Annotated in this window: 45 protein-coding genes and 1 riboswitch (2 of these 46 running past the window's edge); of the genes, 20 read left to right on the plus strand and 25 right to left on the minus strand. The window is 33.1% G+C overall.

Features of this window, described 5'->3' with window-relative positions; genetic code table 11:
- On the plus strand, positions 1–706 hold the 3' portion of the coding sequence (gene rarD, locus H7355_RS11075; RefSeq protein WP_186647430.1) for an EamA family transporter RarD. Its footprint begins 212 nt before the window's first position; 706 of the gene's 918 nt are visible here — the last part of the coding sequence; its start codon lies beyond the left edge, outside the window; its stop codon occupies positions 704–706.
- Here rarD and H7355_RS11080 read toward each other — a convergent pair.
- On the minus strand, positions 701–3,748 hold the full coding sequence (locus tag H7355_RS11080) for a hypothetical protein (protein WP_186647432.1): 3,048 nt from the start codon (positions 3,746–3,748) through the stop codon (positions 701–703). The two genes, rarD and H7355_RS11080, sit on opposite strands and share 6 nt — an antisense overlap.
- 112 nt (positions 3,749–3,860) lie before the next feature.
- Positions 3,861–4,706 (minus strand): 3-deoxy-manno-octulosonate cytidylyltransferase, encoded by an 846-nt coding sequence (gene kdsB, locus H7355_RS11085; protein ID WP_186647433.1) that lies wholly within the window; start codon positions 4,704–4,706, stop codon positions 3,861–3,863.
- A gap of 568 nt (positions 4,707–5,274) precedes the next feature.
- On the opposite strand from kdsB, the gene H7355_RS11090 reads away from it, so the two are divergent.
- Positions 5,275–6,417: an SGNH/GDSL hydrolase family protein gene (locus tag H7355_RS11090; RefSeq protein ID WP_186647435.1), complete on the plus strand. Its 1,143-nt coding sequence runs from the start codon at positions 5,275–5,277 to the stop codon at positions 6,415–6,417.
- Positions 6,418–6,434: 17 nt separating this feature from the next.
- On the opposite strand, the gene H7355_RS11095 is transcribed toward H7355_RS11090, so the two are convergent.
- The 4 genes from H7355_RS11095 to H7355_RS11110 form a co-directional block, all read right to left on the minus strand.
- A complete protein-coding gene (locus tag H7355_RS11095; protein WP_186647437.1) occupies positions 6,435–6,935 on the minus strand; it encodes a hypothetical protein in 501 nt (166 codons plus the stop codon).
- 39 nt (positions 6,936–6,974) lie between these two features.
- Entirely contained in the window at positions 6,975–7,463 is a 489-nt protein-coding gene (locus H7355_RS11100; RefSeq protein ID WP_186647439.1) for a hypothetical protein, read from the minus strand.
- On the minus strand, positions 7,453–9,033 hold the full coding sequence (locus tag H7355_RS11105; RefSeq protein ID WP_186647441.1) for a hypothetical protein: 1,581 nt from the start codon (positions 9,031–9,033) through the stop codon (positions 7,453–7,455). Before H7355_RS11105 ends, H7355_RS11100 begins: the two co-directional genes overlap by 11 nt.
- A 134-nt stretch (positions 9,034–9,167) precedes the next feature.
- Positions 9,168–9,311 (minus strand): hypothetical protein, encoded by a 144-nt coding sequence (locus H7355_RS11110; RefSeq protein ID WP_186647443.1) that lies wholly within the window; start codon positions 9,309–9,311, stop codon positions 9,168–9,170.
- Positions 9,312–9,609: 298 nt separating this feature from the next.
- Here H7355_RS11110 and H7355_RS11115 point away from each other — a divergent pair, with 298 nt between their 5' ends.
- From H7355_RS11115 to H7355_RS11125, 3 genes are all read left to right on the plus strand, one after another.
- On the plus strand, positions 9,610–10,917 hold the full coding sequence (locus H7355_RS11115; protein ID WP_186647445.1) for a tetratricopeptide repeat protein: 1,308 nt from the start codon (positions 9,610–9,612) through the stop codon (positions 10,915–10,917).
- Positions 10,918–10,950: 33 nt separating this feature from the next.
- The gene (rsmB, locus tag H7355_RS11120; RefSeq protein WP_186647447.1) at positions 10,951–12,321 is read left to right on the plus strand and encodes a 16S rRNA (cytosine(967)-C(5))-methyltransferase RsmB; all 1,371 of its coding nucleotides are present in this window, start codon (positions 10,951–10,953) and stop codon (positions 12,319–12,321) included.
- 96 nt (positions 12,322–12,417) lie between these two features.
- Entirely contained in the window at positions 12,418–13,359 is a 942-nt protein-coding gene (locus H7355_RS11125; protein WP_186647449.1) for a hypothetical protein, read from the plus strand.
- A 59-nt stretch (positions 13,360–13,418) separates the two neighbouring features.
- Here H7355_RS11125 and H7355_RS11130 read toward each other — a convergent pair whose 3' ends face one another.
- A complete protein-coding gene (locus H7355_RS11130; RefSeq protein WP_186647451.1) occupies positions 13,419–18,446 on the minus strand; it encodes a hypothetical protein in 5,028 nt (1,675 codons plus the stop codon).
- 566 nt (positions 18,447–19,012) lie between these two features.
- Between H7355_RS11130 and H7355_RS11135 the strand changes: the two genes are divergently transcribed.
- The gene (locus H7355_RS11135; RefSeq protein WP_186647453.1) at positions 19,013–19,954 is read left to right on the plus strand and encodes a phosphate acyltransferase; all 942 of its coding nucleotides are present in this window, start codon (positions 19,013–19,015) and stop codon (positions 19,952–19,954) included.
- A 41-nt stretch (positions 19,955–19,995) separates the two neighbouring features.
- Here H7355_RS11135 and H7355_RS11140 read toward each other — a convergent pair whose 3' ends face one another.
- A complete protein-coding gene (locus tag H7355_RS11140) occupies positions 19,996–21,240 on the minus strand; it encodes an acetate/propionate family kinase (protein WP_186647455.1) in 1,245 nt (414 codons plus the stop codon).
- A 443-nt stretch (positions 21,241–21,683) separates the two neighbouring features.
- Between H7355_RS11140 and H7355_RS11145 the strand changes: the two genes are divergently transcribed.
- Positions 21,684–23,315 carry a hypothetical protein gene (locus H7355_RS11145; RefSeq protein WP_186647457.1) on the plus strand — a complete coding sequence of 544 codons (1,632 nt, stop codon included), beginning with the start codon at positions 21,684–21,686 and terminating at the stop codon, positions 23,313–23,315.
- A 27-nt stretch (positions 23,316–23,342) separates the two neighbouring features.
- Here H7355_RS11145 and proC read toward each other — a convergent pair whose 3' ends face one another.
- Positions 23,343–24,230, minus strand: coding sequence for a pyrroline-5-carboxylate reductase (proC, locus tag H7355_RS11150; RefSeq protein WP_186647459.1), 888 nt, complete (start codon positions 24,228–24,230; stop codon positions 23,343–23,345).
- A gap of 210 nt (positions 24,231–24,440) precedes the next feature.
- Here proC and H7355_RS11155 point away from each other — a divergent pair, with 210 nt between their 5' ends.
- The 4 genes from H7355_RS11155 to H7355_RS11170 all read left to right on the plus strand — a co-directional run bounded on the left by H7355_RS11155 (position 24,441) and on the right by H7355_RS11170 (position 27,955).
- The gene (locus tag H7355_RS11155; RefSeq protein WP_186647461.1) at positions 24,441–25,169 is read left to right on the plus strand and encodes an SCO family protein; all 729 of its coding nucleotides are present in this window, start codon (positions 24,441–24,443) and stop codon (positions 25,167–25,169) included.
- Positions 25,170–25,342: 173 nt separating this feature from the next.
- Complete coding sequence (fusA, locus tag H7355_RS11160) at positions 25,343–27,406, plus strand: elongation factor G (RefSeq protein ID WP_186647463.1); 2,064 nt, start codon at positions 25,343–25,345, stop codon at positions 27,404–27,406.
- Positions 27,396–27,536: a hypothetical protein gene (locus H7355_RS11165; RefSeq protein WP_186647465.1), complete on the plus strand. Its 141-nt coding sequence runs from the start codon at positions 27,396–27,398 to the stop codon at positions 27,534–27,536. Before fusA ends, H7355_RS11165 begins: the two co-directional genes overlap by 11 nt.
- 77 nt (positions 27,537–27,613) lie before the next feature.
- On the plus strand, positions 27,614–27,955 hold the full coding sequence (locus tag H7355_RS11170; RefSeq protein WP_186647467.1) for a c-type cytochrome: 342 nt from the start codon (positions 27,614–27,616) through the stop codon (positions 27,953–27,955).
- Positions 27,956–27,961: 6 nt separating this feature from the next.
- Here the strand turns inward: H7355_RS11170 and H7355_RS11175 are convergent, their stop codons facing one another.
- From H7355_RS11175 to H7355_RS11190, 4 genes are read right to left on the minus strand one after another with little or no spacing between them, the layout of a single operon-like run.
- Positions 27,962–29,011, minus strand: coding sequence for a substrate-binding domain-containing protein (locus H7355_RS11175; protein ID WP_186647469.1), 1,050 nt, complete (start codon positions 29,009–29,011; stop codon positions 27,962–27,964).
- Between the two features lie 26 nt (positions 29,012–29,037).
- On the minus strand, positions 29,038–30,177 hold the full coding sequence (gene metB, locus H7355_RS11180) for a cystathionine gamma-synthase (protein WP_186647471.1): 1,140 nt from the start codon (positions 30,175–30,177) through the stop codon (positions 29,038–29,040).
- A gap of 40 nt (positions 30,178–30,217) precedes the next feature.
- Positions 30,218–31,129, minus strand: a complete 912-nt coding sequence (locus H7355_RS11185) for an alpha/beta fold hydrolase (protein WP_186647473.1) — start codon at positions 31,127–31,129, stop codon at positions 30,218–30,220.
- A 2-nt stretch (positions 31,130–31,131) separates the two neighbouring features.
- Positions 31,132–32,133 carry a hypothetical protein gene (locus H7355_RS11190; protein WP_186647475.1) on the minus strand — a complete coding sequence of 334 codons (1,002 nt, stop codon included), beginning with the start codon at positions 32,131–32,133 and terminating at the stop codon, positions 31,132–31,134.
- Between the two features lie 163 nt (positions 32,134–32,296).
- Positions 32,297–32,421, minus strand: a riboswitch (SAM riboswitch).
- 3 nt (positions 32,422–32,424) lie between these two features.
- Between H7355_RS11190 and H7355_RS11195 the strand changes: the two genes are divergently transcribed.
- A complete protein-coding gene (locus H7355_RS11195) occupies positions 32,425–32,589 on the plus strand; it encodes a hypothetical protein (protein ID WP_186647477.1) in 165 nt (54 codons plus the stop codon).
- On the opposite strand, the gene H7355_RS11200 is transcribed toward H7355_RS11195, so the two are convergent.
- From H7355_RS11200 to H7355_RS11210, 3 genes are all read right to left on the minus strand, one after another.
- A complete protein-coding gene (locus tag H7355_RS11200) occupies positions 32,586–33,059 on the minus strand; it encodes a hypothetical protein (protein ID WP_186647479.1) in 474 nt (157 codons plus the stop codon). The two genes, H7355_RS11195 and H7355_RS11200, sit on opposite strands and share 4 nt — an antisense overlap.
- A 113-nt stretch (positions 33,060–33,172) precedes the next feature.
- Positions 33,173–33,664 carry a hypothetical protein gene (locus H7355_RS11205; protein WP_186647481.1) on the minus strand — a complete coding sequence of 164 codons (492 nt, stop codon included), beginning with the start codon at positions 33,662–33,664 and terminating at the stop codon, positions 33,173–33,175.
- Between the two features lie 160 nt (positions 33,665–33,824).
- Entirely contained in the window at positions 33,825–34,307 is a 483-nt protein-coding gene (locus H7355_RS11210; RefSeq protein ID WP_186647483.1) for a hypothetical protein, read from the minus strand.
- 538 nt (positions 34,308–34,845) lie between these two features.
- Here H7355_RS11210 and H7355_RS16220 point away from each other — a divergent pair.
- Positions 34,846–35,034, plus strand: a complete 189-nt coding sequence (locus tag H7355_RS16220; protein ID WP_390808400.1) for a hypothetical protein — start codon at positions 34,846–34,848, stop codon at positions 35,032–35,034.
- A gap of 94 nt (positions 35,035–35,128) precedes the next feature.
- Here the strand turns inward: H7355_RS16220 and H7355_RS11220 are convergent, their stop codons facing one another.
- The gene (locus H7355_RS11220; protein ID WP_186647487.1) at positions 35,129–36,229 is read right to left on the minus strand and encodes a SagB/ThcOx family dehydrogenase; all 1,101 of its coding nucleotides are present in this window, start codon (positions 36,227–36,229) and stop codon (positions 35,129–35,131) included.
- Positions 36,230–37,340: 1,111 nt separating this feature from the next.
- Here H7355_RS11220 and H7355_RS11225 point away from each other — a divergent pair.
- The 3 genes from H7355_RS11225 (at position 37,341) to H7355_RS15915 (ending at position 41,411) form a co-directional block, all read left to right on the plus strand.
- Complete coding sequence (locus tag H7355_RS11225; protein ID WP_186647489.1) at positions 37,341–38,486, plus strand: NAD(P)/FAD-dependent oxidoreductase; 1,146 nt, start codon at positions 37,341–37,343, stop codon at positions 38,484–38,486.
- A 217-nt stretch (positions 38,487–38,703) separates the two neighbouring features.
- The gene (locus H7355_RS11230) at positions 38,704–40,557 is read left to right on the plus strand and encodes a hypothetical protein (protein WP_186647491.1); all 1,854 of its coding nucleotides are present in this window, start codon (positions 38,704–38,706) and stop codon (positions 40,555–40,557) included.
- Between the two features lie 497 nt (positions 40,558–41,054).
- Positions 41,055–41,411 (plus strand): class I SAM-dependent methyltransferase, encoded by a 357-nt coding sequence (locus H7355_RS15915; RefSeq protein ID WP_222435700.1) that lies wholly within the window; start codon positions 41,055–41,057, stop codon positions 41,409–41,411.
- A 236-nt stretch (positions 41,412–41,647) separates the two neighbouring features.
- On the opposite strand, the gene H7355_RS11240 is transcribed toward H7355_RS15915, so the two are convergent.
- Positions 41,648–41,935, minus strand: a complete 288-nt coding sequence (locus H7355_RS11240; RefSeq protein WP_186647493.1) for a hypothetical protein — start codon at positions 41,933–41,935, stop codon at positions 41,648–41,650.
- A gap of 516 nt (positions 41,936–42,451) precedes the next feature.
- On the opposite strand from H7355_RS11240, the gene H7355_RS11245 reads away from it, so the two are divergent.
- Positions 42,452–43,111: a hypothetical protein gene (locus H7355_RS11245; RefSeq protein ID WP_186647495.1), complete on the plus strand. Its 660-nt coding sequence runs from the start codon at positions 42,452–42,454 to the stop codon at positions 43,109–43,111.
- Positions 43,112–43,585: 474 nt separating this feature from the next.
- Positions 43,586–44,740 carry a DUF2235 domain-containing protein gene (locus tag H7355_RS11250; RefSeq protein WP_186647497.1) on the plus strand — a complete coding sequence of 385 codons (1,155 nt, stop codon included), beginning with the start codon at positions 43,586–43,588 and terminating at the stop codon, positions 44,738–44,740.
- A gap of 114 nt (positions 44,741–44,854) precedes the next feature.
- Here the strand turns inward: H7355_RS11250 and H7355_RS11255 are convergent, their stop codons facing one another.
- From H7355_RS11255 to H7355_RS11270, 4 genes are all read right to left on the minus strand, one after another.
- Positions 44,855–45,559 (minus strand): ATP-binding cassette domain-containing protein, encoded by a 705-nt coding sequence (locus H7355_RS11255; protein WP_186647499.1) that lies wholly within the window; start codon positions 45,557–45,559, stop codon positions 44,855–44,857.
- The gene (locus H7355_RS11260) at positions 45,559–45,753 is read right to left on the minus strand and encodes a hypothetical protein (RefSeq protein ID WP_186647500.1); all 195 of its coding nucleotides are present in this window, start codon (positions 45,751–45,753) and stop codon (positions 45,559–45,561) included. The genes H7355_RS11255 and H7355_RS11260 overlap by 1 nt, the downstream gene beginning before the upstream one ends.
- 636 nt (positions 45,754–46,389) lie before the next feature.
- Complete coding sequence (locus H7355_RS11265) at positions 46,390–47,979, minus strand: hypothetical protein (protein ID WP_186647502.1); 1,590 nt, start codon at positions 47,977–47,979, stop codon at positions 46,390–46,392.
- Between the two features lie 94 nt (positions 47,980–48,073).
- The gene (locus H7355_RS11270) at positions 48,074–50,038 is read right to left on the minus strand and encodes a hypothetical protein (protein ID WP_186647504.1); all 1,965 of its coding nucleotides are present in this window, start codon (positions 50,036–50,038) and stop codon (positions 48,074–48,076) included.
- 736 nt (positions 50,039–50,774) lie between these two features.
- Between H7355_RS11270 and H7355_RS11275 the strand changes: the two genes are divergently transcribed.
- Positions 50,775–51,377: a LysE family translocator gene (locus tag H7355_RS11275; protein WP_186647506.1), complete on the plus strand. Its 603-nt coding sequence runs from the start codon at positions 50,775–50,777 to the stop codon at positions 51,375–51,377.
- Positions 51,378–51,653: 276 nt separating this feature from the next.
- Here H7355_RS11275 and rho read toward each other — a convergent pair whose 3' ends face one another.
- Together rho and rocD are read right to left on the minus strand one after the other, a co-directional pair.
- Entirely contained in the window at positions 51,654–53,069 is a 1,416-nt protein-coding gene (gene rho / locus H7355_RS11280; protein WP_390808420.1) for a transcription termination factor Rho, read from the minus strand.
- A 543-nt stretch (positions 53,070–53,612) separates the two neighbouring features.
- Positions 53,613–54,857, minus strand: coding sequence for an ornithine--oxo-acid transaminase (gene rocD / locus H7355_RS11285; RefSeq protein ID WP_286190787.1), 1,245 nt, complete (start codon positions 54,855–54,857; stop codon positions 53,613–53,615).
- Between the two features lie 111 nt (positions 54,858–54,968).
- Between rocD and H7355_RS11290 the strand changes: the two genes are divergently transcribed.
- Entirely contained in the window at positions 54,969–55,373 is a 405-nt protein-coding gene (locus tag H7355_RS11290) for a dihydroneopterin aldolase (RefSeq protein ID WP_186647508.1), read from the plus strand.
- A gap of 39 nt (positions 55,374–55,412) precedes the next feature.
- Here the strand turns inward: H7355_RS11290 and rpoD are convergent, their stop codons facing one another.
- Positions 55,413–57,671: the 3' portion of an RNA polymerase sigma factor RpoD gene (rpoD, locus tag H7355_RS11295; protein ID WP_186647510.1), read on the minus strand. The gene runs 426 nt beyond the window's last position; only the last 2,259 of its 2,685 coding nucleotides appear in the window; its start codon lies off the right edge, out of view — the gene reads right to left on this strand; the stop codon is at positions 55,413–55,415.

Below are 57,671 nucleotides of genomic sequence, written 5' to 3' on the forward strand. Positions count from 1 at the left end.
TAAAAAATATCGATCCTATTTATTATTAACTGCAATTCTGATTTCTTCGAATTGGCTTATTTATATTTGGGCAATACTGCATAATTATATGATAGAAGCCAGTCTAGGATATTTTTTAACTCCATTATTAAATATATTGCTTGGAGTCCTTTTTTTAAAAGAAAATTTATATTTCATGCAAAAGATTTCTCTTATAATAACAATAATAGCAATTTTTGTGCAGTTTTCTTCTGCTAAATTTTTTGGTGTTGGACCATGGATCAGCATAAGTTTGGCATTAACTTTTGGTATTTACAGTTTGATTAGAAAGAAAATTGCAGTCAACTCTGAGATTGGTTTGAGTATAGAAACTTTATATTTATTTCCATTTGCATTTGGCTATTTATTATATATTTTCTTTAACCAAAATATGATTTTTTTAAATTCTTTAAATATAAGTTTATTACTTATGTTCAGTGGAGTCGTTACAGCTTTACCTCTGTTACTTTTCGTAGCAGGGAGCAAATATTTACCTCTCTCGAGTGTTGGATTTTTTCAATATATTTCACCAACAAGTCAGCTCTTAATAGCAATATTTGCATATAACGAAAAAGCGAGTGTAGAAAAAATTATAAGCTTTTCACTCGTATGGATCGCTCTTTCGCTCTATATTATACACAGTGTTTATCAAATCTATTTTAACAAAAAAATTCAAATAAAATCATAAAATATCTGTGAATTTCACTTGAGTTAATACATACCAACTCTTTTCACCGAATCCATAGCCATAAATAAGTGATGGAAATATTTGAAAGCCTTTTATATCCATAGTTAGCCCAGAACCAATTCCAATACTGGTGACAGAATTGAAAGTACTAAAGTCTGGAGTATCTGACACACCACCTTCTTTTAATGAAATAAATCCGCGCCAATCATTTAAATAAGCCATAAGTAATTTCGATTCGAAGTTATTGCTGAGAGGAAAATCATAAGTTAACGAACCTGAGTAACTCCAATATCCCGCTCTTAAATCTAACAAAGTCCCGCTTCCAACAATTGGAAAACTCAGATAACTGAGTGAAACATTTTCACCTAAAATATAACCTTGAAAAGGTGAATAGATTTCTTTTAAATTAAATGTGTTATTTCCTTGCGTCGTTGAAATTGATGCCAAAACTGAAATATTTTGATTGTATAAAGAAACAGAAGTACTGAGAGAGGCATTGACATTAAAATAATCCAAATCACCAACACTTTTTCCTGCTGAATCCAGCGCACCACCTATACTATTAAATTTTCCCAAACCAAGTTTTAGGTTTGAATTCCAAAGCAACCATTGGCCATGAGTTTTTTCAGCGACTTCTAAGTAAAATCCTTTCTTAAATAAGTTTACAGAGAGAGAGGTTGTAGCTGATATAAGATTTGTTGTTTGAGCTCCAATGGAAGTAGGATCCACTCTTAATGCACTGTAAGGCTGAATGTTAGAAAACATAAGCGAGTTTTGCCAAGTAACCGTAGATGGAAGAAATTTTAAACCAAAACTAAATAACAAACCATTTTGTTGTAGATAATTAAAGTAACGAGTTTCTGAATCAGATTGATTGTTTTTGAGATCGTAATATCCATTAAAAAGAGGACTAGAAAATAGAGAAAGAGAAAATGCATCAAATATTCTATTATTTATATATGTAATAGCTCCACTGGGCGCATCTAAGTAAAAATTATATCCTCCAAATATTTGTATACGATAACGCCCCATTTCGTCGATAAATGGAACAGCAAAGACACCAATACTCGGACCGCCTAAAAAATTAGGTTGAAAGTAAGGATATGCAAACAAAAAGTTGTTACGATAAGAAGCACTTTCATATGTATAATTCGTTTGTTCTTTTTGTTTACTCAGATCAATTTTAGCTATATTTTCTTTATTTTTAATTACATAATCTTCATATAAATTTACATCCTCACCAAGCAAACTGTATTTTTTCTGATCATAAATCGCTTGAAAGGGAGGAATATATTTTTTAAATTGATAATGATTTAAAAAAGGAGAGCTTGCTTTTAATTTACTTTGCCAAGCAGTGTATTCTGTTTTCAATTTTTTCAGATCTATTTTACTAAAATGATAATTTTGATTTTTATAAACCCAAGCACCGAGAAAATCATTATTATCTCCGTTCCAGGGAACTAATCCCTGCACCCACTCAGGAAAAGCTGCAATCGTAGTTATTTTTTGTCCTGGACTGAGTTCGATTAAACTCAGCACTCTGTTCCAGTCTACCAACAATCGATAGTTGCCATTTTTTAAAACATAACCTTCTTTAATAAAGAACTTATTGTCACCTAATATTTCTGTCTCAGAGAGATTTTTACATAGTTTCTGCAAAGATGTTTTATTGCTATCTTTATTTAAAATATATATAAGGCATTTTTTATCATTATTTTCTTTTAAATTTGAAGATAAAAACTGAGCGTAATTTGGGAAATTAAATTTCTTAATAAACTTTAATTCATCTTTTAAGGCATTGAAAAAATAAATGGACTGATTGCCATTTAAACTTGCACTCAAATAAAATTCCCCGTTGCCAAAACTTTTAATCTCATCAATCACAAAAGGATTTTCTTGGGTGGAAAATTCTCGAGTGACATCACTTTCAATATTTTCATTATTTAGCTGTGAAATATCTCCTTTGAATTTAATAACACGCAGTTTATGCCCATAGGATGCGTTTGAATAATCTTTCCGCTCAGCCGTTAATAAAATTCCATTTTTGCTTTCACTGAGTGCAAAAAGACTTGAACCAGAAACACTTAAAGGTAATCTTTGTGATTTTTGAGTGCTAAAATCATATACTTGCAATGCGCTGTCTAAAGGATATTTTTCTGCCGTTAAGTTCGAAAAAATCAATTTATTATCATGCACAACAGCAGGAAAATAATAACTTTCTTCACTTGAAGGAAGAGAAGAATTTAACAGAGAAGGCATTTTTACAAGATAATTTTCCCATTCTTTTTTTTGTTCAATTTTAAATTCTTCATATAAGCTCTCGCCATTTTTACCTAAAGTCTTATACAACCAAACGTCCGTTGCACTGTAAAAAGGAGGTATACGAGTTTCTTTAGAAATTTCTGAATGAATTTTATATAAATCTTTTTCTGTTACTTTTTCGAATATCCAACGTAAAAAGCGTCCTGACGCCACATAACCGCGTAAATTTGTATCACCATCGGCATTATAAAGAGCATGCATGCGCTCCCATGTGGGCCAATTGTCTTGCAACGCCATACTCCGAGCAATGGCATCGGTTTCTGTGCTACCAACACTTTCTGTTAAATGTTCCGCTAACCCTTCTATCCACCAAGTCGGAAACATAGCAAGACTAAAAATCCGACCAGCGGGTCCAATATTAAAATCGTTGTGTTCATACATAAGTCTATGCACGAGTTCATGTTGAAAGAAAGCCGCACCGCGTGAATGGATCATCTGCGCTTCAATGCTCATGTTAATAGGATTGGCAAAACCAGGTCCCTCAAAGCGTCCACCTAAAATAACTGATATTTTGTCAAATTCTGAAATTAAAAAGCGATCTTTTTGTGAATTTAGCAATGGCATTGCATCATTTGGGAGTTTTACCCCAAGTAAAAGAGATAAATACGGGTAAGAATATTGCAAAGATTTTAAACTATATTCCCCCATGGGAGCTGCATTTTCATCGTAATATATAGAAAAAATATTATTCTCTAGTCGATTCCACTGAACATCCCGCATATTTCCTGAGTCAGATTTTAAAAAAATTATTGGAACTGAATAAGAATTAAAATGAAAAAAGGAAATAAATATGGAGAAAATTAAAAAAAAAGAGTTATTTTTCATATATTTTTCAATCGAATTTTTGAGCTATTAACTGTGCTTGTTTGAGATCATCCTCTGTATCAATGCCAAAAGGTTCTGTCAGTGCTTCGCACACGAGTATTTTCCAACCCGCTTCGAGGGCACGCAATTGCTCAAGACTTTCAAGTTGTTCTAGTGAGGAATGCACAAGTGTCATATATTCACACAATGCCTGATAGCGAAAAGAATAAACGCCTACATGGTGTAAAAAAGAAATCTCTTGCTGTAAATTTTGTGCTTTTTCTAACCAATTAAGACCCGTGGCACCTAAAATATCTTTGGGATAGGGAATTGGTGCACGTGAAAAATAAAGCGCATTTTGCTTATTATCACAGATCACTTTAACAACGGAGCTCTCAAAAAACATTTTGGAATTTGTCCGCCGAAAAGCCAAAGTGCCAAGAGGAATATCTTGTTTATTTAACATTTTTTCAACAAGATTATAAACATCTTCAAGAGAAAAGAAGGGTTCGTCTCCTTGAATATTTAAAACTATATCTTGATTCTTAATAGGCAATTTTTTTTGTATTTCCTTTAGAGCAGAAAAAACTCTTTCGGTTCCATTCTTTAAATTGCTATCTGTCATAACCGCTGTTGCATTTAATTTTTGCACTTCTGCAAAAATTTCTTCGTGGTCGGTCGCTACGACCAAATGAACATTTTGTACATTTATATTTTTGCTAAAAAGTTTTGCTAAACTTTGCGCCCGCTCTGTGACACGGGAAATCATTGTTTGCTTACCAATATTTAACAAAGGTTTTCCTGGAAGGCGAGTTGAGGCAAAACGAGCAGGAATGACAATAAAAACATTAATTTTGTCCGTTAAATCTATCATCACTTTCCTTTCAAAAATAAGAATTCCACAAATCTGCAATAAAATAAGGTATTTTGCAAGTATATAAAAGAAAAAAATGCAAATGCACCGAAGGGTACCATAACATAATTTTATTAAAATTTTAGTCTAAGAGGGATGCTTATTTTAAAGTTGAATAAAATATTTTAGGGCTTGTTCATATCTTTTAGGGGTGTACTATAATAAATCTAGTTTTAGGATCTGCAAATTAGAATCTAGATTTTAGATGAACGAAAAATTCATGAATTCTAGTATTTATTTATAATGAAAATTACTAACAGAAATATTATCAAACCTAATAAAATTTTTCCTTACCAATTTTTAATTATTTATTTGATATTTTATTAAACTAAAAATTATTAATCCAAATATAAATTTCGCGATTAATTATTATTAAAATAGAAATTCCCCTTACTCATTATTTTATTCCTAATTTCTTAAATATATCCTAGACATTTTTTTCTATCAAAGTATATTAGCATTAGGGCCCTATCATAGTATCTGATACACTGATTAATAATTTAAAATTTTCTCTTTAAAAGGAATTTAAGTGAAAAAAATAATATTATCGATAGCTTTTTTATCTATTAACTTGGCGTCTTATTCTGATGAAAAAAACCCTGGAAACAATGTCAATTTTGAAAGATTATATGTCTTGGGAGATAGCCTATCTGATACAGGAGCGTCCACTGGTTCAATTACTAAATATAGAAATAATTGTGATGATAAAGATTTAAATCCGTTTATTTTAAATTTGCTTAATTTAGGTTTTCTGGCAGATATTTGTTCTAAACTTCCAGAAAAAATTTCTTTTGCTTCGCCTGCACATATGGGGAGATCCTTTACAAACGGAAAAGTTGCCGCAGAAGTTTTGGCAGAAAAAATGAACTTGGAACTCTCTCCTGCATGGAAAGTAAATGATTTGTCACTCTTTGGTTTTGTAAATTTCAAAGGAAGTTCACAATTAGGAACCAATTATGCTATATCTGGGGCGAAAGCAGCCATTGGGAATGATATGGCTGATACTCTTTTTTTGAATAACTTCACTTTAAATCAGCAAGTGAGTGCTTTAATAGCTGGAAAAGGCAATCGTGATATGAGAAATGATTTATTTCTCATTATGATAGGTGCAAATGATATTATATCTGCAACATTTAATTCAAATAATTTAATAATAGACAATGCAGTGTTTGAAATTGAAAAATCACTGATTTCTCTATACAATGAAGGAGCTAGAAACTTTATTATTACGAATGTTCCAAATATTGCTTCTCTTCCTTTAATTAAGGCAGATTTAAAGCATAGAGCTGAACATCTTTCAATTGATTATAATTTTAAATTAAATGCAAAAATAACTGATTTTAAAATAAATCATAGTGATGCAAATATTATCTATATTGATTTATATAAACTATTTGATAATTTAAAACAAGATTATTCTCATAACGGCATAGATTTTTCAACTCCTTGTACATCAAATATTTCAGATACTATGATTAACAATGTTGATTTTTCTTTATTACTTAATATAATTAATTCTGGAAAACTACCCTTTGAATATATAAACGGCTGTTCTGCTCAAACCATTAACAATCACTTCTTTTTTGATTCTGTTCATCCTTCAAGTTGGGGACACGAAAAGCTTGGAAATAAAATGTATGAATTATTATTAGAAAACAGAAGCAAAGAATAGTTTTAGAAAAATGATATTTATTTTTTAATAGAACGAAACATTTTTGGATCGTTTATTAATCCAATGGTAATATCTTGCGGCACATTTTCTGGTGAATAAAATGCTATTCCAGCCGATGGAAATTCAAAATCTTCACTTCTGCAAGAACCTTCATGACCATGTTGTTTGAGGTGTTCGACTATTTTCTTTTTCGATCTATTCGCAAGATCTTTGCCAAAAAGCATAGCTTTAGCTGGTGCAAGCACAGAAATTGTTACTAAAACGTTATATTTATAACATAATTTAAGCTCATACCTAGAAATATATGATGCAGTTTCTAAACCTCCAAATTTTTCTTCCCAATTTTTCACTGTGTCTTTCAAAAATTCCATATTGCAAATTCTATCTGATTTTCCTATCAATTGCTCTAATTCCTCTTTTTTTTGCCCAATAAGTATTTCAATGTCTTTGCCATCTTCTTGAAAGTGAATACTTTTTCCCATTATTATTTCGTATTTGGGTTTAAATTCATTGGACATAATTAACTGTCTCCAAAATTAAGCCAACTCTATTAAAAATCATTTACCTTCGTTTTTAATAGATTTAATAGTAATATCTTGTGGTATTTTTTCTGGTGAGTAAAATCCAATACCAGCTGTTGGAAAATCAAAATCCATATTAAGTTCATAAATACCAACATGACCATTTTTCTCAAGATGTTCCACTATTCTTTTCTTAGATGTATTTACAATATCTTTTCCAAAAAGTATCCCTTTGGCAGGTGGATAAATGGAAATTTGTCTTACAATTCCATTTTTATATGAAATTGAAAGTTCATATTTGGAAGAATATATAGCTTTTTCTGAACCACCAAATGTTTCTTCCCACTCATTTCCGTAAATGTTTTTAAGGTGTTCATAATTATTCAATCGCTCTGGTTTTCCAATTTTACTATCAACAACTTCCTTTGTTTGTCCTATAAAAAGCTCTACATTGTATCCATTTTCTTTAAAACAAATCCCTTTCCCCATAATAATTTCATATTTTTGAATAAAATTATTTGACATAGCCGGTGGTCTCCAAAATAGATTTATAAATCATAAGCTGAGAAATCCCTTCATTGTATCTCCCTGGAAACTTAAGATTAATCTCATTTATATCTTCAAATAGTGCCTTAGAAAACTCACCATTTTCAATAAATTTGATTTGCCTATTTCTGTGCTTAATTGCTTCGTCACTTCGACCATGAGAGGTGGTTTCCTTATGATCCATTTTCGTCATAGCAATACTCGGACCTGTGTATTTGCCAATATATTTCATACCAGCTTTTGCAATTGCATATTGAGATGGCATATGATGAACTTCAATTGAATTTGCACCTTTTACCTGTCCCTTTGCACAATGAGAAGCAAGCGCTCTGACAAGCACGTAGGGGCCACCCTTAAGAAAGGGTTCACAAGGTGTCTCTTGATTCATCGCCCAATCCCAGTCTGCCTCGCTATAACCCAAACTTTGTAAGAACTGCAATTCAATTTCATTGGGTCTTCTGTACTCAAAGTCGTCAATTGCGAGTTCATTGAATTCGTCAATATATTCAGAATTATCGATTTCTCTGGTGTGTGGATTATAAATCGGAGTTATATTATTTGGCTGAAAAGTATGTGGTTCCTGGTAATGATTGTAATTCTCACTGTAATCCTGAGGTTGAGATGCAGGGATATGCACAATCAGTTTGATTTTTCCATCATCTGTTCTCTCTTCCGTCAAATCGTATTTAGCAAAAGAAAAAATATCACTGATCGGCTTATCACCTGTAGCAATATCTTTATTTTCAACATTCGATTTTTTTGCAATGCGTTTTCTTATTCTTTTGGCAGGATTGTTTGGAGTCTGTTGAACATCAACATATGTCGTTTCATTTTCTTTTACAGAAATTGGTTCTGAACTAAACTCAACTGTTACGTTATTGGAGAAAGAGTTTAATTCATCGCCGACTTTTGCATTATTATCAGTATATTTTTGAATTTTGTTTCTCATGTCATTAAAATATAGATACTGACTTGCGTATTGATCAAGTTCATTGATTGCTTTTTTGGCATAGTGATTGCAATTTGTCCCATGCGTTAAGCAGTGATCAAGCAAAAATAAAGAAACTGCCGTTCCCGCTGTGATAGCAACTGTAACTGGACCTATAACTAAAGAGCCTCCAATCGATATGTAAAAAACAGGTTCTGCTAGAACATTCACAGGTTGAAAATAAAATGGTTTTTCTAAAACAGAAACGTTATAGAGCTTGCTCAAGTTTGTGAGATCGTATAGAAGTTCGTTATTTACTGCAACTAAGTCAGCTTGATCATTTCTATTTTGATCAATAATTTTCAACATACTATCAATTTCTTCTTTTTTATAAACCGGTTGATCTTGAAAAAGATTTTGAAAAGGTGTTACAAATTGAGGTCCCTCTGGGGTAAAATCAACTTCTAAAACCCTTGCAGGTACATTGTTCGGTCTAACTTCCACATAAGTTTTGTTTGTAGTTCCATTCGTTTCCACTCCAACACTTATTCCTCCAGTTGATTTAACTGCATCCTCAACACCTGGAATTTTACCAACAGTATCGTTGCCTGCTTGGTTCATTTGATTCACCACTTGCCCAATTAAAAAGAGACGTTGTCTATCTATATGCTCCAACTCTTTGTCAACACTGTGGTATGTCCTTTCAGTTTCAGCTGTAAATTGATTCCCGGCAGTGCTCAGTGCATTGCCGGGAATCAATTTACAGCTGAAACTTGATCACCGACGCGACCAATTTCACGACAGATTTTATTAAGCCACCCCATGGAATAAACAGGTGAGATATAGAGCAGCCCCGAAAGACAAAGAGCACGCAGTACAATTGAATTCTTTTTTTGCAAAATAAAATTCCCTTCTTATTTAATGTAACAAATAAATAACTGAACAGTTATCCAACTGTGCCGTATATAATATTTAAATTTTTATCAATAAAATAATTTAATATTTTATTTTTCACTTGATATTATTGATGGAGAAAAGAATTAATTCATAATTCATTAAAAAATAAGAATTGTTCCAACTGAACTTTATTTTCACAGATAAATCTTGTATTCAATATTCTTATGAAAGATCCCGGCACAAGATGCGCTAAAACATATTGTTGTGCTAAAGTCATTGGAGTGCAAAAAGGAGACTAAAGTGCCAAGACAAATTGCCACCATAAGCACCGATGGGATGCCTGTGTGGGATACATTTGAGGCAAGCTTTTTTTTAGGGGCAGGACTTTCAGTTGGAATTGTGCTTGGAATCTTATTTCCTTCTCTCTGGAGAACTTTTAGAAGGCGCTTTCGTAAAAATGCATACTCTGCACCTCACAGTGAAAAATTGGAACAAAAACTCGATGTCACTCTTAAAATAATGCGTGATGAGTCGGAACAAGTTGAAACTCAATCCAATGAAAATGAATCGACCCCATTAAATATCAATGAGAAGATTCTCATTGCTCAATCTTTTGTTCTTGCGCGCAATTATTTTCAAATAGGAAATGCGCGCACCGCAATTCAATTGTATATAGATATTTTAACGAATGAAAATGTATCCAAAATAGAAACCAATCGAGCTTTATTTGAACTTTCGCAAGTATATGCTTCCATGGGTCTCTACATGCGTGCATTTGACACTGCGATAGAGCTTTTTTATCGAAAACCAAAAAACTCAGAAATACTGATCCATATTTTAAATATCTGCGCAAAAGGCTACTTTCCAGAAAAATTAAATTCCGCTCTCAGTATTTACAAAGGTTCGCCTGACAAAGATTTGCGGCTGTCTATTGCACATGCTCTCTGTAAAATTGGTGAGATTCATTTTGAAAAAAAGAATTTGCATCAAGCTCAAGAACTTGCTCGCAATGCTATCGGATGGGAAAGAACATCCGGAAGGGCTCTTATCCTTTTATGGCAAGCAACTAGCCAAGATCTTTGGCAGCGCATAGACAATGATCCCAAATTAATGTGGACAGCGTTGGCAACTGACCTCGATGCACTTCTCCATATCTTTAAATCGACAACAACTTCTGCTGTGGCTTCTGCTCCATATCTTTCTAAAATTCTTACTAAAATGAGTGCTCAGCACGGTATAACAGAAAATTATGCCATACTACAAAAAGAGTTTTTACAAACCTTTAGACCAGAAAAATTTGATGAAAATATACAAAAAAGCCTTTGGGCATCTATCTTTCATGCAACTCTTTTGATACAGGAATCACCTGAGCTGAATAAAAGCAAGTTTTTATGCGATGTGGTTGCTATACTTGTTGATAACAACGAGAGCTTTGAATATATAACGAATCAAAGTAAAGCTGCGCAAATTGGCTACACTTCTCACCAATGTGAAAATTGTAATGCTTTTTTTCCAACGTTTGTCTGGAAATGCACAAATTGTGACACAGAAGAAACACTCAGACCCATGATTTATCCTGACCTAACTAGAAGTAAAGTACGGATATAACAAAACAAGTTTATTCATTTTTGGAGCACAAATATGTCCACTCGCTCTGGCACGCTGACGCGAGCAATTGCCATCGATGCCTTGACTCATGTTCTAACCCGCAACATTCACACTGACGTAGCTCTTGATAAACTCTTTGCTAGTCAACCAACATTGCGTCCCTTAGACAAAGCTTTCATTTATGAAATGGTTTTTGGCTCGTTAAGATGGCTTGCAAAAATGGATTGGATTATGTCACATATGATTGACAGACCCTTTTCAAGCCTCGATCCACGTGTAGCCAATGCTTTGCGGGTCGGCACATATCAAATCTATTATATGGACAGAGTTCCTGAGCGCGCAGCCGTATCAGAAACTGTTGAAGCTATTAAACAAGTTGGTGTGCCCAATGCAGCTTCCCTCGTCAATGCTATATTACGCCGAGTTGCGAGAAAATCTGAATATTTCCCAAAACCTGACAAAGTTAAGCAAGCAGTTGAATACTATTCTATGCATCATTCCTTTCCTGCTTGGATGGTTGAACGTTGGTACAATCAACTTTCTTTAGAAAGATTTGAACATTTATTATCGAATAGTAATAGAGTTCCTAAGAATACTTTAAAAATTATTAAAAGAAATTCCTTACCTGAAGGTGAAAAAGATCTTGCAACATATTTACTAAAAACCCACTCTATTGAAAGCGCCTGGCGTCCATTGCCCGGTTCTTTGAGAATTGAAACTTTGCCTAAGTTCGATAAATGTGAAGCCTTTCAAAGTGGTTGTTACATTGTGCAAGATGAAGCAGCACAGCTTGCTGCAAGCTTAGTAAATATTTCCCCAACTGATACTTGCCTCGATGCTTGCGCAGCACCTGGTGGGAAATCTATTTATTTATGGGACAGTGGTCTTGAACCAGAAAATTTAACCGTCTGTGATTTTGCGCAAAAAAGACTTAAAATACTGCGGGAAAACTTTGAAAGAGTTAAATTAAATAATGTAAATATTTTACACGGCGATGTTGTTGAACAAGTCAAAGGGAAAAAATTCACAAAGATATTACTCGATGCACCTTGTTCCGCTATGGGTGTTATTCGAAGACATCCTGAAATCAAATGGCTCCGCTCACCCAATGATATTCAGAACTGCGCACTCGAACAATCCCGTTTACTTAACTCTCTAGCTGAAAATGTGGAAGTGAATGGTGAATTGATTTACGTGGTTTGCAGTTTTGAAAGCGAAGAGACTACAGAGCAAATTAACAATTTCCTAAATCAACATCCTGAATTCGAGAAAATCAATCCATACGATAGAATTCATGATTTTTATAAAAAGTATGTTACTCGCGAAGGAGAACTTCTGATTTACTCGGGTAACCCAGATGATATTGATGGTTTTTTTGCTGTTATTCTTAGAAAAACAAAATAATTAATTTCCCTCCTCATATTTTTGACATCAAATTTATTAAGAAAATTTAGATTATTATCGAAACTAAGCATGATGTCACAGAGTGAGGAGTTCTCTTTGAAAAATTTTAAAGTTTATTTAACAATTAAAGAAGAAGCTATAAAAGAAGATCTTAAGCGCATGATTTCTAAAGATTTCAAATTAGTTTCTTCTCCAGACGACTGCGACGTATTTTTAAGTGATGATCAAAAAGAGAAATCGGAAAAAGCAATAAATATGCTTGTGGTAAATGTATCTAGAATTCCGGATTTTAAAGGTGTACAAGATTTAGATGGTTTTCACCATTATATTATTTTTTATGAAAATGATTTTCTCGAAGAAAGAGTGCGAAAAGCTCTTATTCGTCAATTTAATATTAAACAAAGTAAAAATTCTGTTGAAATAACTGGGGTAAAATCACTGATAAGTTTAGATCCTATTGAACATCCCAGTGGAATGAAGCTGCCAATTATAAGAAATTTTACAGTAAAAAGCTCGAGAGAAAGGCTTAAATTTGCTGAAGATCTCGAAAAATTTTTTGATGAAATTGAGCCTGTGACAGGCTCAAAAAACCCAACACTTTCGCAATATGCTGTGGAAATTCAAGAAGAATTATTGATGAATGCAATATGGGATGCCAATCCCAAGCACGCTATGAAACCAAGGACAACTCCGGTCGATCTCGATCCAGGGGAAGAGGTTCAGTTAGAATGGGCTTTTAATGGTAAAGAATTGGCAATTTCAGTGAAAGATATTTTTGGTCGACTTAATCCAGAAATAATGGATAAATACGTAAACTTTATTTTTAAAACTGGACAAACGAGTCAACATTCATTGAGCACACAGCAAGTGAGTGCTGGTCTCGGGATGTATATGATCATTCAAAGAGCAAATTTACTTTCTGTTTATATTTGTCAAGGAAAATTGACCGATGTAGGGGTCGTCATTCGTCTCGCAGGTAAACGTCAGTCAAAAGGTCAAGCTGCAAAAGCTATCGATATTATTCAAGTTGAAGAGTGATAACAAATATTGCGATCACTCACGTAATGATTAAATATATATTTATTATACACTTAGTATTATTTAACTCTTATTTTGTTTTCTAAACCATTCCAAATCATTAAGTCGTCCTTATATTTATATAAATTCAGGATAAACTTTCCATCAGATAAAAGAATTCTCATAGTATTTCCACCAATATTTTCCAAACCTACAGATTCTTCATTGAGAAAATATATATTTTTTAAGTTTGATGCAATAATCAATGGGGAATTATGATTCTTATAATATAAATCAGAATGAATATATAATTCCGTATCTGTCAAATAGGGTATAATCACAGTGTCTTGTGTAGTTGAAAGTTTATAATATTCGTCATATACTAAACTATATTGTTCCTGAGGTTTACTTATGAAATCACTACTTTTATTCTTCCCAAATAAAATAAATGAAGTGTCATGCAATTTTTTATCCCTAATAGTTTCATGTCCAGTTTCATATATAATATCAAAATCATTCTTAGATATTTCAGCAGATATATTTTTATTATAATCGGCTTTTATTTTATATTGAATATCTGACAAAAATCCAGGTAATTCTATATTTTTTCTAAAATAATTATCCTTAAATTCAATTTTTATGCGAGCAAGATCATCTAAATTATTTATTGATCTCCTTACAAGATTCTTAAATTCTGTTTCATTTAAAGTATCTATTAATGAAAGTATTTTAATTCCATTTGTATCAAATTTAATTGTCAGATTAAATTCAGACTCCTTCTCACTTTTTACGATTGAGAAAATATTTTCTTGTGAACTTGGCAAAATCTTAAGATTACCTTCACTATAAAATATTTCAGATTTACTATTTATATCACTTGAATATTGGATTATATTCCCATTCTCTCCATTAGAAACGCCTAAATTAATTAAAGATATTTTCCGATCTTTATGAGAAACACTGATAATTTCATTGTTATGAAGCTGAACAATATTTGCTTCATCAAAGTTTAGCGCAGAATATTTCACAGATAATTCATTAAAAATATTCCCTTTATTAATAGTTGTTTCCTGACAATAAACATTTTTTATTATGAAATTTTTCTTATTTTTATCATATAATAATTCAATTTTAACATAATTTTCATCATTTCTTTCAAGAAACATATTTAAATAAATATTTGCAAAATCTCCATTGACTTTAATTTTCCTTTCTGCACCCAAAATTCTAGGTAATATGATACTTGACTCGGACTCATCAAATCTAATTTGCTTAATTAAGGTTTGAAAGTTTATATCTCTATTTATACTATGAATTTGAGTTTCTTTATAAGTCTGACTCGATATAGCAAATTTATCCTTTGAGTCTTTCTCATATAAATTATCAATATTTAACGACCAAACATCATGCTGAGTTGAGTTGAGAGTTACTCCTTGAAATAATGTATTCCCAAGTGATATGTCATTGAAACCACCTTTACCAATCAATTTATAGCTAAGATAATTTTCATAATCCGTTTTCAATAAATTTGGAAACTGTATGGATCTAGCGGAATTTTTAGCAAACTCTATGGTTTTGCTTGTAGGTATCTTCTCAAACTTTCCGGTTACAACAATCTGCCCTCTTTCCAATGATAGAAATGGCACAGCAAAAAACCATTTCCACCAAACCATATGTGACGCATCGGTCTTCCCATTCTCAGCAAATATCCCGCCATATTTTTGCTTAATAGTTTGATATTCTTGTGATTCATATAAATTATGATCAGTAAAAACAAAAACATCTCGTGTTTGTTCGTTAGGAGAGTATTTTAAATCAGGTTCTACAGGAACAATAAAGACTTTTTCTAAATATTTTGTATCTATTGTTTTTTTCGCCTCACTCATAAATGCATCATCAAGATTTTTTTCTTCGCGCTCATTTTCATTCACTTTAGTTATTATTTTACCATATTTTATTTCACCACTCTCTAAATTTATAGAGCTTATAATCGCATTTGAACTGAATCTGACATACTTATTACTATCTATTGTATAAGGGTTTATCATTCCTTGAAAAATATTATGAAAGACAGAAGAATCATACTGAAATCTTTCATACATTATTTTGCCAAAAACCATTTCATCAATCACTTGATCGGTAACAACTCCTCCAACTACAATACTGATAGTCGCAGGAATCACAAAAGGTCCACTTGCAGGCGAAAAAAGTGCTGCAATTGAGAAAAAGCTATCCGCAGCTAATCTGAGTTTAGCATCATATTCATCAATACTTCCTGCTTCAGTTTCATGTAAATTTTTAATATCAAAGCCAATATTTGCAGCCATAATTACTATACCAGCGTAGCCTACAGCTCTACCAAGGACTTTGGACACACCTTCGAAACCGATCCCTTTTTTACCCAAATGTTCTGCAAAAGAATTGATTAAGTTTCTTGCTTCTAATACTGACTGAGTGCCTAAAACACCTGCTGTGGCTAAGTGAATAGCCTTGGCAGAAGGCGATTCCTTAATGTCATCCCGCGTCAATATTAAATAAAGAAATGTCGAGTTTATACCAAAATTAAGTATATTTGAGCCATTTTGATAGCCCCATCGTAATTTGTTGACTGTAAATTCAGATAATTTTTTAAATCGAACATATCTTGTGTCTGTTGCATTTAATTCTAATATTAAATTATTTTCTTTATTTTCAAGAATAAATTCTTCATTTTGATCATGTCCAACTTCCCAATTAAGATTATGTATTGAATTATTGCTTGCTTCATAACTTTGAACACGATCTTCTATTAAATTATTAAAATCATTTTCTATTGATAAAGCTTGTATTCCATAAACAATATTTTCATGAGCAACATAGTTTTCTAAAACTTCTGACTTGAATTCCTTTAAATTATCACGCGCTTCAAGAGTTTCTTCACTATGATCACCTTCGTAAGCTTTTCTTTCTGCAAACGAAGATAAGTTCTTTGATGTTTTTTCTATTAAATCCTTTATATATCCTTCAATTTCATAAACACTTTCAGGTGTTTCATTATTATTTTCAGGTTTTTGATTATAAATTATTTCAATTGCTTCTTCATTACATTTGTCTATTTTCCTTTTAATATTTGCTCTCAATTTTTCTATTTCATCATTTTTTATCTTTAATTTTTCTTCTTGCTGACTAGTTCCCATAAACCTTCTAAAAAAAGAATTTTTATTCTTAAAAATTTCCATTCTTATATCATTTTGAGTTTTAATAAGATTTTTTTCTTCTTCCATTGATTTTATAATATCATTTCTCGTATATAAATCGTTAATCTTATCATACTTTCTCTCAAAAAATTTAACATTTTTTTCAGCTTTAGATATAATTTGATCTATTTCTGTTGTGTTTGTTATTTTCTTTTTTAAATATTTTAAAATTCTTAGCTGGTCTTTTGCTTTTATTTTCTCTTCTATAGCAAGTTCATATAAATAATTATCGCTACTGTTGACTATTGAAATTGTCCTAAATTCCGTCGTTATTAATCGATTTTCATTTTTCACCATATCCACATATTCATTTAACATATCCTCAGGAATTTTAGAGATATTTTTATTTTTTTCTTTGAAATTTAAAATAGATTCCTGAAGTTTTAACAGAACATCTCTTTGTTCGTCTAATAATTGTAAAAAATTATTTGCTGCGCTTCCTGAATTATAAACTTCGCCATTACTCAACTGCTTGATCCTATATTGCTCGCTATATCCCAAAGTGGCCTTAGAGTTAAGTATTAGACTTTTTAGGATATCTGCATTTACATTCGATGCCTTAAAACCGTTAGAATCAAAAAAAGTATAAAGATCTTCTCCTTCTCGAGTTGCGCTAAATATATGGGCAGAATTTGAATTAAAGATTAAAAGTTCTGTACTTTTATTTGCATTATCAGATATTATTTTTACTGTTTCATCAATTGAAATTTCATTACTTTCATTTGTTCTTATTATTTCATCGATATCTATCTTTTTTGTAACATATTGAGTTTCATTATGAATTTTGCTATTTAATTCTAATAATTTTGCAGAGTTTTTAATTACTTCTTCATCCATAATATCTGCGTGCGCTAAAAACTCAACAGCCATTCTAAAGTTTTTAAGATATTCAGTCCCTGCACCTTTATTTAACTTTTCATAATAGTTAAATATTTTTGTAAATCCATTGCAATTACCATTTTTAAGGGATTTATATACTTCAGCATCTATTCTCCCTTCCTTAATCTTCTTTATAAATTCACCTTGATTAAAAAACACTGTTTCCGGGAATACGGAGAGATAAGTATTAATCACTTTTTTATATAAAGTAGCTTCCTGAAATGTTGTACCCCACTTAAAATCATTTTCTATTTTTTCGGATATATTTTTATTCAATATATATTCTTTTAGAGTTTCTCTGAAGGTATTAATATTGTCTGACTTACTTATTTTCTGCTCAAATTCAGTCAAAATTTTTAAAAAATCTTCTTTTCTAGAATTTTTATTTAAAATACCAAATAATGATAAAATTCCATTTTTACTATCTATAAATACACGAATTTCATTTTTAAGTTTTGCTTTACTTTCAAAAATATCGATTTCGTTAAGCGGAAGATTTACATTTATCTTAAACTTTAAATCAAGAAGTAAATTAAATAAATCCAATTCTTCTTTACATCTTATATCACTCAAGAGTCTATCAATAAATGCGGACGAATTAAAAAGTTTATTTACGATATTTATGAGATAGATTTGATCATTTGAGTTATTTAAGCTTTTAATTTCATTAAAATTATTCTTGTAGATAATAAAAATCGGATCATTTTCGTCAAAATTTTCTGAATTTTCAATATTTTGCAAGATTGAAGCTAAAAGATTTTTAAGTTGATTGAAATTCGTATTTAAATCATTGTTTGTATTATCATCTAATAATCCGAAATAGGAATAATCCTGATTTGTTTTGGATATTTCTGAATTATTATTAAAACTTCCGCTTACGAGCAGCTTTTCAAAAGTTTGCTTTTCTAAATGCTTGTTAATTTTATTGTTCTTTCCTTTATCACATCCTTCAAATATAATAACTGAGAGTGAACTTAAAACTACTAGCCTCATTTTATTCTGCAATAAATTGAATTTCATTATATTATATATCCATTCTTGAAATAAAAAACAAAATATTTTTACTAAATTAAAATATTTTGTTTTTTACTAAATAATTCGATAAATCGAAATATTATATTTTTAAAACAATTAGTTACGTGTTATTTAAAATTCCATAACCAAATCATTTTCATTATTATATTATAAAAAAAATTTATTAAAGATGTTTTTAATATTTTAGTAAATAAAAAATTTATTAAAATATTTTAATTGAATAAATTTTAAATAATATTTTAATAATCATTATTTAAAATTTATCATTTATTTTAATTATAAAAACAGATATATATTCTATCTTATTGAGAACACAAAATGCCTTATTATTAGACATAATTATAAAAAAAGTTTCTTTGCAAAAATAAAAAGCAAAAATACTAGACTTAACTAACTCGGGCAATTTTTCACCTTCCGTCTTTAATACAGAATAAAAATTTGTTAAATTGAATTTTATTTAATTAAATCATTTAAGCATGAATTAATTAATATTTTTTTATTAATGTTTTAAAAGGAGATCTCAGTTGTTATTTCAAACATTAAATCAAGCAGCAAGAGACAATTTATATGCTCGTGCGAAAAATAAAACCATATCATTACCTGAAGGACAAGATGAAAGAGTAATAAAAGCTTCTGAAATATTAAAAAAAGAATTAAATATTAAAAGTATTTTAGGAAACGCAACAGAATCTGAAAAAAACAAAAATAGCACTTTGGCTATTATGAACAAAATTGCTGAAAAAAAAGGGAAAACACTTTCACCCGCGATGGAAAAAATGGCCATCGACACAACCTTTGAAGGAGGAGCTCTGCTTGCTCTCGGTGAAGTCGATGCCGTCGTGTCTGGTTGCCTAAATTCAACCGCACACGTGATCCGCGCAGCGCTCAACACTGTCGGACTCAAACAAAATACCAAAGTTATAACGAGTGCTTTTCTTTTAGCTCTGCCTAAACCCACGCCGGGTGGAGAAAGTCTTGTTCTCTTTTCTGACTGCGGAGTGATTCCCCAACCTTCAAGTGCAGAATTATCTGACATCGCCTTTTTATCGCAAGAAGCCTTTGCAAATTGGTCAGGAAGCACACCGAACGTCTCGTTTCTCAGTTTCTCAACCACAGGCAGTGCAGAACATCCAGACGTACAAAAAGTGCGCGATGCCTTTCAGCTCTTTCATGAAAAACACCCAAATATTGTGGCAGAAGGCGAAGTACAGTTTGATACTGCAGTTGTACCTACAGTTGCTGCGAAGAAAAATCCAAACGGCAAAGTACAAGGGCGTACCAACGTTTTTATTTTTCCTGATTTAGATTCAGGTAATATTGGTTATAAAATCACTCAGAGGATTGGGGGTGCCGATGCATGGGGCCCTATATTACTTGGCTCAGCAAAACCTTTTTCTGATTTATCACGTGGCGCTTCGGCTGAAGACATCGTACATGCAGCAATTTTAACTTTAGCATTGAGTTAAGAATGCTCCATTCATAAGAAGAGCGTTCTCCTGCTGAGCTATTATGGTGAAGGAACTTTCATAACACAACGGAAAGTGTCGCGCGCAATCATCAATTCTTCATTGGTAGGTATCACCCAAGCTTTTAATTTAGATCCTGGGGTTGAAATTTCTCCCTCAGCACCAAAACATTTTTGTTTATTCAGATTTTCATCGATTTCAAGCCCAAGAAATTGCATATTATCACAAATTCTTCTACGAATTTCCGCTGAGTTTTCGCCAATACCACCGGTAAAGAGAATTGCATCTGCACCACCCATTTCAGTTAAATAGGCACCAATATAATGTTTAATTCTCATCGTAAACATATTGATAGCAAGTGTTGCTCTCCTATCATGATGTTCTTTTTCCTCATCCAACAATTCGCGCATGTCGTTCGTTAAACCTGAGATTCCCAATAAACCTGAAGCTTTATTTAAAAGAATGTCAATATCTGATAAGGATATACCTTCTTTATGAGCCAAAAAATCCATTATAGATGCATCGATATCACCTGCTCTTGTCCCCATGACAAGACCTGCAAGAGGAGTAAATCCCATAGACGTGTCAAATGATTTGCCGTCTTTAATTGCACACGCTGAACAGCCATTACCAAGATGAACCACGATCACATTTAATTTTTCTCTCTCTAAATTTAAAATTGTACGATAGCGATAACTCACATATCGGTGAGACATTCCATGAAAACCATATTTACGAATGCGATAACGACGATAATATTGATAAGGCAATGCATATAAATAATTCACTTCAGGAATTGTAGAATGAAAAGCTGTATCAAAAACCACAACATGAGGAACTTTCTCACCAAATAAAGAGAGAGTGGCTTGTATACCTTTTAAATTTGCAGGGTTGTGCAAAGGCGCAAGATCGATGCATTCTTCAATTTCTTTTAAAACACTTTTATTTACAATAACAGAACTGCTAAATTTTTCTCCACCATGCACAACGCGATGGCCCACTGCATTGATATCTGCAATTGAAGAAATGCCTTCAATATTTAAAGTCCCAGACGTGATTTTGCGAAAGATATAGTCAAGTGCTGCTGAGTGATCACGAATAGGCACTGCTTCTTTGATTTCAATCCCGTTTGTGACAGTTATTTTCGCAACAGATTGAGTGCCGATTCGATCGATCAAACCTTTTACCTTCACTTTATCTTGAGAGACATCAATAAGTGCTTGATCTGTTTCTATGATTTGAAACTTTAGGGAAGAGCTCCCGCTATTTATTACTAATATATTCATACATAAATCCTCCCTGCATGACATATGCAGTTAACTTAGGAATGAGTCCTATTCTTAAAATGCTACAAAAATCAACCCAGAAGAATATGATTATGCCTATTCTTTAAAAAAAAGAAATTAATTAATAAAAAAAAATTAACATAAGCTGAAACATATTTTAGTAAAAAAAATTTTTTAACTTTTAAATAAAAGCAAATCAATAAATTTTTCTTCATTATAATTTATTATTAATTTTTAAATTTTTAAACCCCTTCATATTAATAGATTTTTTTTAACAAATAGAAAACCAATTTATTTCATAAAACAACTGACTAATATTACAAATTTGACAGAAATTTCAATATCCTATACGGTCGCTTCAGGAATACCGGTATTTCTGTTGTGCTAAATTTAATATAAACATTATAAATTAAATATTAATAGATTTGATTATAGAGGTATGTATGTTTAATAAGAAATTGTATTTAATTCCTATTTCTCTTTTCGCTACTATGAGTCTCACTTCATATGCGAATGATGAAGAAAAAATCAAAAATTTTATAAAAGAGTTTCAAGAGAATCCAAGTGCCGTATTAGATAAAATTCCAGAAAAAATTAAAATATCTGAAAATGTTAAAACAATTTCTCGTTTTTCTCAAAAAGACATTCTTAACAATGACTTTATCGAGAAAAAAGATCAATTGCGCTCAGAAATTATGTCTAAGAGGCTAGCAAATACAGAGGGCCACCTCGTTGTTCCTTATTCGGATTATCTTTCTAATGAAGATCCACGTAGCTTTGTAGATTATCCACAAAATTTTACTGATAACATCCAAGTTATTGATTCAAAAAATATTGCCCAAGCTCAGCTTCCATTCAATCCTTGGTCAGATAGTTATTGGCCTCTGTATCAGGGTTCAATCACATATCGTTATGCAGATCCAAATGTGCCAAGATCAAGTAACATAAAAGATTTTGATAATTATGTTTTAAATCAACGTCCCGCTTCACGCTTGATCGCAGAAAACCGGATTGATATGCTATCGCCTGCAGAAAAATATGACTTATTAATGGGCGACAAGAACTTCTCTTTAACAAATTCAGTTCTAAGCGGAATCAGAGGCAGAAACCCCGAAGGTTGGGAAGGAATTTGTCACGGCTGGGCTCCTGTTTCTTATATGTATAAACGCCCCACTCGAAGCGTGACTGTGCAAAACCCTGAAGGAGTTCAAATTACTTTCAGACCATCAGATATTAAAGCACTCAATTCCTTACTTTGGGCAAATTTAAATGTGAATACAAAATTCTCAGGGCAAAGATGCAATGACAAAAACCCTCCAAAAGATGCCAACGGAAGAATTGTTAGCCAGGATTGTTTTGATTCAAATCCTGCGGCCTTTCACCTTGCCCTCGTTAATCAAGTCGGAATAAATAAACGGAGTTTTATCTTTGATGCTTCCTTTGATTATACCGTTTGGAATCAACCTATCCTTGGCTATAAATACGTATATTATAACGTTTTAACAGGCCAAGTAAGTAATAAAGCAGAAAGCGTAATGATCAGAAATGCTGATTATACCAAGGATACCTTTGCTAAATATCGTTCAGGAAAATCTGCATATATAGTGGGAGTGAAAGCGACCATTGACTATATGGTAGAAACCTCTCCTTCGAAAGCAAATTCTGACAGCCCAAACCAAGATGGTATTTCACGCGTTGAATATTATTATGATTTAGAAATCACTCAAGATGGAAAAATAACAGGTGGCGAGTGGTATCAAAATGCACACCCTGACTTTATGTGGACACCTGTTGCTGGCCAAGATGTAAGTTCAAGAGCAGTTCCAAAAACCGGCTTAAACTATGGTGCAGAATTTGCCTATCACAATTTTTGGTGGAACAGCAATCCACGTTCCCCACTGAAAGAGTGGTTACCTTATTCTGTTAGAGCAGCGCAGACATATTCTGTTCCGCTCGAAAATGTCGTGCACAATCTGAATGCTTGGGCTGCCTACCCTGTTGTTAATAATCAAGCACCTGAAAATTGTGCACAGCAACCTTGTGTGCCAAGTGTTTACTCATGGTATCGAAATTAATTTAAAGGGAATATGACAGCATCATTCTTAAGAGTTATGTTGTACAATTTTCCCTTCAACGACCTGTGCAAGTGAAGCGCTTTTTTCAGTTGCAGTGACTACAGCGGAGATCAACATAGGTCTTAGCCCATGCTTTTCCAATTCATGAATTGCACTGATAGTCGTTCCACCAGGGGTTGTAACTTGATCCCTGAGTATCGCAGGATGTAAACCGGTTTCTTGCACAAGCTTAGCTGCCCCGAGCACAGTCTGGGTAGCAAGCTCGAGTGAAAGTTGACGGGATAGCCCCATCTTTACTCCACCGTCAGACATTGCTTCGATAATCATATAAATATATGCAGGTCCACTGCCACTGAGGCCAGTGACTGCATCGAGTTGCTCTTCTTGCACAATCCAAGTTTTACCTACAGATTCAAAGATATGTTTTGCTTGTTCGATATTTTGCATAGAAGTTTTCTTACTCCCACATAGCACACTTGCTGAACAATCCACTGTTGAAGCTATATTTGGCATACAGCGTACCACAGGACAATCGTTTGAAAAGTATTTATGAATAAGTTGCGTTGGCACTCCAGCTAAAATTGAAATCACCAGCGGAAAAGTATCCGAGCCAAGTAAAATGGGTTTCCAGCGTTCAACAGCTTCCAGGAAATTTTGTGGTTTTACACACAGAAGAATGGTATCGCCAGCTTTTAAACGTAATTTGTTATCGATATTTACAATATCATTATAACTAAAATAAGTAATTTTTTTTAAATCGATACCTTCAGGGGATTTCTCCAAAGGATCCAATGGGAATTTATCGCAGACATAAATTTCGCATTCATGCTTACGACTTTGCAAGCCACGCACAAGAGCTTTCCCCATATTTCCAAAACCAATTACAACTATTTTTCCAGAAAGACTATTTAACACAGAAATTATCCTCCAAAGGTCAAAAATCCAACATCAGGATACTCTCAGTAAGTAGGAGGAGCAACACTTTACTGCAGCAACTCAACTCTATGAATTCAAATAGTGACTTGAATTTATGAAAAAGTTCATTATATTACACTCATATCAAAGGAATTTCTCCTTTGGAAATAAAATTCGATTTATGATGCATAAATTTCACGAGATTAAATTATGTTTTTAAAAAAATTAAGCCTCATCAAGTTCTTTCTATATTTCATTTTTTTATCTTTTACTTTTCTTACTAATGCAAAATCATCTAATACAAATAAACAGATAAATGAAAACCCCACCGACGATGAAATATTTGAAAAATTGAACACAAAATTAGATTTAAATCTAACTTTTACAAATCAAAATGGTAAAAAAGAAAGCCTTAAAGATATATTGGAAGAAAAAAAAATACTTATTTTAACATTAAATTATTTCAGTTGCACAACAATGTGTACTTTTCAATTTCTTAATTTATCAAAAGCCCTCCAAAAAATGAATTGGCCAATTGGTAAAGGATTTAAAATTGTTACTATAAGCTTTGATCCCAAAGATACTATTGAAAACTCTAAACTATTAAAAGAAAATTGGGCCCCGAAAACTGGGCAAAAAAATGCTCAATGGGATTTTTATGTAAGTACCCAAGAAAATATTCAATCACTCACAAAACAATTAAATTTTTATTACAAACCTGATTCAGATGGAGAAACCTATTCTCATATAGGAGCACTTTATTTTATAAAACCAGATGGCACTTTTTATCGCTATCTTTATGGTATTTCATATGAAGCTGAGGATATTAAACATGCTCTTATTGATACATCAAACGGAGAATTAGGTTCTTTTCTAGAAAAACTACCCTTAAAATTCAAAAAATATCAGCCAAAAATTGGAAAATACACCCCTAATTAAATTTCCCGTTGTTGCCCCAATTCTTCTTTCTTTTCCCAAATACCAAAAAATCATCTTTTTCTCAGATATTGATTTTTAGAGATAAATTGTATACCTAGTCATTTGCACGATTATTGAATTATTATGCAATAATCTCGATTTTTTGTCCAAGATTCATTTTGAAAGAAAACATTATGTCGCAAGATCTCAGCAAATATCGTAACATTGGTATTATGGCTCACATTGACGCAGGGAAAACAACCACCTCTGAGCGCATCCTCTACTACACAGGCCGCAGCCACAAATTAGGTGAAGTACACGAAGGCACCGCCACTATGGACTGGATGGTTCAAGAACAAGAACGTGGAATTACAATTACCTCTGCTGCTACAACGACATTTTGGAAAGATCATAGAATCAATCTGATCGACACCCCTGGACATGTTGACTTTACAGTAGAAGTTGAACGATCCCTGCGCGTGCTGGATGGAGCTGTTGCAGTTTTTGATGGAGCAAATGGTGTTGAACCGCAATCCGAAACTGTATGGCGGCAAGCAGATAGGTATCATGTTCCTCGCATCGCCTTTTTAAATAAAATGGATAAAGTGGGCGCAGACCAAGATATGTGCATTCAATCCATGCGTGATAAACTCAATGCCAATGTTGCCTTTGCTCAACTTCCTATTGGGAAAGAAAGTTCTTTTTCTGGCATGATCGACCTTATCGAGATGCGTGCCTTTGTCTGGATGAATGATGACAAAGACACCGCACCTCTTATAAAAGAAATCCCAGCAGATATGCTTGATGATGCTCAAATATATCAACAAGAACTCATAGAAAATCTTGCCGACTTCGATGACACTCTAGCAGAAGCTGTCCTATCTGACAGCAAACCCACAGTCGCTCAGATTAAAAATGCTTTACGCAACGCCGTTATCAACATGAAAATCGTTCCAGTATTCGTAGGTTCATCCTTTAGAAATAAAGGTATTCAACCGCTCCTCGATGCCGTTGTGGACTATCTTCCCTCACCTCTCGATCTCCCACCAGTTGAAGGTATAGAAATTGAAGGTGTCGTAAAAGCGAGCAAACGTGCTCCAAGTGAAGATGAACCTTTTTCAGGTATTGTTTTTAAAATTATGACTGACCCTTTTGTGGGTGCGTTATTTTTTATGCGCATTTATTCTGGTTCAATAAAAACAGGCGATGCCATGCACAATACTTTGAAGAATAAAAAAGAACGCGTGACTAAAATATTACGTATGCATGCAAATGATCGTGAAGAATTGCAAACAGCATCTGCTGGAGAGATCGTTGCGGTCGTTGGTCTTAAATTTGCTACAACTGGAGACACTCTTTGTGATCCGCACGCACACATTGCATATGAGTCTATGCGCTTTCCCGATCCTGTGATTTCGCTTGCCATTGAACCCAAAAGCAGTGGAGATTTAGATAAATTAAATCAAAGTCTCAATCGTTTGGCGCAAGAAGATCCGTCATTGCGAGTTTCTACGAGTGAAGAAACAGGTCAAGTTCTTATTTCAGGTATGGGTGAATTGCATTTACAAATTATAGCAGATCGTTTGTTAAGAGAATTTAAAGTCAATGCAAATGTTGGTAATCCTCAAGTTTCTTATAGGGAATGTATTTCAATTGCTGCAACTGGAAGTGACACTTTTTCACGCGCAATTCAAAATAAAACTTTCTCAGCTAAAGTAACAGTTGAAATTGAACCTAATAATGCAAAAACCAGCATTGATATCCATGTGCCCGCAAAAGCACAAGTGCCCGCAAATATTATTGCTGCCATCAAAGAATCATTACAAGGAGCCGTCGGCAGTGGTTCTCTCTGCGGTTATCCACTTGTTAACTTGAAAGTCAATGTAACAGATTACTCATATGATCCTCAGGCCGTCGATGAAGTCGTCTATAAAGTTGCAGCAAGCAATGCTCTTAGAGCTGCATTGGCAGCAGCTAAACCAGTTATGATGGAACCTATTATGCAAGTTGAAGTTGTTGTTCCCCCTGATTTCAGCGGAACAATTGTTTCAGATGTAAACAGTCGCCGTGGACATATTTCTGGGCTCGACAATCGTGGCCATTTACAAGTTGTCCATGCCAATATTCCGCTTTCAGAACTTTTTGGCTATGAAACAGACATTCGCTCCCTTTCGCAAGGACGCGCTAGCAGTTCTATGCAGTTTTTACGTTACGAAACATTGCCTAAAAATTTACAAGACAAAATACTTGGTAATTAACGATATTTCTATTGGTTCTGCATTACAACAACTTACTTCACAAAAGCAAACGAATGGTAAAACGAGCGTATTTATGCTTTCACTGAGCTATGCATTTTCAAGTGATGATGAGAATAAAAGTGGAATTTAGGGATATTTGACACTTTCTTAAATATCTAATAAAAAGAAATGATCATAAAAGCTCTATTTCTTGAAAAGGAATTTTTTATGAAAATTGTTATGATAAATATATTTTCTATTTTTTTATTACTTGTTAGTTTTCAAGCCACTTCTAAAGATGGTAAAGTTAATCCCGCCTTAACCCAAGGAGAAAAACTTTACGTAGATAATTGTAAGATGTGCCATGGTAGTAATGGAGATGGAAATGGACCGGTTGGAAAAAATTTAGCGCCTAAACCGAAACATTTAAAAGCGTACAGTGCTAAACAAATTATAAAGATTTTAACAGATGGAAATGTTTCAATGATGGCACATTTTAAAGAGAGTTTAAGTCAATCTCAAAAAGAAGCTATTGCTCAATATTGTGAAAAAACTTTTTCAGACAAATAACTTAAATCATTTTTTATTCCATATTTTTAGATACGCATCTCTATAATTCGTATTTACTTCCAAACCTTCTAGTCCAACTATTTTTTTGAGAGTTTCCGATGAAAATAATATAGGCTCAGAAACATATCCACTCGGTTTTTCACCTGAAAAAGCCCTATTTAACTCGTCAATAATTTGCCAACCTTGTGCATTTAAAGGTTCACCAATTGTTGCTAACTGCTGTGAATCACCAGATTTTATTCTTTTAAATGCTTTTAACGAACCATCACCAGCAGCAACATTAATTATATCCGTTCTTTTGTTACTTTTTAAAGGGCTATCCATTTTAATGAAGTAGTAATCATTAATTGCTAAAGTAAAGGTCCATTCCATACCATATTTTGCAATTAACCGTGGAACAGCTTCTGGTACAAGAACATCTGCTTTAGAAATAGGGATATCTTCAATCGTTAAAAGTTTGCATTTTTCACACTTAATCAAGGTATCTTTCATCTGTTCTGTTTTGGCATTTGCCACAGCAAAACGACTGTCATTAAAAATGATCACCCCAATTTTATCTTTTCCAGAATTAATAATATAATCTGTAGCCATTTTTGCTACAACAATAGGATCTGTCGAAATATTTACAAATAAATCATAATATGGCCCTGGATTTTCCGAAGCATGCCAACCAACAATGGGTATTTTTGCTTTCCGGGCCTGAGCTAAAATTTCTCTATAATCATCTGGCTGAAACCCACCTAAAATAATTCCGTCTGGCCTTGAACTCACAGTATCTGATAAACCCTTGCGCAATCTATCTGGATTGCCTTCTCCATCGAAAGTTTTCACTTTCCAGCCAATTTCGTCAGCTGCATTCTCCACTGCTTTATAAACACCTAAAACTCCACCATTTTTAAAATCAGAAGCCACAAAAACAATATACTTTGACTTCATAGCTTTGGGACCGTCAACAGGACCTTTCCACTCATTTGCTTGGAGTTTAAAAGACACTAAAAACATTATTATTAAGAAAATCATGAAGCGAAAGAACTTAGCAAATGTATTCCTCAACATATTGCTCTCCAATGAATCGAAAAATATTATAAAGCTTCTTTGATATCTTGTAATAAATCTTCACCGTCTTCAATGCCAATGGATAGGCGCAAGAGAGTGTCTTGAATGCCTGCACTTCTTCTTGCCTCTTCCGACATAGATGCATGAGTCATGCTTGCAGGATGGGCTATCAGACTTTCAATACCGCCCAGCGACTCAGCCAAAGAAAAAAATTTGAGTTTTGCAACAAATTCTTTGAGTTCTTGAAAACCACCCTCAATTTCAAAACTAAGCATTGCTCCAAAACCATTTTGTTGTTTTTTTGCAATCAAATGATCTTCATGACTTTTGAGTCCTGGGTAATATACTTTTTTAATTTTTGCATGTGAATTTAAATATTCAGCAATTTTAAAAGCACTTTCCTGTTGCTTTTTAATACGCACTTCGAGAGTCCGTAAACCTCTTAATGTGAGCCAACTGTCGAAAGGAGCTCCTGTTAAGCCCAATGCATTTGCCCACCAAGCCAATTTTTCAAAATCTTCTTGAGCTTTTGCAATCACACATCCACCTACAATATCACTGTGTCCATTTAAATATTTTGTTGTAGAATGAATAACATAATCAGCGCCCAATTTAATTGGACTTTGGCCAAGAGGCGATAGAAAAGTATTATCAGCAATGACTTTAGCACCTACTTTATGGGCTAAAGTCGCTATTTTTTCTATATCAACAATTCTTAATAAAGGGTTGCTAGGTGTTTCTATCCAAACCTGTTTGGGACTCAATTCAAGAGCTTTTTTTAATTCATCGGGATCGCGTTGATTGACAAAGAGAACATTAATCTGCTCCTTTTCTTTTAATGCATTGAGCAGACGCCATGTTCCTCCATAACAATCATGGGGTGCAACAACGAGATCACCCTGCTTTAACACTTGCAAAATTAATGTGATTGCGGACAAACCGGAGGAAGTCACGACAGCACCATGGCCACCTTCAAGCTGATTAATTGCTTCTGCTAATAAATTTCGAGTCGGATTGCCGCTCCGCGTATAATCATATTCTCTTCTTTTGCCAATTTCTTCAAAAGCATAATTTGCAGATAAATAAAGAGGTGGAATAACGGATCCATATTGAGTGTCTGACACTATACCTGACCGCACACAATTCGTTACCAACTGGGATGTCATATAAAATTCCTTTCTAAAAAGATAAGACTGCAACAAAAATTTACAAAATATTTTTTAATATATTTGAAATCTTTTCTGTTTCATTTAAATAAGAATCATGCCCATAAATAGATTCAAAATCATAAACATTTGTTTTAGATTTTATTTCTTTTGCAAATTGTGTGATTTGACTCAGAGGCGTTATTTGATCAGACTTACAACAAATAAGACTTACATGTTTGGAAGAAATATTTTTAGCTGCGACCTTATGTTCATTTATAGATTTTGAAAGATTCAAAAAACGCTCTGATGAGAATGAAGTAACGAAATCTTCTCCTTTTTTCTTAAGATAACTCACAACCGAATTATCATGACAGGCAAATCTTGAATTTATTTCTTCGCTACTCCTGTACGTTATTATACCAAGTTGTCTTGCTGTCGCAAGAGCTTCTTTTTCTTTGTCTGTACCTTTATTCAATTCAACAATTTTTTGTTGAATAAGGCGCAGTGCGTAGCTTTGTGGAACACTTTCATGCGATGCACCTAAGGCAATTATATGTTCTATTGTTTGTGGATACAGTTCTGCAAATGCTAAGGCAACCATTCCACCATAAGAGTAACCAACAAAATATTTTAAGTGAGAAATTCCGAGATGCCGTAATAAAAATGAAATTGCTTCTGCTTGATCATGGGTTTTAACGTTTTCAAAATCTAAATAATCAATACTTATTACACAAAATTTATTGAGATCTATGCATTTATCATAGCCAACGATATTGTCCCACCAACCTTTAATTTGTTTTGTTTGCGAAGAAAAAATATATTTTGTTGAAGATATTCCCCCTTGAACAACAATTACCGGACCTTTTAAATTACCAGAGATTAAATAATCAATATAGACTTTTTGTTCCTTCTGACACGTATAATAATTTAGTTTTCCACACCCGACCTGAAATAAATTACACTTTTCCATTTTTACACCTCGTTTATAGGACATAAAAAAGAAAGATCTTCAACGATTGCTTTTGCAGTACCAACAGGTCCAAGGCCATTTCCTAAATAAACAATTTTTTTATCTCCTGATAAATTATATTGATAAGCCACACTTTCTGCAGTTGTATTTAAAGGTGATTTTAAATCGATCTCTTCATATTTAACATGTATGTTCCCTAACCTATCAACTCTTCCAACTAAACGAGTGGTTTTACCATCTTGTTTTCGTTTCTGCAGTAAGTTAGGATTGAGACTTTCGATGTGCTCTCTCTTTATATCTTCAGGCAATATTTTTAGTCCGAAAACAATTTTTGCAACGATTGCAAGTTTTATTGCTGCATCTGTGCCATCAAAATCAAATGTGGGATCTGCTTCAAGTAAGCCAAGCTTACGCGCTTTAGCAATACCTTCTTGTAAACTTAATCCCTGTTCAATTTCTTTTATGATTGCTGTTGTTGTCGCATTTCCAACTATTGAAATAGCTAGGCAATTGTCTTTTAATTCCTGCAAATTTTTAACTAAATTAAGTCCTGTTCCACCTATAACAGCATTGAGTCCAATTTTATCAGGAAATTCTTCGATAAGTTCATCAGCTCCATATGAAAGAGCATCTTTAGCAGCCAAAATAAGGTAACTACCACGCTTTAAAATTTCTCGAGAACGCTTGAGACTTGTCCGTGCATTTTTTAGATTCGTGGGAGTCGCATCGATGACAATATCGGAAGGATTTATAAAATCATAGCTTTTATCTGATATATATTCAGCATTTTCGTAGCTCGAAAGCTTGTATTTATTTTTCCTTTTAATATTTAAAATATTTTTAATATCCAGCCCAGATGAGTCATATAAAGTAGATTTAGAATCCGAAGCTCCGGTTAATATATAATTACGAGAATTTAAAAGCTCTAAAAAAGAACTCCCTACATTACCAACGCCTAAAATATGTATCGTGGAGGGTGAGATTTGTTGAGAAATATGAGACATAAGTGTTACTCCAAAAAAAATTTTAAAAAGTACATAAAATACTTTTGAATTCTAAAAGCAGAATTCATTTATAAAATTGGAGAACCCAGATGAATTACCAAAGAAGTGAGGATCTTTATGGGAGACGTGCATAAATAAAGATGATCTTATGCACACTCTTTCGATCTCATCTACCGGCAAGCCACAATGGGCATCCGAAGGATTTGGCACCGTTCCAAAGTCACTTTAAAGTGTTTGGAGGTTGCCCCGGCGTCGTAGGGCCTGTCCCTCTGCCGGTCTTGATGAGTCAAGATGTTTTTTACTATACTAAAAAAAATTAAAGACGCAATAGTCCATCTTGAAAACAGTCAAAACGAACCGAATGATTACCATGCGTCACTCACACCTAAGGGGAGCCTATATTCAGGCCAAGTTTCCTTTAAGCAAATCCAAGTCGGATTTTTTCCAAATGGTTAACCCCTAAATGAGTAAAAAATTTCGTCATTATCTCCTGAACTATTTACGGCAGCATGGCCTGGAAATATAAAATACTTATTATTTTTAAAAATTAACAACATCTGATAAAGTTTTATAGGATTTGAATCCGCTGGTTGAATATAATAGTCCTTTGGGCATAGCTTATAATTATTTTTTGCTTCTGAAGTTTCAACATGAAACATATCTGTTACGAGTGGCGTTTTATTTACAAAATCTCCACTTAATTCATGATGCACTTCGCCTACAACAAATGCAGCAGAGCCATCTTTATTCGATGCCCAATGATAATCAAAACTATTTTGCTTATTTACACAAAGCAGAAATTTTTTTTCTCCTTGGGCACTTGAACTAATAAATCTAAACGGCTTAGTTTCAGTAGATTCTAAAGATACTGCATAGGACTGGCTAAAGACTGCTAACAAAGATAATGCAAATTTTAAAATTTTCATAAAAGAACTCCTACAACTTTAAAAAAATTACAAAAAATTTACTTAATATTAAACAAGAGAACTACCCAAACGAAGAACTGACAAGTGTAAACAATTTTACAAAGCCAAACTGTTTATCCTCTATACGCAAAGAATAAATCATCGGTAGCTTCTTTATTTTCAATTTGATTTATATTTTCAACTTCAGCATGACCTGGGAAAATATAGTATTTATTTTCTTTACTAATTAACAACAATTGATAAAGTTTTATTGGATAATAATCTGCTGGCTGTATATAATAATCCTCTGGACAAAGATTAAATAACTTTTTGGCTTCTGATTTTCCGACAACAAAAAGTTCTGCAACCACTGCATTTTTAGTTACAACTTCTCCGCTAATAGCATGATGCGGTTCTCCCATAACATATGCAACAGAACGATCTTTTGTCGTTGCCCATATATAATCAAAACTATTATCTTTATGCACACAAAGAAGATATTTTTTTTCACCCAGCTTGCTTTTCTGCTGATTATTAAAAGAATCATTTTTATTTGATTTTGATGAATATGCATAGAATTGAGAAAAAATAACAAGCAAAGCCATTCCTAATTTTAAGGTTTTCAATGCATAACTCCTTCTAATAAAAGTAAACAGACAATTTTTATTAACATTCAAACAATCAAACAGAAAAGCACAAAGTGTGTACATATTTAAGATTGACTCATTTATATCTCCTTTCGTTTTAATCTAGAATAATCAAACACATTCTAATTTTATCGCATTTTTACCCGATTGACCAACCAGCTAAAGTATCTATATTGAATTGTTTATGATCAGTTCCTTTCACTTCTGAATGCCCTGGAAATATATAATATTCATTTTTAGAATTAATAAGGATCATTTGATAAAGCTTTTTAGAATACGAATCGGCTGGTTGCAAATAATAATTCTCTGGACAAATATGAACAATACCCTGCAAAGATTCCATATTTATCCTAAAAAGATCAGTAACAATAGAAGTGTTAAATTTATTAACTCCTGTGACTTTTTCATGAATTCTTCCACGAACATATGCATAAGATCCATCAGACTTTTTTGCCCATAAGAATTTAGAATTGTCAGAATAATTTACACAAAGAATATACTTAATATCAGTATAAATCATTTTACGAAAATCAAGTGGCGAAAAAAAATGATAATCTTGTGCGAAAGATTTTGATTGTATAAAAATTGCGAGCAAAGCAAAACTTAAAGATAAAATCCTCATAAATCATCCTTATGAATAAAAAAATTACACGAAAATTTAGCTAATCTAATATGAATTTATATTTTCAAATTTTTACAATAATTCTATTATTTTTAAAAAAGTTTAGAAGTTTGACATTCAATCTTTTTAACATTTTTTAATAGTTATTCACTTTTATAGAATACGATACACAAATCAATTAATATTTTACTAAAAAAGATTTGATAAAACAGACAAAGCAAGATCTTATCCACATTAAAGTTTTAAAAAAATTAGTCAACCTTTTGAGGATATCATAACCATTTTAAAATTAAAAAATGACTTAACAAAATTAAAATTAAAAAATTTACCAAAATAACAACAATTCTGTTTTTTGCACAACATTAAAAGAATCAACTATACATATATTTGTGCAAAGTCTAGAATTAAGAGTTTAGTTAATTAAAGCTTCAAAGATTATTACCATAGTTTGGAAGATGAAGATTGCTCAAAAGAAGTGAGTTAACTTACATTTGGTAAACTTTTAGTATGTCCAATTGTTGTTTGGATTATAGGATATTTGCTCGAAGTACCAGAAGATCTTAAAGACCCCCTTGTATTCATGTGCGCAAGCCCAGCTGCATTCCATAATTTTATTATAATTGCGAATCGGTGTAAATTAAATGACCAAGTGCAAACGAATGGCATAGTTATAACAACCGCTCTAAGCTTTATCACTGTAAACAACTTTATGTATCTATTATTGTGATTTATCTTTACTATTTAAAAATTAATTTTTTACCTGCGAAGCTTTAGGGATATTGACATAAAATTAAATTTATAATCTTCTTTGCAATAATTTCTTAACGAGTATTTTCATCAATACTTAATTTATTGATTGAAGAAATAAATTCTTGTGGAATGGAATTACCCGTACTTTTTCCAGCAGCTAGAAAAAATAAAGCAGATTCGTTATTTGGATTTATTTTAAGCAAATTATGAATTTTTTCATCATTAAATGCTCCAGTAATCCAGCAGTTTATACCTAAACCAATACAGAGCAAATTAAAGGTTTGAGATAAATGCCCCAAATCTATTAATGATACGCGGTATGTTCTAGAAACAGGATATTTCCATGCACTTAATTCAAATCGAGTTGTAAGAAAAACATTTATACTTGAATTTTTAGAAAAATATTGCCCATCGATCATACACGAAAGTTCAGAATCACTCATATTTTTATTTATAAAATCTAAAGAATGTTTAGCAGCATTGTAATGATATATTCCAGGTTCAATATTTTCTACATTATTTATCATTATATATGCTTGTGTTGGATGTAGATTTCCACCTGAAGGACAGCTCTTTCTTTTTCCTTTAATCGTAATGCCATCTAAAGCTTCGTTGTCACAATGAATATATCCAAATGATAAATAAAGCAACTTAGATAACTTATCTAAGCTTAAAGTTTCATCTATGAATTCGCGGACTGTTTTTCTATCTAATAAGCTATCCACGAGTTTAGAATGATCTAATAAATTCAATTTTGGTTCTGGCAATTGAAATCTATACTCTGATTCTCTTTCATATTCGAAATAAACATCTAATTTGTCATTTATTGTATTGCAATAAGAAATATAGTTATCTGAAAATTCTTCTTTAGAGAATGTACTATATTTTTTTGGTATACTGCTTGTGCCAATGTGAAATATTTTTGCGATTGTTCCTAATTTCCATTCACTTTGACATTCTTTTTGGACAGGAACTAAAATTTTATTTTCAATAAGATCGGCTTCGATTTGATTAAATTCCTTAATTTCAATGTAATTCATTTTATTTACTGTAAGTAAGTATTCTAAATATTCTTTTTCAAGTTCATATTGTTGGTGATATTTATAATCCCAAAGTATTAAATTATGATTGTTAAATACAAAAAATATATTGTCACTAATTCGATACTGCATTAATTTTTCCTAAATAAAAAAGGAGTGCTTATTCAGCAACTCCATTAAAAAAATATAATATAAAAATTATTTATTTTTTTGCAATTGAAACAGGCATAAAAATGTAAATTGTTGCACTTGTATTTTCTAATTCAACTATTTTCATATATATCTCCTTTATATTATTTTGAATGATTTCTATTTATAAGTTAGCTAACTGAAAAAATAGTAGCAACTTGAATGCATAAGTCAAGGTATACTAAAATAAATTTACAAATTTATTTTTTAAAAATTTAATTTAAAAATCATTAACTTTAAATTAAATAGCTTTTGTAAATCTAAAATTTACACTACGACCTTTTAAGCGAAGCAGAAATTTCAAAGCTAATCATACTATAAGTTTTAATTTAATAACTTCTACGGAGTTATATTAAAACTGATCATTCTAAACCTTAAGCCTCTCTAGCAAAAATTCTTGAAACACATGAATTCTGTAAATTCAATATCAGTTTAATAGTTTTTATTACAAAACATTACAAATACATAAGACACTTCCAATTTATTTATGATAAATTAGCTTTGTATTTTGGTACAAAAGAAGTTTTGAGATCATAAAACAAGACATATTATGAATTTTATTTGTTGCAACATGAAAATTGACTGAACCAGTTGAAACAATTTTCAATTATTTTTTGAATGAATACTTTAAATCTTATTGCTATTTTCAATTTATATCGTAAAAATTTTATCAATGATTTTCTTATATAATCCAAATTATTAAGATCAAAAAATATCCTAACAGAGTTTTTATGAATTAAATAGCAAAATATTTCTAATATTCAAGATATTTAATAGAGCTAAATATCTTTAACCATTTAAAAATCTGTGATATTAAATAACATATTAAATCGCGTTGTTTACAATTAAAATGCATATATATTATGCAAAAAAAAATTAATCTGAAACATGAGCAATTTGTTGCTTAGTTTTTATTTTATCCGTATAGTATCTTAAAATTGGTAGAAATCAGTGCCCTCTTTTTAATAATATGAGTGGAGGAATTTTCCCTTACCCTTAGACTTCTTAATAGAGTTCAAGTCACATATTTATTTAGAACAAATGGAGACAAAAAATGAATAAAGAGGTTTTTCATAGTGACATAATAATTATCGGAGCTGGAGCAGTTGGCTTATCCTTAGCAGCAAATCTTGCAAAAAAATACCCACAAAAATCCGTTGCTCTCCTTGAACGACATGATGGTTTTGGTAGGGAAATATCTTCACGCAATAGTGAAGTTATTCATGCTGGGATTTACTATAGTAAAAATTCACTGAAAGCAAAATATTGTTTAAAAGGAAAAGAGTTATTATATCATTTTTGTAAAGAATACTCAATTCCACATATTAAGTGTGGAAAATATATTGTCAGTTCATCTGAAGAGCAAAATGATGAATTATTAGAGATACAAAAAAATGCTGGTGAAAATGGTGTCTTGCTTGAATTGTTATCAGAAAAGCAACTCAGCAAAGAAACTAAATTAAGTCATTTTAAAAATGCACTCTATTCACCAGAAACAGGAATTTTTGATAGTCACAAATATATGCAAACGCTTGAAAGAATGGCTCAGGAAAAAAACGTATTTCTTGCCTACAAAAACTCTTTTAATAAAATTCTTGACATTAAAAATGATGAGATTATTTTTGAAGCTTATGATGAAAAACAAAATTCATTCTATATGAAATGTCAATATTTTATAAATGCAGGAGGACTTTCTTCTGCTAAAATTGCCAATCAGTTTTATCCAAATGAAATTTATAAAAACAAAGCATGTCGAGGACGCTATTACTCCTTATCTTCAAAGTACAATAATTATTTTGATAAGCTTATTTATCCAATTCCAGATAAAGACTGTGTTGGAATACATACGACCAATGAGCTCGATGGCAAAGTTAAACTTGGACCAGACTCTGACTGGACATTTGCTGAGTCCCATGAAGCAAGTGATCCAAGCCTATGCCAATTCTTTGCAAAGGAAGATGATGTAAAAGAACTCTTTTTTACTGAAGGTAAAAAACTCATTCCTTCACTTACTTTAAACGATTTGACCCAGAATTATATTGGTGTAAGACCTAAACTATTTATAGAAAATAAACCAGAAGAAGATTTTAAAATCTTAAAAATTATAAATGGCAACACCCAGGCTATTCATTTACTGGGTATTGAATCCCCAGGACTCACTTCATCCTTAGCTATTGGTGAAGATATTAAATTTGAATAGATTCACCATTTATTTAATTGATGATATTTTAATCAAAACAAAACTTCTTTATTATTAATATTATAAAATCATTAATTTTTATAAATAATTTTATTTATCTTATAAAATAAATTTGATTTTTTATTTTTTTTGCATTATATAAAAAATGCCATGGCAAAATTAATTTTTCTTATAATTAAAAGTTATTTATTTAACTTAAATAAGGGATTTCAAATTTATGCCAACTATAAAATATTTATTTATAAAATACTTTGCTCGAATAATTGCCATTAAAAAAAGCAAAAAAAAATTAATTTTCTGCTTTTCTCTCCTCAGTCTTCACTCATTTTCAGTCAGAGCAAACGATATTCCTGAAGAAATTCCAAAACGTGTTTATAGAGCCACACCCAGTAAGCCGGATAAAGTTTTTGCACAGGGTTTTCAGCGCTCACGAAATGAACATGCAGATTTATCAAGACATATTAATGGTGAAACTCAAGATCCGAGCGGCTTTATCAGTACAACATCAAGCATAGGATATGCTTTTGCTTACGCCGAAAGTTATGCTATGGGCTGGTGGCATGTTTCAGAGTTTTTTGTCTATGAAATTATTCCTGACGAGAATTTCGTTAGTGTCAGCAACACTTATTATCGAACACTTCGTAACGAAACAGATAGTGCTGCAAGAAATCAACTTGAAGAACAAAATTATGCTTTTACACGAGAAGATGAATACAGCGCTCTCTATACAATTCCTCCAGAGAGAGTTATTGCCGCAACTCGCTTTGAATTTGACCGTAATATTAGGAGATTTACCCAGCGCGAGAGAATCATAAATACTATTACCCGTGAGAATGAGCACTCTCCACAGTTGCAGGCAGCCATTCATCCAAACACCTATTCTTTAGGAACAATAGGAAATAGACAATATACATATAACGGAATTTCCTCGGGTTTTGCATGCGTTGAAATAACCCAATCCTCTTCTTTCTCGATGAGAAAAAAAAGAAGTACAATTGATAATAGAATTTGTCCTTTGACGCAGCCTCTAGTGTTTGAAACACTGGAAGAGCCAGAAAAATTCTTATCAAGAAAATCTTTAAAAATTGCTGCTTCTGTTGATGGATACACTTATTGTCTTACAACTTATGATAATTATATTTACTTAGATTATAAATGCAAAACGCCTCAAAAATGGAACTATACAGAGTTTGGACAATTTATTTCAGAAATAAATGATGGAAAAAATCAGCAATACTATTGTATGACAGCACCGCAAGAGGATGCGGGCGAAGATTATGCTAGAATGCAAATATGCGATTTGAATAACGACAAACAAATTTGGAAAATTAAAAAAACTACAAATGGTGAAACACTGATCCTTTCTTCAAATGGTTATGTTCTTTCATACTATAGGAGTTACGCATTTCTTAGAAAAAAGTATGAAGAAAATATGGCTATGAAAATATTGAATGCGAGTCTGCTTAAAGAAAGACAAGCCAAAGCACTCATTCAATTTTCCGTAGATCCTTTAAAAACAAAAGACAATTATATTTTATATCCAACATCTCATGGATATGCTTATATAGATGTTGCACAGTCTCTTATAAATTATACAAACTATTATAACGCTCACAATAACGCCTTATTCTCAAGTTATGGAAATAAAACGGAAGGTCCTCAAGTTTGCTATTTTTCTTCTTTGTTAAGAAAAGGAGGATCTTCGTGGGGCTGGGTGAAAGATGAATATTGTTCAACAAAAGGAAAAATGAATCAAGAATTCAAGTGGATATTTAGTAAAAAAGAAGGTTCGAACAACACTTACTCTTTATATGACATTGCAGATAATATCCTGCGTATAGATGATATCTCAGGCTCAAAAAATAGATATTATACATACACTGCTTTTAAATATTGGAGTGATAGTGATTCATTTGTTGATCTTTTTAATCTTCCCGATACGCCTAAACTTTATGCGGACACATACAATAGTTCAGTCTTATTTAACCCCAATCAGGAACAAAGGCGAGCATATGCACTTTCTGTAATTAAAGAAAAATATAAAGAGAGAATTCAGAAATTATTGAATTAGCCATTTGATATCCATTATTATTTCTCACATTCCTAATAAGTAAAATATTTTTTAAAAAATCTAATATTTACATAAATAAGATTTACAATATTTTCAATAATATCTTCATTCATAATTTTCAATTGTCTTAATTTAAATAGAGAAAATATTAAAAAATAAAATGGCAATAGTATTCCACCAATTAAACTTTCTTCAAATGTTTTGTGTACGTATATTTTATAAATAAATAACTCTATTAAAAAAATTGCATTACCCATAATTAAAAAAAATATGGTTAAAAAACAAATAATATATTCTTTTTGCATTTTCTACTCAATACTAACTTTAAAACAGACTTTATTTACATAGTTTTTTATAAATTCATTGTCAAGAATAGATTAAAAACTTATTTAAAATTTATTATTTGGAATTTTACATAAATATTCATTAAAATAATTTTGACTCAAAATCAGACATTTTGTATTTAAAAACAGAAGAATTTAAATGGAGTAATGCTTATGAGCTTAGATATCGATTTTTCAAAAACTGCACAAGATTATGCAAAACACCGAGTTGGTTTTCCAAGTGCACTGATTGCTCGATTAAAGCCTTTTGCCATAGGGATTAATGGACAAAATGTATTAGATATTGGGACAGGAACTGGTTCACTGGCTAGACTTATGGCCATGGAAGGCTGTAACGTAACAGCACATGATCCGTCTGAAAAATTAAACCAAATGGCAAAATTCTTATCTGTCACTTTGATTGGCTGCCAATTTCTCATTCTGTTGCGCAAGCGACAGAAGCTATCATTCTTAAATACAACCCCACATGGAAATTTGCTGGTGGCAGTGGATTTTACCCGCGTTGGTTAGCGGATTTAAGTGAAGCTGGATTTTCAAATTTAGAAACTTTTTCTTTTGATCTCGATATTCCTTACTCGCACGAGGATTGGTGCGGAAGAATTCGCGCAAGTGCAGGGGTCGCAGCAAGTTTATCCCCTGCTGAAGTCACAGAATTCGATCTAGAGCATAAAAAAATGCTCAAGCAATCTTTTCCTGAAGACCCCCTCACTATTCCTCATAGAGTCTGGGCTGTGATTGGATGTAAATCATTTAAATAAAAAGAATCCTGTGTAAATTTTAGGTTTCGCCAAATATTTTTTCTCAAATACCTGTTCAGCTTTAAGCTCTTTACGAGCTGCCCTGATAACATCATCCTCCCCGTAGGTTAAGATCAGATCGAGAGGAAATATTTTATGAATATCTAATACGTCTTTTTCCACAAAATCATTATTTATATAATTTTTATAAACAAGCACATTTTTAAAATTTTTAATATATTCCTTAAACTTCACTTCTTCCACATTGACGGAATCATTATCGAAACAAAGAAACAAATTATGCTTCGCACAGTTAATCTATTTTTCAAAAGAAAAATCAAAGGGATTGTACAAGATCATAATTAGAATTTTCACTGTTTTTTTTCCTTTCGCATTCTGATAAACTCAATATAGAAAGCAAAAAGGTTGGAATAAGTCCTGTTGCATTTCATAAACATAATCGTAAAAACTTTACCCAAGATGGACAGGATGAGCGAAGGCTTAAAAAGCGATACACTATCGAAAGATCAACAATCTGTTTTAGTTGAGTTGCAGAGCCAATGATCCCTGCAAATATTTAAGCAGAAAATTTTATTTCAGATAAAGTTAAAACCTAAAAATTGATTTTAAATAAATACTCTTTATAATAATATTAAAAAAAATATTAATTAAAAACAACATAATGCATAAATAATATTTTAAATTTTGACAATGTATTTAATAATTAATAGAAGTGATTATAGAAATATTAAATTAATTTAAAATTTAATATTTTATTTATATTTCTTATAAATTTATTATTTAAGGATAATTATGAAAAAAACAATAAAATTATCATTTTTATTTTCTATTCTTTTTAGTTTTCAAAGTAATGCAACTGCTGGTGCTTATATATTTTGTACAGAAGCTCCAACAGAAGAGACTACCTATGGAAAGAACAGGAAATGGGCAAAAAAAGAATTTATAATTAATTCAATTGGAAGAGCACAGGGTCAATATGAATCATTGCCTTATCCATTAGAATCAAAAAAAGATAAGTTGTGGATTAATGGAAAACGTGACGATATTTTTTATAGAAAAACGGACACACTTCGTCAAAAAGTACGTCGTGCATTTGTTCCTGAACAATCAATTACTTATTTAAGTTATAACCTCGTTCCTGATGCATTTTTTAATGATGAAAAAGAAGCAGATGCATTTTGCCAAATAATTGTGAACAAATGCAAAAGTGATTTTGGAGTGAACTATACTGGTGTAGGTGTTTCTAAAGGCGACTCATTTAAAAAATATGAGTGGGGTAATATATTAATGTTTATTAGAAATAGTGTAACTGGAGCAATAAAGACGGCAAAATATTGCAATAGCTCTAAATATTCCAAATATATGCAACCCATTCTCTATGAGTATGAAGGGGATTTTAATTTATTTAAGCAGGCTGAACACACTGCTGACACTGTGCAACTCCAACTGTAAATTCATATAAGAGATGGAGTGCAGTCCAATTTTATAAAAGAATAATTTAAAAAAGCGTTATTTATAAGAAATACTAACTTTTAATTCATCCATATAAAATTATCAAATAAGTACTTTTTCAAGAATATTATCTGCTTAAATTCCTCCATTGAACGCCGGTGATTAAAATTATAATTTTCCAGAAAGAATTCTGCTGGATCGCTTTTCCATTATATGATCTCTGGTAAAAATTAAATCATGGAATACGAAGAACCTAAATTTTCTCCACATTCCATGATGTTACCTTTTGTGGTTTTTTTGATCGAATACTTAAGTACTTTTCTCTTAAAAAAATCAATCTTTTCTTCAAATCATGTTGGACATTTTTTAAGAAAAACTTTAAAATATATTTTGGTATAGAATTGATTTTGAATTCTTTGCTAAGAACAACTCATTAATTATAATTTTAAAACTTTTTTTGAAAGAGGGGTTTTAATGGATATTATAAATCATTTTTACTTTTTTGATGGAACTGGTAATAATATTAGTAGTTCCCAAGAGCAATTAATTGGTAAATCTGTTGTAGCTGAATTATATGATTTGAATAATAGCTATGCACTATCAACATCTCTAGATGAAAAATCATTTTTAAAAAATTTAAATGGTCAGAAAAATATCAAAATATATTTTCCCGGACCAGGTGCAGGTCCAGGATATCATAAAGGAAAATTCTATGATACTCCAGGGAGAGAAAATTTTCTTGATCCATTTATTAAAAACAAATCTTCTTCTTGCACTACATTAAACCAAGTATCTGGTAGTGGATGGGAGTATAATGAAGCTAAAGCTCTTTATTTTGCTGCTAATTCTAGTAATTTAGCTAACGATCGTCATTTTATTATAGGATATAGTCGAGGAGCTATTACTGCTATTTCATTTTCAAAGAAATTATCTGAATTAAGACCAAGTAATGAAATATATTTATTTATAATCGACCCCGTTGCAGGATTTAAAAAATCAAAATTAGAAAATACAGATGATTTATATTATTCATTTACAAAAAACAAAGGAATTATTCCTTACGTTATAGGTAAAGGAGTTAAACATGTAAAAGTATTTTATGCAACCACAGAACAACGTACATCATTTAAGCCTCAGTTGCCTGCATTAAGTAATGAACGTTATCGTGATTATTCTCGACCATTGTATTTTTTAGAAAATACCAGTGCAGACATTTATTTTATGTATGCAGATCATAGACAAATTGCATATAGGAAATATGACAATACCTATATGTATCATGGAGCTGGTCAAAGAGTATTTTACGAAATTGCATGGTATATTAATTTTGTGATGAATAATGAAAATATAAATGATAACTCTCGGGACGTCTATCAATATCATGATTATTTTATAAATTGGCATAAATATGACAAAAGATACAAAGATCGTGACCTTAAATATAAAATGCAAGGTATGCGCTTAAAGGACAGAGTTATTGCTTCAGAATTGGATCCAAATGCTATTGGAGAAGCAAGATATTTAAAAATTGAAAATTATGCTAAGGGAGAATTATACAACCTACGTAAATTCGATTATGATAAATTGAAACAAATGGATTATAAACAAGATGTATATTTGGTTGATTGACAGGTACTGTTGCAAAAAAAAATCAATTGAGAGTAAAGTAACTTCTTTTGAGTGATATTTGAAGCAGTGGAAAAGCTTGGTTAACGATTTATTTTTATTTTTCAAAAAAAAAGTTCATCCCGAAATCGCATTCATAAAGGCACTGTCAACTGAGTGAGAACCGTGTTTCAGCTTAAAGGCTTCTATATTGTCATATTGATAGACAGAGGCATTGTGAATTAAAATTATTTTCCCTGCATATTGCGCAATTTCATCCAATAAATGTGAAGAAATAAAAACACCTTTCCCTTTCTCGACCGTTTTTTTAATTTTATTCCAAATTAAAATCCTTGACTCAGGGTCTATGCCAGCAGTGGGTTCATCTAGGAAATATACATCATTTTCTAAATTCAATATTATATTTGCCATAAACCAAGATTTTTCACCATTGCTGCAAAGCCCAAATCTTCTCTTTTTAATTTTTTCCCATTTGCTCAAACTGAACTCGTCATCTAGAAAGTTACGAAAGTTTGTGGTTTTAAAACTCTCCGAATTTAGTGAGTAAATAAACTCAAAGACTTCCTGACAGGTCAATTTCCATGGAGCCGATATGTTTTGCGCCATAAAAATACTCTTCATTTTCTTATCTGTAAAAATAATTTCCCCACTGCTGGGTGCAGTATTTCTTAAAATTAAATTGAAAAATGTAGATTTACCGGCGCCATTTCTCCCAATAACAGCAGTTATCCCCTGACAATCCAGTTCTTCTGAAATATTTTTGAGAATGAAATCACCCGATTTGTAGTTAAAAGAAATATTTTTGAGAATAATTTTGCGCATTACCTTTGCTCCAAAGGAATTATTTTAAGCTTTGCTGTTGCATATATTCCAGCTAATAAGAGAACTGTGCCGATTGCAAAAAAATTAATTAATGCAGTCATATTCTGAAAACTAAATGTGAGAGTATTTTTTATGAAGCGGATTGGATTGACAAAGGAAAAGTATTTTAAATAAATATTATCTCTGCTATTCATAATTTCAACCAGCAGGATCCAGCTATAAACAGAGACAATAGTCTGGACGGAGCTTACTGAAAATTTAAAGTGATTGAGTGCCGAGGCAAAAAAACCAAATATAAGGGAAATAAATAATATGAAGAGCATTAATCTGAAGCAATAGAATAGATCAATTTGAAAAAAATTTAGAAAATAACTTGCGCAGAAATACAAAAGCAGGAAGCTTGCTATATTGAATAAGCTGACTCCCAGACTAAGACCAAGCACCAAATAAAATTTTGCCATTATGTTTTTACAAAAAGAAAATAAGAAAATATTTTCTCTCCATGTTTTTAAACATATTCCCACACCAAAAAGGCAATTCAAAAAAAAATATATGAAATAAAATACATAAATGTTTCTTTTATATAGTATGCGTCTTGCATATCATTGCGAATAGAATAAAAAAACATAAAGCAGGGCATTAATAAATTAAACAAAAAAACCAAAGGCTCTCGCAACATTAATAAAAGTGAAGTCTTTAAAATAATAAATATTTTCATATAAAATCCTTATTTAGAATTTTTGGAAATAAATTTTTAAGATAAAAACTTAATTATATTATTAAATTTTGTCAATTATTTAAGAAAAAAAATATAGGTTACCAATTTTCTATTATTTTCTATTTTTTGATTTTGCGTCTGAACTTGGACTTGCAGCGCTATAAAATAAAAAGGAATAATCGGACGCAAACGGAGCTGTGCTACTCTTATTTGATTTAAGTTGCTTATTATTTTTTAATTGCAATAAATGAAGAATTTCGTTTGAAACTGATTTTAATTTATTTGCATTTGAACTTTGACTGCTTGGCATCTTTAAACTTGCATTTTGGTGACAAAATAAACAGGTTTTTGTTTGCTGAAAGTACGTTTCTAAAGTCGTATTAGCAACAGTCGTATTGGCAGGATCGGGTTGTTGATTACCATCTGGTAAAGGAATTCTTGCCCCAGGCTCAATCACTTCAGGACTGTTTGCCCAGACAACATTGACCAATTGGTAATTGAGAAATACGGAATTTGGATTAGCTTGTGCAATTACATTTTTCTGAACCCATGCATTCAAACCAGCAACGTTATTAGTAGAATCACTTGGAATAGGAGTTAAACGGACAACTTGTATAGGTGCATCATAGGGATCTTTAGGATAATTTGGGAAATAGGGATTTTGTGGAGTCGCACTTGCTGGTTGTGCATTGGGAGCACATTGATAGTGATCTGTTTTTGGATCACAATTTAAATTATAAAAAGTATACCAAGCAAGCATATTTTGTTTATTCGCATTGGGTGCATTGTTTATATGTTCAAACGTTGCCCAAATAAATTGGGGAGAGCGTTTGGTTTTATGAATAATATGCAAGCCCGTCAGTCCTACTGTCACTTCTTTAGGATTTTTTTCGTTTGGATAACTTACAATAGCTTTAGAAATTTTATAATAAGGCCAGGTTTTTGGATCCGGGAGTTCAACCCACGAAGCTTTTAATTCTATCGCGCCTATCTTTCCATATTGTGAAAAAGTTGCTGAACCGTCGGGTAAGTTTATACCTTGAGTCGTAACAAATTTTTGTTGAACTTGTGCATTATAAAGTTGATTATCATTGATATAATTAAACTCATCTTGATTCACCCGTATTTCATACAACGCAAGTTTTCCTGCTTGTGAAGTTATCCATGAATTATTTGTTCCGGCTTGCCCAAATTCATTTAAATTTAATACCTCCGCATTATTTGCTGCTTTAGAAATGGATGCCATGACTTTAAAGCCATGCTTGGATGTTTTTGCAACAGATTTTAATTTACTCTTCCATTGCTGAGGCAATGCCTGTTGACTGCACCAAGGAGCGGGTTTCTGTGCCTGAGCCAAGAATATTTCTGCGGCTTCTTTATATGTTTCCCACACAACAGGTGCTGTATTATTCGCTTTGCCAAAATCACTCGCTTTTACAGAATTATCTGCAGCACATGTGCTTGTATCTGCAACCCAATTTAAAGCAAGAAATTGTTGCCAAGCAAAACAGTTTGCATTTGCTTGGGAGTTCGGCACCCCCATATCGGTAGGAATTGTAGAATTTAATTGTGGAGGCGTTGAGCAATTTCCAGGCACACTTCCTTGAGCGTATGCTTTAAATGATAAAAAATTATTTGAGGATAATATATAAGAAAAAATGAACACTAATAAAACGTTTAATCGTAAATAAAAAAATTTCATTAATTTATTTCTCCTCAAAAATTAAAACAAAAAAAATTAATTTGGACAAATTTTCTCACACATTTTTATTTATTGTTTTTAAAATAATTTAGATTCATGAAGGAAAAACATATATGAATCCTGGCCCAGTCACTGCGGGTGGCATGCCTGTTCCGGGATTGTTTACTTGAATTCCATAAAGTCCTGGAGTTGTATTTTTATCGACATTTACCGTTAAGGTGAGCATATTAAATACACTCGGATACGAATTCCCTGGCGCAGCATAAGTCACATCTTGCAACCCTGCTTTTTGATCCACTGTAATAGAAATTCCTGAATTGGGTGATGCAACCACTGTTGGAAGAGCATTTCCAGCACCTTTCACAGCAGTAGAGCAGATCAAAACCATTTTTAAACCTTGATCTCCTTGTCTTACTTGCACAGGCACAATGACAGAATTTGTAGCGAGTGACATGGGGAAATTAACAGGATTAGGTACTTTTGTTCCGTAATATGCATTCCAAATAGACTGATACATCATCTGCACAGGCTGTGCTTGCGCAGGTGGTAATTTTGCATCATCCGTAGGATTACTTAAGTTAACAGCGCAACTCACTGGATCTAAATCATTTGCTGGAAGGCCCCGTGCAAATAAACCAACATGATACGTTTGAGCGATTTGACCTGCCCACTGAATATTGGATGTAACTCCGCCTGAAGTGATTTTGATATCACCAATGGTTTTTGTCACACCGGCAGCAATCCATTTTGCAGGTATTTGAAAGACTGCATGCAGAATAAAATTTCCGTTAAATGGTTGATTGGTTACCGGATCGATTAACATTTCATGCCCACGCACAACTTGCCAACAATCAGCTACACTTGCCCCTGCAGGGAGCTTGGGATCATCGAACAATTGGTAATTGCTGAAATCAGGTTTTTGAATATACAGCCCAATTGGATTGGCCAAAGAAACTTTTGCAGCAGGAGTGCCCCCCACCACTTGGTTTACCGATTGACCAATAAAAGGATCGCTGTTGCGAAAGGATTGACCGTATTGACTACAACATATAAGCGATTGAGGGTTTACATTGCCAACATTTCTTTGCACAGTGGCCGCGCCTGCCAACCCCACTTCTGTTTGCAGAGTATTTGGAGAACTTGTGAGGTGCATTGCACCACCGGAAGGCGCACTGCCCCGCACAGAAAGTGGTCCTGAATTCCATTTATTTAATGGGTTATACGCAGGTCTTTGGGTAGAGGGATCGATGACAGGATTTCCCGTAACAGGATCACGCAAATAAAGCTCTTCAACTTTCACGCTGATGGTATATGGGCTGTTTGCTGGTAAACCGAAATTAAGAGTTTCTTCATATTTTTTAGCCACTGTGTTGGGATCGACACTCCAGAGAGTGTACCAATACTCTGGGTTTTCACAGACAAAATCAACCCGGGTTATCTTTCTTGCGCTATTGCGAGTGACACTCCATTCACTGTATTCATCCTGCCAACCTCTGGGACCATAGGGCCCATAGGGGTGCAATTCTCCTTTCCAATTCGGATTTGGACATAAACTCACTGGAATTTGTGGAAAAGAATGCCGAGCACCTGAACTGTCTGTGTAATAACCGGTGTCTGCTAACTCAAACAATTTTTGTTGATCTAAATTATAAGGATTGGTTTCTGGATTATTTTTGCCCAAATAATATTGAATTCTGCGTGGAAATGCGATCCATGCAACTGGAAGAGCTGCTGTTCCAGCCGGAATATTGGTTGTACCTAAATTATAATAATAGGATTGAGGAGGAGATGTGACAAACTTTCCAGTGTTATCTAAATACCCCTGATTCCAGGGATCCCCAGCAATAGATTGCTCTGTAAAGGCATTGGCATTTAAATTCCATTTGAAATTAAGATCCACCTGAGCGCTTCCGGATAAATCCTGAATAAAGGCTGGTGTTGAAAAAGGCGTATATGTGATCTTGCTACTTTTATCTGTTCCTTTAGTTTTCTTTTCAATAGCTTCTGATTTCGTGCTTTTCTGAGTCATTTTTTGTGTTTTATTTGAACCACTCGCCATAATAATTCTCCATTCATAAAATTAATTCTTACTTGTTCCTGAATGTGTCATTAAAATTTGTTGATTTAAAATCACATATTAAGCAAAAATTAGCATCTCTAAATGTCAAATTTTTAACTCATTTTCTGAGAGCGATGGTATAGCAAATAAATTACAACGAATTGAAAAAAATCATTTAAAATTATGGAGAATAAATTTAAATGCCAATTGGATTATTAAATCCAATTCCAGTTGATGAAAAATTATTTAAAGTGCCAATTTGACTCAGTTCACAATAAATGTTGCTGCTTTCAATCGGGAACTCGTGCCGAATTTGAATGAAATTTACAATCCCCTCTAGATTAAATTTTTATCAAATTGTGAGTAAACATTATATTGATAAAATTCTTCCAAGTTAATTTCATCTTATATTTGGTTTTTTGTAAAAAATCAATAATGACTGTTTATTCAAATTGTTACTCAATTTTAACAAAGAGTTGACAGTATTATAATGAACACAAACTCAGTATGAATACATTATTATTTTCCGCAGTAGATTTAATATTCATATTAATATATTTCTGCTCATATCCACTTTTTTTGTTGAAAAAGTGTCAACTTGAAATGAGGGAGGTACGATCAGATAAAATATTTAATTTCTAATATATCTTTACGTTGATCCAATTGGATGCTGATTAATTATTGATAATATTCGATAATTTTTTTTACAATTTTATAATTAAGAGTTTTTAGCAAAATGTACCTTATCTTTTTCTTTACCGTTTTATTACTAGCCTTTTCTCCTGGTCCAAACGTTGTTCTAATGATAGATAATGGCTTAAAATATCATATTAAATATGCAATTTTTGCTGTATTTGGGACAGTTACAGCTCTTTTTATCTATGCTATATTTAGTATATTTTGTATTCAGGGTATTTTTAATATCTCAAAAAATTTCTATAATATTTTAAAAGTATTGGGAACTCTCTACTTAGTATATTTAGGGTTGAAAAATATATTCTACAAACATGGATTTAAAATCAAAGAAGAAAATGTTTACATTCCCCCAAAAAGAAAAAAATTATTTGCGGAAGCCTTTTTCTGCTGCATAACAAACCCTAAAATCCTTTTTGTTTATATTGCATTAATGCCAAATTATATAGTTTCTGAAAAAAATGTTTTAATTCAAAATCTTGTTCTTGCCATGATACAAATATCAACGGTATCGCTTGCAATGATTACTTATATAATCATTGCAAGAAAAGCATCTCACTTATTTAAAAATAAAATAAAATATGTTTCTTATATATCTGGGATGGTTATGATATTTTTAGCCGCCTCTATTTTTTTAAATAATTAGGTATTAACTACGACCTAGGCTTTGAGCCCTAACAATAATATCCACTTGCAAAAATCTTTAAGAAGTAGCACATTGATCTACTAAACACCTCGCTAAAAATTCATATTACTTAGCAGTGCGTCTGGTAACCTTGGGTCAGATCAAATTTCTTTCACAAGTGATTCATATAAAATTATGAGAATAATTTATAATTAAAAAATTTATATATTCTATTAAAAAAAGAGCCTTTAAAATAAAAGGCTCTTTCTATTTATTATTATTTCGCTTATAAAACAGTTACCCGTTCATGCTGTTAAGGAAATCATCGTTGGTTTCACAACGTTCGAATCTTTGCAGTAAGAACTCCATAGATTCGATCGGTGACATAGGATGAAGAACCTTGCGGAGAACCCACAAGCGATTGAGAGTTTCTCTACCGAGAAGAAGATCTTCGCGACGGGTTGCACTCTTGTTAATGTCGATAGCAGGAAACACACGGCGTTCTGCTAAGCGGCGATCGAGTACAAGTTCCATGTTACCTGTCCCTTTGAATTCTTCGAAAATAACTTCATCCATACGGCTGCCTGTGTCGATCAATGCTGTTGCAATAATGGTCAAGCTTCCGCCTTCTTCTACATTACGCGCAGCACCGAAGAATCTTTTTGGTTTGTGTAACGCGTTGGCATCCACACCACCTGTTAAGATTTTTCCACTGGGTGGAACAACGCTGTTGTAAGCACGGGCAAGGCGCGTGATTGAGTCGAGCAAAATCACAACATCTTTTTTGTGTTCCACAAGGCGTTTCGCTTTTTCAATGACCATTTCGGCTACTTGGACGTGCCGTTGCGCAGGTTCATCGAAAGTACTGCTGACAACTTCTCCACGCACAGAGCGTTCCATGTCCGTAACTTCTTCCGGACGCTCATCAATAAGCAATACAATAAGAACGGCTTCTGGATGGTTTTGCGCAATGGAATTCGCAATATTTTGTAAAAGAATTGTTTTACCGGTCTTTGGTGGCGCCACAATAAGAGCACGCTGCCCTTTCCCAATAGGCGCAAAGAGATCGATAAGACGTGTGCTATAAACTTGAGGATCGTGTTCAAGTTTAAAACGGAAGTCAGGGTGAATGGTTGTTAAGTTATCGAATAATATTTTCTCACCTGTGAAGTCAGGTGTTTCACCATTCACAGATTCAACTTTTAACAAGGCAAAATAACGCTCATTGTCCTTTGGTGGACGGATTTGTCCAGAAACGGTATCGCCCGTGCGCAGGTTAAAGCGACGGATTTGCGAAGGAGAGACATAGATATCATCTGGCCCAGGCAAGTAATTGTAGTCAGGTGCTCTTAAGAAACCAAAACCATCGGGTAAAGTTTCAAGCACACCTTCAGAATAAACAACACCATTGCGCACAGCTTGTGCTTCGAGCAAAGCAAATACGAGATCTTGCTTTCTTAAGTTCGCAGCACCATCAATGCCCATTTCTTTTGCCATATGAACAAGGTCACTGATGTGTTTTTCTTTGAGTTCTTTAAGATTCATAACAGGAACTTCGGAATTGAATTCAGGCTCTTTTTCATCACCGCTCACAACTGGACGAGGATTTTCTGGTCTTCTGCCCATGTTTGGATTGCGATTCAAGGGTTGAGAAAAATTGTTTTGCCCTTGAAAAGAACGATTTTGATGCGGAGCACTTCCACTCTGCTGCATAGCAGGAGAAGCAGGGTGACTTGTAGAGCCTCCTCCTGCGTTCATAGAAGCTTGAGGAGAACCCATTCTATTTGGGGGAGGCGCATTCATACCAAACGGACGTGGTGAAAAGGAAGCAGCCGAAGAGCCCATTGAAGAGTTTGAAGATGACATGCTCTGATTATTTGGAGAAGAAGGAGCATTGGATGAGTCTTTTGATCGCGTAAAGATACGACGTGAAGGAGTATAAGTAGAGATACCTTCAGAATCCGAACTATCATTCGAATTTGCAGAAGAGTTGTTGTTCTCGCTGAAAAGATTATTTTCATCGGGTGTTCTACGAATGTATCTTCTTGTAGTCGTTGTATTTGTTGTACGTTTACGGGATGAAGGTGACTCATTATCGAAGTCATCATTATTTTTGTCATCTGCCATGCTGAATGATTCCAAAAGAAAAAAAGTTGAAGGGAAAAATAAGAAGGGATTTTGGCTGGTTGCGCCATTTTAACGGACGGCTATGAAAGCACATATTTTTATAACAACCAACCTTGCAAATGTCAAATCTTATTTTTTGTTCCACGCATCCTGAGTTTTAGAAAAAACTTCGGTGATGGTTTTGAGAGCGAAATCTAAACTTGACTCCTGAATAATTAAGGGAGGAGCAAAGCGTATGGTCACATCGTGAGTTTCTTTTGCAAGTATACCTCTTTCTTGTAAAAGTTCACTGTAAAAACGACCGTGTCCGGCATCTTTTTGAATTTCAATCGCATTCAACAGACCTTTTCCACGCACTTCTTTTACAACATGTGACGGAAGAGAGGACAAAGACTTTCTAAATTTTTCACCAAGTTTGAATGCTCTTTGCGCGAGATCCTCTTCAACGATTATATCCATAGCTGTTTGTGAAAGAGCACAAGCAAGCGAGTTGCCTCCGAAGGTTGAACCATGGTCGCCCGGTTTCAGCACACCTATAACTTCTTTGGAACCAACGACAGCTGAAATCGGATAAAACGCTCCACCAAGTGCTTTGCCAAGAATAAGCATATCAGGATGACAATCCTCGTATTGGTGAGCAAAAAGCTTACCTGTCCTTCCCATACCTGTTTGAATTTCATCAGCAATACATAAAATATTGTGTTTTTTGCATATTGAACTAATTTTTGATAAATACCCTTCAGGTGGAATGATAATCCCAGCTTCACCCTGGATAGGTTCAAACAAAAAACCCACTGTATTTGGGGTGATCGCTTTTTCTAAGGCATCGGCATCGCCAAAAGGGACTGCGCGAAAGCCGCCACAAAATGGACCAAATTCTTGTTTATACTGTAATTCACTCGAAAAACTTACAATCGTTGAAGTGCGGCCATGAAAGTTATGATCGCAGACGATTATTTCAGCGCTGTTAAGAGGGATTTTTTTTACGACATAACCCCATTTACGTGCTATTTTAATAGCTGTCTCAACTGCTTCTGCTCCCGTGTTCATTGGCAATGCCATGTCCATAGAGCACATCTCTGTGAGCTGCTTAAGCCATGGTCCCATTTGGTCGTTGTGAAAAGCGCGGGAAGTCAAAGTGATTTTTTGCGATTGATCCATAAGAGTTTTTTGTAAACGTGGATGACAGTGCCCTTGGTTGACCGCACTGTAAGCACTTAACATGTCCAAATATTTTTTCCCATCGATATCCCAAACCCATTCTCCAAAACCTTTTGTCAACACAACTTCAAGTGGATGATAATTGTGCGCGCCATATTTATTTGCCAAATCTATATATTTTTTTGCAGTCTCTGAACTCATTGGGTTTGTCATAAGGTCACCTTTGTTCTATGTGATGCTGTGGATAAAAAAGAGAAACAAATACATTGGATCTTTTTTATATCTTTGTTTCTCGCTTATCGCCAAAAAATTGAGGAATAAAAAATGAGCGCAGTTCCCCACAACAATAAGCTACTAAAAAAACAAGAATTCTGTTGGATACACATAACTGACCTAAGAGTTTTTCTTTACTTAGGAGCCAACCAATATGAAGAGAAAATTGGGCAAAATTTGCGACTTGATCTCTCTCTCAAAATTCAAATCAATGATACCAATGATAAGCTTGAAAATACGGTTGATTATAGTTATGTGTGTGAATATATCACAGAAAAAATAAAAGAACTGAATAAAATTAAACTACTTGAGTTTCTTGCTGAACAGCTGCTCAATTCTATTGGAAGTAAATTCCCGAAAATCGCCGCAGCGCGTATTGCTATTGAAAAGGGCTATGTCCCTCTCCACAACTTTACAGGCAAAATAAAAATAGAAGCTGAAAAAGAATTTTATTAAAAAAAGGTGTTTCGCTGTTTAAACGAAACACCTTTTCTCTTAACTTTCTATAAAAGCTTTTAACTTTTTAGAACGGCTTGGATGACGCAGCTTTCTCAATGCCTTGGCCTCTATCTGACGAATACGCTCACGCGTTACATCAAAACTTTGCCCCACTTCTTCGAGTGTGTGGTCTGTCTTTTCACCAATACCAAAACGCATACGCAAAACTTTTTCTTCACGCGAAGTTAAAGTTGCCAAGACCTTTTTGGTTTGGTCGGAAAGACTTTGGTTCGCCACGATGTCAATAGGCGCACCATGGGTTTTGTCTTCCAAAAAGTCTCCATAGTGATTGTCTTCTTCTTCGCCAATAGGAGCTTCGAGAGAAATCGGTTCGCGGGCAATCTTCATCACCTTACGTACTTTTTCAATACTCATGTCCATGCGTTGAGCAATTTCTTCGGGAGTGGGTTCACGCCCCATTTCCTGCACAAGCTGACGGCTAGTTCGTACCATTTTATTAATAGTTTCAATCATATGCACAGGAATACGGATCGTGCGCGCTTGGTCTGCAATCGCACGTGTGATAGCTTGGCGAATCCACCAAGTCGCATACGTACTGAATTTGTAACCACGGCGGTATTCAAACTTTTCGACGGCTTTCATCAGGCCGATATTACCTTCCTGAATAAGGTCGAGAAATTGAAGTCCACGGTTCATGTATTTTTTAGCAATCGAAACAACGAGGCGCAAGTTTGCTTCAATCAGCTCACGCTTAGCTTCTTCAGCAAAGCGATTTGCATTGCTTATCACTTGGTACTTTATCGCAATTTCACTTCTGCTTAAGAAACAAGCTTGTTCACTTGATAGGATTGCGTTTTGCGCAGAGATATAAGTGTTTTTAAAGTTTTCCCAGTCTCTTTCGGTTAAGAAATTCACTTCGATGGGACGAGAAGCATTGTTATTGCAATAAGCAGCTAAACGCGCTTCATCGAGACGTGTTCTCACTTTAACTTTATTGATTTCTTTCATGCAGTCAGAGACTGACTTTGCATGCGTGTCGAGCTCCGTTACAATCTGCTGAATAATACGACGATTGACATTGATTTCCTTGATAATTTCAAACATTTGGCTGCGCGATTCATTGAGAATTTCGCGTTCATGGTTAGAAAGTTTATCAAGTCCCTGTAAGCCAAATTTATCTTCAATTTCAACCGCTGTGTTCGCAAGCTTCATAAAGCTTTCAACAAGGACGCGCACGCGTTGGGATTGACCTTCATCGTTCGCTTGATCTTGCTCATCATCAAAACCCTTAACTAGGTTTTTGGCTTTGATAATACCGTCGATAAATTTTTGTCCCACATCGCACATATGGTTGATGCCGATACGCAATGAAACCAAATGCTCAAGCAGCTTATTTTCTTCATTTTCAATTTTCTTAGCAATTTCAACTTCACCATCGCGGGAAAGAAGAGCCACTTGCCCCATTTTTCTCAAATAGACGCGCACAGGGTCATTGCTACGCCCCGCAGCATCGAGGTCTTCTTCTTCACCACCGAGGTCAGCACCAAATTCTTCGGCTGCTAAGAAGTCATCTTCTGGCAATGCGGTTGGATCTTCAGATTCGGAATCGACTTCTGCAAGAAGATCTTCTTCTTCATCTAGAGTGAAATCATCAATTTCTTCATCAACAGCAACTTCATCGAAAGAATCTTCTTCCTCGGAATCGGCGCCTTTGCCTTTTGCTTGTTTTGCGGGCTTTTTAGTTGACTCCGCTTTGACATCTTTCTTTTTGGCATTTGCAGCTGCAGCGGAAGATGCACTGGCAGCCGCTGCTTTTTTGTCTTTTTCTTCGATTTCTTGCACAGCAGAGGCTGTAGCTTTATTCTCTTTTTTAATTAAAACAACTTTATCAGCAGCTGGTTTTGCCTTTTTATCTTTGCTTGAGTCTAACCCCTTTAGGGAATCTGAAGATTTAGCTGACTCTACACTTTTCGCAGCAGGAGCTTTTCTCGCAGGACTTTTTTTGGCCACGCTTGCTTCTGCTGTGTGTGACTTTTCAGCTTCTGTATTTTCATGAGATTTTTCGACAGTTTTTTTTGCTGGGCTTGCGGCTTTTACAGCAGTCGCTTTTCCGCCTGCCCCCTCTGCTTTTGCCCGTACAATTTTGACTTGCTTAGGCGCAGCTAAGGATGTTGTTAGCTCGTCCTTTCCTTTTGCCGTATGCGCAGCGAGAACGGAAGCAGCTTGAGGCTCTTCTTTTCCCTTTGCCACTGAGGCAACCGGAGAGGTCAGTTTAACTGATTTTTTTGCCGCAGA

Origin of the sequence: Fluviispira vulneris, from assembly GCF_014281055.1 — a bacterium.
Classification (GTDB): domain Bacteria; phylum Bdellovibrionota_B; class Oligoflexia; order Silvanigrellales; family Silvanigrellaceae; genus Silvanigrella; species Silvanigrella vulneris.

Excerpts from the sequence above, each read along its gene's own strand:
- H7355_RS11080 (WP_186647432.1), bottom strand. The coding sequence starts at position 3,748 with ATGCGGGATGTTCAGTGGAATCGACTAGAGAATAATATTTTTTCTATA.
- kdsB (WP_186647433.1), bottom strand. The coding sequence starts at position 4,706 with ATGATAGATTTAACGGACAAAATTAATGTTTTTATTGTCATTCCTGCT.
- H7355_RS11095 (WP_186647437.1), bottom strand. The coding sequence starts at position 6,935 with ATGTCCAATGAATTTAAACCCAAATACGAAATAATAATGGGAAAAAGT.
- H7355_RS11100 (WP_186647439.1), bottom strand. The coding sequence starts at position 7,463 with ATGTCAAATAATTTTATTCAAAAATATGAAATTATTATGGGGAAAGGG.
- H7355_RS11105 (WP_186647441.1), bottom strand. The coding sequence starts at position 9,033 with ATGAACCAAGCAGGCAACGATACTGTTGGTAAAATTCCAGGTGTTGAG.
- rsmB (WP_186647447.1), top strand. The coding sequence starts at position 10,951 with ATGTCCACTCGCTCTGGCACGCTGACGCGAGCAATTGCCATCGATGCC.
- H7355_RS11130 (WP_186647451.1), bottom strand. The coding sequence starts at position 18,446 with ATGAGGCTAGTAGTTTTAAGTTCACTCTCAGTTATTATATTTGAAGGA.
- H7355_RS11140 (WP_186647455.1), bottom strand. The coding sequence starts at position 21,240 with ATGAATATATTAGTAATAAATAGCGGGAGCTCTTCCCTAAAGTTTCAA.
- H7355_RS11145 (WP_186647457.1), top strand. The coding sequence starts at position 21,684 with ATGTTTAATAAGAAATTGTATTTAATTCCTATTTCTCTTTTCGCTACT.
- H7355_RS11155 (WP_186647461.1), top strand. The coding sequence starts at position 24,441 with ATGTTTTTAAAAAAATTAAGCCTCATCAAGTTCTTTCTATATTTCATT.
- fusA (WP_186647463.1), top strand. The coding sequence starts at position 25,343 with ATGTCGCAAGATCTCAGCAAATATCGTAACATTGGTATTATGGCTCAC.
- H7355_RS11170 (WP_186647467.1), top strand. The coding sequence starts at position 27,614 with ATGAAAATTGTTATGATAAATATATTTTCTATTTTTTTATTACTTGTT.
- H7355_RS11175 (WP_186647469.1), bottom strand. The coding sequence starts at position 29,011 with ATGTTGAGGAATACATTTGCTAAGTTCTTTCGCTTCATGATTTTCTTA.
- metB (WP_186647471.1), bottom strand. The coding sequence starts at position 30,177 with ATGACATCCCAGTTGGTAACGAATTGTGTGCGGTCAGGTATAGTGTCA.
- H7355_RS11185 (WP_186647473.1), bottom strand. The coding sequence starts at position 31,129 with ATGGAAAAGTGTAATTTATTTCAGGTCGGGTGTGGAAAACTAAATTAT.
- H7355_RS11190 (WP_186647475.1), bottom strand. The coding sequence starts at position 32,133 with ATGTCTCATATTTCTCAACAAATCTCACCCTCCACGATACATATTTTA.
- H7355_RS11195 (WP_186647477.1), top strand. The coding sequence starts at position 32,425 with ATGTTTTTTACTATACTAAAAAAAATTAAAGACGCAATAGTCCATCTT.
- H7355_RS11200 (WP_186647479.1), bottom strand. The coding sequence starts at position 33,059 with ATGAAAATTTTAAAATTTGCATTATCTTTGTTAGCAGTCTTTAGCCAG.
- H7355_RS11210 (WP_186647483.1), bottom strand. The coding sequence starts at position 34,307 with ATGAGGATTTTATCTTTAAGTTTTGCTTTGCTCGCAATTTTTATACAA.
- H7355_RS11220 (WP_186647487.1), bottom strand. The coding sequence starts at position 36,229 with ATGCAGTATCGAATTAGTGACAATATATTTTTTGTATTTAACAATCAT.
- H7355_RS11225 (WP_186647489.1), top strand. The coding sequence starts at position 37,341 with ATGAATAAAGAGGTTTTTCATAGTGACATAATAATTATCGGAGCTGGA.
- H7355_RS11230 (WP_186647491.1), top strand. The coding sequence starts at position 38,704 with ATGCCAACTATAAAATATTTATTTATAAAATACTTTGCTCGAATAATT.
- H7355_RS15915 (WP_222435700.1), top strand. The coding sequence starts at position 41,055 with ATGAGCTTAGATATCGATTTTTCAAAAACTGCACAAGATTATGCAAAA.
- H7355_RS11245 (WP_186647495.1), top strand. The coding sequence starts at position 42,452 with ATGAAAAAAACAATAAAATTATCATTTTTATTTTCTATTCTTTTTAGT.
- H7355_RS11250 (WP_186647497.1), top strand. The coding sequence starts at position 43,586 with ATGGATATTATAAATCATTTTTACTTTTTTGATGGAACTGGTAATAAT.
- H7355_RS11255 (WP_186647499.1), bottom strand. The coding sequence starts at position 45,559 with ATGCGCAAAATTATTCTCAAAAATATTTCTTTTAACTACAAATCGGGT.
- H7355_RS11260 (WP_186647500.1), bottom strand. The coding sequence starts at position 45,753 with ATGAATAGCAGAGATAATATTTATTTAAAATACTTTTCCTTTGTCAAT.
- H7355_RS11265 (WP_186647502.1), bottom strand. The coding sequence starts at position 47,979 with ATGAAATTTTTTTATTTACGATTAAACGTTTTATTAGTGTTCATTTTT.
- H7355_RS11270 (WP_186647504.1), bottom strand. The coding sequence starts at position 50,038 with ATGGCGAGTGGTTCAAATAAAACACAAAAAATGACTCAGAAAAGCACG.
- H7355_RS11275 (WP_186647506.1), top strand. The coding sequence starts at position 50,775 with ATGTACCTTATCTTTTTCTTTACCGTTTTATTACTAGCCTTTTCTCCT.
- rho (WP_390808420.1), bottom strand. The coding sequence starts at position 53,069 with ATGCAGCAGAGTGGAAGTGCTCCGCATCAAAATCGTTCTTTTCAAGGG.
- rocD (WP_286190787.1), bottom strand. The coding sequence starts at position 54,857 with ATGACAAACCCAATGAGTTCAGAGACTGCAAAAAAATATATAGATTTG.
- H7355_RS11290 (WP_186647508.1), top strand. The coding sequence starts at position 54,969 with ATGAGCGCAGTTCCCCACAACAATAAGCTACTAAAAAAACAAGAATTC.